Origin of the sequence: Xanthomonas bonasiae (genome assembly GCF_017163705.1) — a bacterium.
In the GTDB taxonomy this organism is placed as follows: Bacteria; Pseudomonadota; Gammaproteobacteria; order Xanthomonadales; family Xanthomonadaceae; genus Xanthomonas_A; species Xanthomonas_A bonasiae.
The window spans coordinates 459,822-517,492 of sequence record NZ_JAFIWB010000001.1; the positions used below are offsets into that span (position 1 = coordinate 459,822).

Annotated in this window: 49 protein-coding genes (2 of these 49 cut by a window edge); 22 read left to right on the plus strand and 27 right to left on the minus strand. The window is 69.6% G+C overall.

From position 1 onward, the window contains the following. Window positions 1-373 carry the 3' end of a helicase HerA-like domain-containing protein gene (locus JR064_RS01880; RefSeq protein ID WP_191824729.1) on the plus strand. It extends 1,133 nt beyond the left edge of the window, so 373 of the gene's 1,506 nt are visible here — the last part of the coding sequence; its start codon lies off the left edge, out of view; the stop codon is at window positions 371-373. A 198-nt stretch (window positions 374-571) separates the two neighbouring features. Here the strand turns inward: JR064_RS01880 and nudK are convergent, their stop codons facing one another. Next, complete coding sequence (nudK, locus tag JR064_RS01885) at window positions 572-1,171, minus strand: GDP-mannose pyrophosphatase NudK (protein ID WP_206228605.1); 600 nt, start codon at window positions 1,169-1,171, stop codon at window positions 572-574. 361 nt (window positions 1,172-1,532) lie between these two features. Between nudK and JR064_RS01890 the strand changes: the two genes are divergently transcribed. Further along, entirely contained in the window at window positions 1,533-2,813 is a 1,281-nt protein-coding gene (locus JR064_RS01890; RefSeq protein WP_206228606.1) for a hypothetical protein, read from the plus strand. 43 nt (window positions 2,814-2,856) lie between these two features. On the opposite strand, the gene JR064_RS01895 is transcribed toward JR064_RS01890, so the two are convergent. Beyond that, complete coding sequence (locus JR064_RS01895) at window positions 2,857-4,311, minus strand: rhomboid family intramembrane serine protease (RefSeq protein WP_206228607.1); 1,455 nt, start codon at window positions 4,309-4,311, stop codon at window positions 2,857-2,859. A 110-nt stretch (window positions 4,312-4,421) separates the two neighbouring features. On the opposite strand from JR064_RS01895, the gene greB reads away from it, so the two are divergent. After that, window positions 4,422-4,928, plus strand: a complete 507-nt coding sequence (gene greB, locus JR064_RS01900) for a transcription elongation factor GreB (protein WP_145700821.1) — start codon at window positions 4,422-4,424, stop codon at window positions 4,926-4,928. 49 nt (window positions 4,929-4,977) lie between these two features. Here the strand turns inward: greB and rimO are convergent, their stop codons facing one another. Further along, a complete protein-coding gene (rimO, locus tag JR064_RS01905; protein WP_206228608.1) occupies window positions 4,978-6,375 on the minus strand; it encodes a 30S ribosomal protein S12 methylthiotransferase RimO in 1,398 nt (465 codons plus the stop codon). Window positions 6,376-6,568: 193 nt separating this feature from the next. Between rimO and JR064_RS01910 the strand changes: the two genes are divergently transcribed. The 3 genes from JR064_RS01910 to JR064_RS01920 are packed head-to-tail and all read left to right on the plus strand — an operon-like array spanning window position 6,569 to window position 7,844. Further along, window positions 6,569-7,231, plus strand: a complete 663-nt coding sequence (locus JR064_RS01910) for a dienelactone hydrolase family protein (protein WP_206228609.1) — start codon at window positions 6,569-6,571, stop codon at window positions 7,229-7,231. Between the two features lie 9 nt (window positions 7,232-7,240). Beyond that, entirely contained in the window at window positions 7,241-7,648 is a 408-nt protein-coding gene (locus JR064_RS01915; protein WP_206228610.1) for an HIT domain-containing protein, read from the plus strand. A gap of 28 nt (window positions 7,649-7,676) precedes the next feature. Continuing rightward, window positions 7,677-7,844, plus strand: a complete 168-nt coding sequence (locus tag JR064_RS01920) for a LiaI-LiaF-like domain-containing protein (RefSeq protein WP_003467495.1) — start codon at window positions 7,677-7,679, stop codon at window positions 7,842-7,844. Window positions 7,845-7,935: 91 nt separating this feature from the next. Here the strand turns inward: JR064_RS01920 and JR064_RS01925 are convergent, their stop codons facing one another. The 3 genes from JR064_RS01925 to apbC form a co-directional block, all read right to left on the minus strand. Then, a complete protein-coding gene (locus JR064_RS01925; RefSeq protein ID WP_179563816.1) occupies window positions 7,936-8,463 on the minus strand; it encodes an RDD family protein in 528 nt (175 codons plus the stop codon). A gap of 28 nt (window positions 8,464-8,491) precedes the next feature. Further along, window positions 8,492-9,064 (minus strand): dCTP deaminase, encoded by a 573-nt coding sequence (dcd, locus tag JR064_RS01930; protein WP_179563815.1) that lies wholly within the window; start codon window positions 9,062-9,064, stop codon window positions 8,492-8,494. 128 nt (window positions 9,065-9,192) lie between these two features. After that, window positions 9,193-10,044 (minus strand): iron-sulfur cluster carrier protein ApbC, encoded by an 852-nt coding sequence (gene apbC, locus JR064_RS01935; protein WP_206228611.1) that lies wholly within the window; start codon window positions 10,042-10,044, stop codon window positions 9,193-9,195. 747 nt (window positions 10,045-10,791) lie between these two features. On the opposite strand from apbC, the gene JR064_RS01940 reads away from it, so the two are divergent. Further along, window positions 10,792-13,539, plus strand: a complete 2,748-nt coding sequence (locus JR064_RS01940; RefSeq protein ID WP_206228728.1) for a TonB-dependent receptor plug domain-containing protein — start codon at window positions 10,792-10,794, stop codon at window positions 13,537-13,539. A gap of 187 nt (window positions 13,540-13,726) precedes the next feature. On the opposite strand, the gene JR064_RS01945 is transcribed toward JR064_RS01940, so the two are convergent. Continuing rightward, complete coding sequence (locus JR064_RS01945) at window positions 13,727-15,316, minus strand: tetratricopeptide repeat-containing sulfotransferase family protein (protein WP_206228612.1); 1,590 nt, start codon at window positions 15,314-15,316, stop codon at window positions 13,727-13,729. A gap of 306 nt (window positions 15,317-15,622) precedes the next feature. On the opposite strand from JR064_RS01945, the gene JR064_RS01950 reads away from it, so the two are divergent. Together JR064_RS01950 and JR064_RS01955 are read left to right on the plus strand one after the other, a co-directional pair. Continuing rightward, window positions 15,623-15,814 carry a hypothetical protein gene (locus tag JR064_RS01950; protein ID WP_206228613.1) on the plus strand — a complete coding sequence of 64 codons (192 nt, stop codon included), beginning with the start codon at window positions 15,623-15,625 and terminating at the stop codon, window positions 15,812-15,814. A 115-nt stretch (window positions 15,815-15,929) separates the two neighbouring features. Then, a complete protein-coding gene (locus tag JR064_RS01955; protein ID WP_206228614.1) occupies window positions 15,930-18,956 on the plus strand; it encodes a TonB-dependent receptor in 3,027 nt (1,008 codons plus the stop codon). Between the two features lie 120 nt (window positions 18,957-19,076). Here JR064_RS01955 and JR064_RS01960 read toward each other — a convergent pair whose 3' ends face one another. After that, window positions 19,077-20,669 (minus strand): phytoene desaturase family protein, encoded by a 1,593-nt coding sequence (locus tag JR064_RS01960; protein WP_206228615.1) that lies wholly within the window; start codon window positions 20,667-20,669, stop codon window positions 19,077-19,079. 188 nt (window positions 20,670-20,857) lie between these two features. On the opposite strand from JR064_RS01960, the gene JR064_RS01965 reads away from it, so the two are divergent. Beyond that, entirely contained in the window at window positions 20,858-22,960 is a 2,103-nt protein-coding gene (locus JR064_RS01965) for a M13 family metallopeptidase (RefSeq protein WP_206228729.1), read from the plus strand. Window positions 22,961-23,242: 282 nt separating this feature from the next. Continuing rightward, a complete protein-coding gene (locus JR064_RS01970; protein WP_191824739.1) occupies window positions 23,243-25,252 on the plus strand; it encodes a M13 family metallopeptidase in 2,010 nt (669 codons plus the stop codon). A gap of 400 nt (window positions 25,253-25,652) precedes the next feature. Here the strand turns inward: JR064_RS01970 and JR064_RS01975 are convergent, their stop codons facing one another. From JR064_RS01975 to JR064_RS02000, 6 genes are all read right to left on the minus strand, one after another. Continuing rightward, on the minus strand, window positions 25,653-26,309 hold the full coding sequence (locus tag JR064_RS01975) for a rhomboid family intramembrane serine protease (protein WP_206228616.1): 657 nt from the start codon (window positions 26,307-26,309) through the stop codon (window positions 25,653-25,655). A 40-nt stretch (window positions 26,310-26,349) separates the two neighbouring features. Beyond that, the gene (locus JR064_RS01980) at window positions 26,350-26,790 is read right to left on the minus strand and encodes an MGMT family protein (RefSeq protein ID WP_425510266.1); all 441 of its coding nucleotides are present in this window, start codon (window positions 26,788-26,790) and stop codon (window positions 26,350-26,352) included. Then, window positions 26,712-27,647, minus strand: a complete 936-nt coding sequence (locus JR064_RS01985; RefSeq protein WP_206228618.1) for a DMT family transporter — start codon at window positions 27,645-27,647, stop codon at window positions 26,712-26,714. Before JR064_RS01985 ends, JR064_RS01980 begins: the two co-directional genes overlap by 79 nt. A gap of 252 nt (window positions 27,648-27,899) precedes the next feature. After that, window positions 27,900-29,258 (minus strand): glutathione-disulfide reductase, encoded by a 1,359-nt coding sequence (gorA, locus tag JR064_RS01990; protein ID WP_206228619.1) that lies wholly within the window; start codon window positions 29,256-29,258, stop codon window positions 27,900-27,902. A 185-nt stretch (window positions 29,259-29,443) separates the two neighbouring features. Beyond that, the gene (locus JR064_RS01995) at window positions 29,444-30,721 is read right to left on the minus strand and encodes a DUF418 domain-containing protein (protein ID WP_206228620.1); all 1,278 of its coding nucleotides are present in this window, start codon (window positions 30,719-30,721) and stop codon (window positions 29,444-29,446) included. 156 nt (window positions 30,722-30,877) lie between these two features. After that, complete coding sequence (locus JR064_RS02000) at window positions 30,878-31,357, minus strand: FKBP-type peptidyl-prolyl cis-trans isomerase (RefSeq protein ID WP_179563805.1); 480 nt, start codon at window positions 31,355-31,357, stop codon at window positions 30,878-30,880. 176 nt (window positions 31,358-31,533) lie between these two features. Between JR064_RS02000 and JR064_RS02005 the strand changes: the two genes are divergently transcribed. The 3 genes from JR064_RS02005 (at window position 31,534) to JR064_RS02015 (ending at window position 33,938) form a co-directional block, all read left to right on the plus strand. Next, the gene (locus JR064_RS02005) at window positions 31,534-32,013 is read left to right on the plus strand and encodes a C40 family peptidase (RefSeq protein WP_406848108.1); all 480 of its coding nucleotides are present in this window, start codon (window positions 31,534-31,536) and stop codon (window positions 32,011-32,013) included. 107 nt (window positions 32,014-32,120) lie between these two features. Continuing rightward, entirely contained in the window at window positions 32,121-32,942 is an 822-nt protein-coding gene (locus JR064_RS02010) for an NlpC/P60 family protein (protein WP_206228621.1), read from the plus strand. Window positions 32,943-33,188: 246 nt separating this feature from the next. Next, window positions 33,189-33,938: a nucleotidyltransferase domain-containing protein gene (locus tag JR064_RS02015; protein ID WP_206228622.1), complete on the plus strand. Its 750-nt coding sequence runs from the start codon at window positions 33,189-33,191 to the stop codon at window positions 33,936-33,938. A gap of 28 nt (window positions 33,939-33,966) precedes the next feature. On the opposite strand, the gene JR064_RS02020 is transcribed toward JR064_RS02015, so the two are convergent. The 3 genes from JR064_RS02020 to JR064_RS02030 all read right to left on the minus strand — a co-directional run bounded on the left by JR064_RS02020 (window position 33,967) and on the right by JR064_RS02030 (window position 36,806). Continuing rightward, window positions 33,967-34,446: an acyl-CoA thioesterase gene (locus tag JR064_RS02020; RefSeq protein ID WP_009584133.1), complete on the minus strand. Its 480-nt coding sequence runs from the start codon at window positions 34,444-34,446 to the stop codon at window positions 33,967-33,969. 175 nt (window positions 34,447-34,621) lie between these two features. Next, the gene (locus tag JR064_RS02025; protein WP_206228623.1) at window positions 34,622-35,458 is read right to left on the minus strand and encodes a methyltransferase domain-containing protein; all 837 of its coding nucleotides are present in this window, start codon (window positions 35,456-35,458) and stop codon (window positions 34,622-34,624) included. A gap of 7 nt (window positions 35,459-35,465) precedes the next feature. Continuing rightward, window positions 35,466-36,806, minus strand: coding sequence for a dicarboxylate/amino acid:cation symporter (locus tag JR064_RS02030; protein ID WP_206228624.1), 1,341 nt, complete (start codon window positions 36,804-36,806; stop codon window positions 35,466-35,468). Between the two features lie 151 nt (window positions 36,807-36,957). Here JR064_RS02030 and JR064_RS02035 point away from each other — a divergent pair, with 151 nt between their 5' ends. Beyond that, on the plus strand, window positions 36,958-38,667 hold the full coding sequence (locus JR064_RS02035) for an alkaline phosphatase family protein (RefSeq protein WP_206228625.1): 1,710 nt from the start codon (window positions 36,958-36,960) through the stop codon (window positions 38,665-38,667). Window positions 38,668-38,690: 23 nt separating this feature from the next. Next, the gene (locus JR064_RS02040) at window positions 38,691-39,230 is read left to right on the plus strand and encodes a WG repeat-containing protein (protein WP_241092795.1); all 540 of its coding nucleotides are present in this window, start codon (window positions 38,691-38,693) and stop codon (window positions 39,228-39,230) included. A gap of 165 nt (window positions 39,231-39,395) precedes the next feature. On the opposite strand, the gene JR064_RS02045 is transcribed toward JR064_RS02040, so the two are convergent. Then, window positions 39,396-39,680: a hypothetical protein gene (locus JR064_RS02045; RefSeq protein ID WP_206228626.1), complete on the minus strand. Its 285-nt coding sequence runs from the start codon at window positions 39,678-39,680 to the stop codon at window positions 39,396-39,398. Window positions 39,681-39,830: 150 nt separating this feature from the next. On the opposite strand from JR064_RS02045, the gene tilS reads away from it, so the two are divergent. Genes tilS through JR064_RS02060 form a run of 3 tightly spaced genes read left to right on the plus strand, consistent with a single transcriptional unit; the run spans window position 39,831 to window position 42,307 of the window. Continuing rightward, on the plus strand, window positions 39,831-41,141 hold the full coding sequence (tilS, locus tag JR064_RS02050; protein ID WP_338123852.1) for a tRNA lysidine(34) synthetase TilS: 1,311 nt from the start codon (window positions 39,831-39,833) through the stop codon (window positions 41,139-41,141). A 31-nt stretch (window positions 41,142-41,172) separates the two neighbouring features. Then, window positions 41,173-41,436 (plus strand): exodeoxyribonuclease VII small subunit, encoded by a 264-nt coding sequence (locus JR064_RS02055; RefSeq protein ID WP_038237299.1) that lies wholly within the window; start codon window positions 41,173-41,175, stop codon window positions 41,434-41,436. After that, window positions 41,426-42,307, plus strand: coding sequence for a polyprenyl synthetase family protein (locus JR064_RS02060; RefSeq protein ID WP_179563797.1), 882 nt, complete (start codon window positions 41,426-41,428; stop codon window positions 42,305-42,307). Before JR064_RS02055 ends, JR064_RS02060 begins: the two co-directional genes overlap by 11 nt. A 299-nt stretch (window positions 42,308-42,606) precedes the next feature. On the opposite strand, the gene JR064_RS02065 is transcribed toward JR064_RS02060, so the two are convergent. Next, window positions 42,607-44,160 carry a GH39 family glycosyl hydrolase gene (locus tag JR064_RS02065; protein ID WP_206228628.1) on the minus strand — a complete coding sequence of 518 codons (1,554 nt, stop codon included), beginning with the start codon at window positions 44,158-44,160 and terminating at the stop codon, window positions 42,607-42,609. 281 nt (window positions 44,161-44,441) lie between these two features. Here JR064_RS02065 and JR064_RS02070 point away from each other — a divergent pair, with 281 nt between their 5' ends. After that, window positions 44,442-45,533, plus strand: coding sequence for a M35 family metalloendopeptidase (locus JR064_RS02070; protein ID WP_206228629.1), 1,092 nt, complete (start codon window positions 44,442-44,444; stop codon window positions 45,531-45,533). 172 nt (window positions 45,534-45,705) lie between these two features. On the opposite strand, the gene JR064_RS02075 is transcribed toward JR064_RS02070, so the two are convergent. After that, window positions 45,706-46,845 carry a DUF1501 domain-containing protein gene (locus tag JR064_RS02075; protein ID WP_206228630.1) on the minus strand — a complete coding sequence of 380 codons (1,140 nt, stop codon included), beginning with the start codon at window positions 46,843-46,845 and terminating at the stop codon, window positions 45,706-45,708. 37 nt (window positions 46,846-46,882) lie between these two features. Continuing rightward, entirely contained in the window at window positions 46,883-48,304 is a 1,422-nt protein-coding gene (locus JR064_RS02080) for a DUF1800 domain-containing protein (protein WP_206228631.1), read from the minus strand. 51 nt (window positions 48,305-48,355) lie between these two features. On the opposite strand from JR064_RS02080, the gene JR064_RS02085 reads away from it, so the two are divergent. Beyond that, window positions 48,356-48,649, plus strand: a complete 294-nt coding sequence (locus tag JR064_RS02085) for a hypothetical protein (RefSeq protein WP_206228632.1) — start codon at window positions 48,356-48,358, stop codon at window positions 48,647-48,649. Between the two features lie 47 nt (window positions 48,650-48,696). Here JR064_RS02085 and JR064_RS02090 read toward each other — a convergent pair whose 3' ends face one another. From JR064_RS02090 to pmbA, 3 genes are all read right to left on the minus strand, one after another. Next, window positions 48,697-49,074 (minus strand): DUF4870 domain-containing protein, encoded by a 378-nt coding sequence (locus tag JR064_RS02090; RefSeq protein ID WP_206228633.1) that lies wholly within the window; start codon window positions 49,072-49,074, stop codon window positions 48,697-48,699. Window positions 49,075-49,148: 74 nt separating this feature from the next. Next, complete coding sequence (locus tag JR064_RS02095) at window positions 49,149-49,598, minus strand: hypothetical protein (protein WP_206228634.1); 450 nt, start codon at window positions 49,596-49,598, stop codon at window positions 49,149-49,151. Window positions 49,599-49,654: 56 nt separating this feature from the next. Beyond that, window positions 49,655-51,019: a metalloprotease PmbA gene (pmbA, locus tag JR064_RS02100; protein WP_179563790.1), complete on the minus strand. Its 1,365-nt coding sequence runs from the start codon at window positions 51,017-51,019 to the stop codon at window positions 49,655-49,657. Between the two features lie 97 nt (window positions 51,020-51,116). On the opposite strand from pmbA, the gene yjgA reads away from it, so the two are divergent. Then, complete coding sequence (gene yjgA, locus JR064_RS02105; protein WP_206228635.1) at window positions 51,117-51,719, plus strand: ribosome biogenesis factor YjgA; 603 nt, start codon at window positions 51,117-51,119, stop codon at window positions 51,717-51,719. Between the two features lie 177 nt (window positions 51,720-51,896). Here the strand turns inward: yjgA and tldD are convergent, their stop codons facing one another. From tldD to rng, 3 genes are all read right to left on the minus strand, one after another. Further along, on the minus strand, window positions 51,897-53,339 hold the full coding sequence (tldD, locus tag JR064_RS02110) for a metalloprotease TldD (protein WP_206228636.1): 1,443 nt from the start codon (window positions 53,337-53,339) through the stop codon (window positions 51,897-51,899). Between the two features lie 64 nt (window positions 53,340-53,403). Further along, window positions 53,404-57,303: a YhdP family protein gene (locus JR064_RS02115; protein WP_206228637.1), complete on the minus strand. Its 3,900-nt coding sequence runs from the start codon at window positions 57,301-57,303 to the stop codon at window positions 53,404-53,406. 124 nt (window positions 57,304-57,427) lie between these two features. Continuing rightward, window positions 57,428-57,671, minus strand: the 3' end of a protein-coding gene (gene rng / locus JR064_RS02120; RefSeq protein WP_179563786.1) for a ribonuclease G. It continues 1,247 nt past the right edge of the window; 244 of the gene's 1,491 nt are visible here — the last part of the coding sequence; the start codon falls outside the window, past its right edge — the gene reads right to left on this strand; the stop codon is at window positions 57,428-57,430.

The window sequence follows — 57,671 nt, forward strand, 5'->3', positions numbered from 1 at the left end:
GACCCTGATCGCGCCGCCGCGCTGCCGGATGGGTGCGATCTCCGACGCCGAGCGCGCGCAGGTGCGCGCCGGCAGCGTGGTCGGCAACCGCTACGACAGCCCGGTCAATCGCGACTCGGCGGCGGAAATGCTGGCGCGCCGGGTCGAGCAGGTGGCCGAGAAGACGGCGGCACCGGCGGCGCGCACGCGCGAGCAGGACGACGCCCAGGACAGCGGCTTCGGCCAGGCGGTCAAGGACGCGGTATTCGGCACCAAGCGCCGCCAGGGCATGCTCGAGACGATGGCCAAGCAGACCTCGCGCACCGTCGGCAACCGCATCGGCCAGCAGATCGTGCGCGGCATCTTCGGCAGCATCTTCGGCGGCAAGCGCTGAGCGCGGTGGGCCGCAAGATCAATGCCGCGGGCGATGCGCACACCTTGCGCGCATCGCCAGTGCATTTCAGATCCCGATACACCACCTGTAGGAGCGGCTTCAGCCGCGACGGGCTTCACCGAGGAAGCCCTTCGCGACCGATAGTCCGAGGCTGACCGCAGCCAACCCCAAACACGTACAGAACCGCTAAAAAACGCCCTACCCCAACACCCCATGCAGCTTGGCGTACTGCAACAGCATGATCGTCTTGCCGTCGGCGATCTCGCCCGTCTCGATCATCGCCAACGCGGCGTCGAGCGGCAGTTCCAGCACCTCGATCTCCTCGCCCTCGGCCGCGACCCCGCCGCCCGCGCCGACCTTGTCGCGATCGAAATACTCGCCCACGAAGAAATACAGCTTTTCGGTGACCGAGCCCGGACTCATGAACGCCTCGAATACCTTGCGCACGTTCTCGATCCGGTAGCCGGTTTCCTCTTCGGTCTCCTTGCGGATGCAGGTCTGCGCATCGTGCTGGTCGAGCAGCCCGGCGCAGGCTTCGATCAGCATGCCGTCGGGATTGCCGTTGAGCAGCGTCGGCAACCGGAACTGCCGGGTCAGCATCACCGTCTGCCTGGCGCGGCTGTAGAGCAGAATGGTGGCGCCGTTGCCGCGGTCGTAGGCCTCGCGCGACAGCGTCTGCCAGTTGCCGTCGCTGCGCTGGAAATCGAAGGTGACCTTGCGCAGCACGTACCAGTTGTCGGACAGCACCTCGACCTTTTCGATACGCACACGCGGATTGCCTGGGGCGGATGGGTTCAAACGACACTCCATGCGATGAGCTGGCAGTGCCGGCGCCCGCAGCGGATTGCCGCCGGGGAATGCCGGCATTCGCCGTGGAACGGCCATTCTAGCCGCCGTCCCGCAGGTCGCGGCGACGCCACCCAGGACCCGCCGCAACGCCCGGCCCAGTGAACCTTGCACGCCGCGAACCGATCCCGCCCGGCTCGCGCTGCCCGCCTGCGCGCGCACCGCAAGCATCGGCGCCACGAGCGCGATGCGCGGAGGGACTAGAGGCGCCCTGCCCGGCACGGCTCGCCCGGGCCAAGCGCGCGAGCGCATCCCGATTGCACACCCGCCCGGCGCGTCGCACAATCGGCGCACATTGAACGCAGGGGGCGTCATGGAAGACCGTCATCGCGCCGGCTCAGGCCGCGCGCGCCGCAGCACACCCGAACCTTTCTGGGCGCGCACCCGCGCCATCGCGCTGTATCCGCTGCGCGGCGGCGCGCTGTTCGCCCTGATCGCGCTGACCCTGTGCCGCCTGCTGGGAATGCTGCCGGGCATCGGCTGGATCATCGGCATCGTCACCACGCTGGCGATCTACAAATACGCCTTCGAGATCCTGCGGCATACCGCCGACGGACACATGGATGCGCCCGAACGCGGCTTCGACATCGGCGACGGGGTGGTGCTGCGGCTGCTGGCGCTGATGATCGTTCTCGGCGCGGTGGTCGCCGCCGCGGCGCTGCTCGCCGGCCCGGTCGTCGGCCTGCTGATGCTGCTGGCGGTGGTGCTGCTGCAGCCCGGCTTCCTGATCTCGCTGGCCATCGACGGCAGCCTGCGCCGCGCCCTGAATCCGGCCGTGTCGATCGGCCTGGCGCTGCGCATCGGCTGGCCGTACCTGGCCGCGTTCGGCCTGCTGTTCGTGATCCAGGCCAGCGCGCTGACCGCGGCCAGATGGCTGCAGCACTACCTGCCGCCGCTGGCCAGCGACCTGGCGATCGGCGTGGTGACGATCTGGGGCCTGTTCGCCGCCTTCCACCTGATGGGCTATCTGGTCTACCAGTACCACGAAGTGCTGGGCTACGAACCGGCCGCGGGCAACGACGATGCGTATCGCCGCCACGATCCGGACCAGCGCGTGCTCGACGAAGCCGAACAGTTCGTGCGCGACGGGCATGCGCCCGAGGCGCTGCAGTTGCTGCGCGGCGAAGTGCGCACGCGCGCGGTGAGCCTGGCGGTGCACGAGCTGTACCAGCGCCTGCTGCGCACCGGCGGGCGCGCCGACGAGCGCCGCGATCACACCCGCCAGTACATCAATCGCCTGCTGCAGGAAAAGCAGGAGCGGCGCGCACTGGCGCTGCTGCGCGAGGCCCTCGACGCCGATCCCGACTTCGTGCCGCTGCTGCCGGAACAGGCTTCGCTGCTGGCCGAGCGCGCGCAGCTGGCCGGTCAGTTCAAGCTTTCGCTCGACGGCCTGCTCGCCGCGCTGCGCGCCTGGCCCAAGGCGGCGGAATTCGGCGCCTGGTCGCTGAGCGCGGCGCTGTTGCTGGCCGAGCGTTTCGGCGACGACGCGCAGGCGCGCGCGCTGCTGCAGGACGCGCTCGCGCGCTGCGAGGACGAGGCGCAACGCGGCAAGCTGCTGGCGGCGCTGAAGGCGCTGACCATCGCGCCGGTCTAGCAACGGCGCACGACCGGGCGGCCATGCCGGCCTCCAACGGCACTCACGCGTTGGCGAGCAGGAACCGCGCCTTGTCCGCCTGCGGCAGATCCGGATAGCGCTCGATCACCGCGAGCAGCAGGCGGTGCCATTCGGCAGCGGCCTGTCGCTCGCCGTGGCCCAGCGCGAGCCGGAACCAGTGCTGCGCCTGTTCGGCGCGCGGCACCGCCGCGGCATCCTGCGCCAGCAGCGCTTCGGCATCGTGCAGCCGGCCCAGCGCCAGCCAGCGATCGAACAGCAGCGCACGCGTCGCCGCATCCACGGCGATGGCGCCGGCAGTGCAGTCGCCGAGCAACGCCGCCTGCGCTTGCGCTTCCTGCGCGGTGGTCGCCGGCAGGCGCAGCAGTTCGATCGCGCGCGCCTGCGCGGCACGCGCATCGCCGGCATTGCGTGCGACCCGGTAGCGCGCCTGCGCCACGTCGAAGCGGCGTGGCTGCTCGGCGGCGAGTTCGTCGAGCAGGAACGCGGCCTCGCGGTTCTCCAGCCGCCCCAGATGCCGCTGCGCGCGCTCCCAGCGATCGTCCATGGCGGCCACGGCCTCGTCGCGCATGAACGCCTCGCGGGTCTGCCGCATCGCCACCAGCGCCGCGCCGAGCAGCGCGCCGACGACAAGGCCGCCGGCATGCGCATCGAAGCCGATCCCGGCATCGCCGTTGGCCAGCAGGTTGTACAGCTCCCAGCCCAGCCACAGCGGCAGCAACGCGATCGCCGGCCCGCGCACGTAGTCGAACACCACCGCGAACCAGTAGAAGAAGCGCACCGGCCGCCGCCCCCAGACCACGCAGAACGCACCCATCAGCGCGGCGATGGCGCCGGACGCGCCCAGCCCGCCACCGGCCTCGCCCCAACGCCACCACAGGCTGACCGCGCTGGACCCGAACGCGCCGAGCAGGTAGACCAGCAGGAACCGCCAGCGCCCGATCGCCCCTTCCAGCAAGGTGCCGAGCACGACCAGGAACAGCATGTTGCCGAACAGATGCAACGCGTCGGCATGCAGGAACGCCGCGGACAGCATCCGTGCCGGCGACCATTCGGAGCTGCGCTGCAGGTGGCGCAAGGTGAACACGCGATCCAGCAACGCGTCGTAGCGGGCGCGCAGCGGCGTCCACGCCTGCCACGCCGCCGCATCCTCGAACGCCGCGCCGCTGCGCAACGCCTGCACGAAGCGCACGTCGCTGACCGTCGCGGCGCCGACGAACTGCGCCTGCTCCGTCGGCGGCATGCGCTCGAACTCGGCCAGCGCTTCCTTGCTTCCGCTGCGCTGCAGGTAGCGCGCATAGGCCGGCGCTTCGTGGGCGCCGAGCCCAGAGTCGAGGTAGTAGCGCTGCGCCTGCTGCAGCGGCACGGTGTCCTGGCGCTGCCAGCCGAAGTAGATCGCCGCGTTGAGCAGCACCAGCAGCAGCGTGACCAGCGGAACATTCTCCCGCGACAGCGGCTTGTGCAACGGCAGGATCAGCATCGAACAACGTCCGTGTGGATGGCCGCGCCAGCTTCGGCCATCGCCCGCGCGTGCGCAAGGCGCACGTACGGGCTAGCATCGTGCCCCGCTCCACCGCAGTCCCGACCCCGATGAGCCGCTGGCGCCCCCCTGCCGAAAAGAGCACCGCCCTGATCACCGCCGAAGGCCACGCCCGGCTCAAGGCCGAGCTGGAGGAACTGTGGCGCGTGCGCCGCCCGGAGGTGGTCAAGGCACTGGCCGCGGCCGCGGCCGAGGGCGACCGCTCGGAAAATGCCGAGTACACCTACCGCAAGAAGCAGCTGGGCGAGATCGACCGCCGCGTGCGCTACCTGAGCAAGCGTCTGGAAGCGCTGCGCGTGGTGGATACCGCGCCGTCCGATCCGCAGGCGGTGTTCTTCGGCGCCGTGGTCGAACTGGAGGACGCCGACAGCGGCGAGCTGCTGCGCTACCGCATCGTCGGCCCGGACGAGACCGATGCCGGCCGCGGCTGGATCAGCATCGACTCGCCGCTGGCGCGGGCGCTGCTGAAGAAGCGCATCGACGACGAGATCGAGGCGCAGCTGCCCGGCGGCCGCCACAGCTTCGTGGTGGTGTCGGTGGACTACGCCGCGCGCTGAGCGCCGCGCCGTCCACACCGGGGCGCGCCGGCACGGCCGGCGGCCTCGCTCACAGCACCCGCAGGTCCAACGCGCGCGGCTGCGCAGTGCACGCCGGCAACGCCTCGCCGAACAGGTCGTGTTCGTCGCTGTCGGTGATCTCCACATCGACCAGATCGCCCGGCTGCAGGCCGCGCTCGGCGCCGTTCTGGATGTGCACCAGGCCGTCGATTTCCGGCGCATCGGCCTTCGAGCGCGCCACCGCGATGCCGTCCTCGAGCAGATCGACCAGGCATTGCTGCACGCTGCCGATCTTGGCCTCCAGGCGCGCCGCGGAGATGTCGGCCTGCCTGGCCATGAAGCGCGCCAGCCGCTCCTGCTTGACCTCTTCCGGTACCGGATCGGGCAGCGCGTTGGCGCTGGCGCCCTCGACCGGCGAATAGGCGAACGCGCCGACGCGGTCGAGCTGGGCGGCGTCGAGGAACTCCAGCAATTGCTCGAACTCGGCCTCGGTCTCGCCGGGGAAGCCCACGATGAAGGTCGAGCGCAAGGTGATGTCCGGACACAGCGCGCGCCAGCGCTGCACCCGCTCCAGGGTCCGCTCGACCGCGCCCGGCCGCTTCATCAGCCGCAGGATGCGCGGGCTGGCATGCTGGAACGGGATGTCCAGGTACGGCAGCAGCTTGCCCTCGGCCATCAGCGGGATCACCTCGTCCACGTGCGGGTACGGATACACGTAGTGCAGCCGCGTCCACACGCCCAGTTCCGACAACCCCTCGCATAGCGCCTTCATCCGCGTCTGGTAGCGGCGGCCGCGCCATTCGCGCTCGGCGTATTTCAGGTCCACGCCGTAGGCCGAGGTGTCCTGCGACACCACCAGCAGTTCGCGCACCCCGCCCTTGACCAGCCGCTCGGCCTCGCGCAGCACCTCGTCGACCGGGCGCGAATCCAGGTCGCCGCGCATCGAGGGAATGATGCAGAAACTGCAGCGGTGATTGCAGCCCTCGGAGATCTTCAGGTACGCGTAGTGGCGCGGGGTCAGCTTGACCCCGACGCCGTCCTCGTCGCGCACGCCGTGGCGCCCGCGCGGCAGCAGGTCCACGAACGGGTCGTGGCGCGGCGGCAACGCCGCATGCACCGCTTCCATCACGCTCTGATAGTCCTGCGGACCGGACACCGCCAGCACGTCCGGGTAGGCCGCGCGGATCTGCTCCGAGCGCTTGCCCAGGCAACCGGTGACGATGACCTTGCCGTTCTCGGCCATGGCCTCGCCGATCGCCTCCATCGATTCGGCCACGGCCGAGTCGATGAAGCCGCAGGTATTGACCACCACCACGTCGGCCGCATCGTAGCTGGGCACGATCGCGTAACCCTCCACGCGCAGTTGGGTGAGGATGCGTTCGGAGTCGACCAGCGCCTTCGGGCAGCCGAGGCTGACGAAGCCGACTTTGGGGTTCGCGAGGGACATGGAGGGCCTGGGTCCAAGGGGCCTGGGAGAAAAAACCGCGCGGATTATACCGGGCAGGAGCCGCCACGCGGCCGGATTGCGCGACGGGCACGCAAGCCGCCGCGCATGGCACACCCCATCCCAATCGCGTTGACAGCCGCCTAGCCGCCGGCATGGATAATCCTCGTCTCTCTCCCCGCCACAGGAACGCACCATGGGCCACTGGACTACCCTCGATACCCCGCACGGCCAGGTCGCCGCCTGGCACGCCGTGCCGGAAGGCGCTCCGCGCGGCGGCCTGGTGCTGATCCAGGAGATCTTCGGCGTCACCGCCTACATCCGCGAGGTCGCCGACTATTACGCCGCGCAAGGCTACGAAGTGCTGGCACCGGGCCTGTTCGATCCGGTGGAGAAGGACATGCAGCTGAACTACGACCAGGACGGCGTGCAAAAGGGCCTGGAACTGGTCGGCGCGCTCGGCTTCGACAAGGCGCTGGACATCGTGCAGGCCGCGGCGCAGGCGCTGACGCCGGCCGGCAAGGTGGGCACTGTCGGCTACTGCTGGGGCGGCAGCGTCGCGCTGCTGGCCGCGCTGCGGCTGGGCCTGCCTGCGGTGAGCTACTACGGCGGGCGCAACACCCAGTTCCTCGACGAGACGCCGAAGGCGCCGGTGCTGTTCCACTTCGGCGCGCAGGACAGCAGCATTCCGCCGGACTCGGTGCAGCAGCATCGCGAGAAATTGCCGCAGATGCAGACCTACGTGTATCCGGCCGGGCACGGCTTCGACCGCCATGTCGACCCGAACCACTACGAGGCCGACAGTTCCGAAAGCGCGCGCCAACGCAGCCTCGCGTTCCTCGCCGAACACCTGCGCTGAGCCGCGCCCATGGCCGATTTCGCACTCGACCCGCGGCTGCAGGCCGACAGCGCGTTCGTCGCCGACGGCCCGCTGTCGCAGGTGCGGCTGATGGACGACGCGCGCTTCCCATGGCTGCTGCTGGTGCCGCGCGTGGCCGGCGCCAGCGAATGGATCGACCTGGACGGCGCCCAGCAGCGCCTGCTGCTGGCAGAGATCAACCAGCTCTCGCAGTTGCTGCGCGGCGAGCCGGGCGTGCACAAACTCAACATCGGCGCTCTGGGCAATATCGTGCGCCAATTGCACGTGCACCTGATCGGGCGCCACGAAGGCGACGCAGCCTGGCCCGGGCCGGTATGGGGCAGCGGCACGGCGCAGCGGCTGGACGCCGATGTCCTGCAGACCCGTGTTGCGACGTGGCGGCAACGGCTACGATAGGCGCCCTTTTAGCGGAAGCCGCGCCTCCATGAAATCCAATGTGATCGCCGCCATCGTGCTGATCGTGATCGGCCTGGTGTTCCTGGCCAACAACCTGGGCTGGACCAATCTCAGCCTGGGCCGGCTGATCGCCACCTGGTGGCCGGCGATCCTGGTCGCGGTCGGCGTGGGCATGCTGTTCGGGCGCGGCAAGTAGTAGATGCCGGGATTGGGGATTGGGGATTCGATCCGGCGATCTCCATCCTCCTGGCTGCCGGCCGCCGATGCGCGGCGGCCGGCACGCCGCCTCAACGGCGGACGTTGACCACCTGGGTACCGGCGATCAGGTCGTGCAGGCAGCGCTTGTCCTTGCGGAAGATGAACAGCGCATCCACCAGCGCATAGAAATTGCCTACGATCGGCACCAACGCCAGCAGTTGGGTCGGCAGGTAGCGCAGCGCGATCAGCCGCCACAGCGGCGGTTGCCCGCCCTCCAGATCGGCGATACGGATCCACAGCAGCTTCTTGCCCCAGGTCTGCCCGGTCTTGGCCAGCGGATAGCCCTGCACCACCAGGAACACCACGAACGACAGCACCGCGTATCCGGCCATGGTCAGCCACGGCATCGGCTCGCCACCGCGCGCCGCGTCCATGACCCTGCCGAAATAGCCGGTGAGCGCGGCCAGCGGCAAAAAGGTCGCCAGCGAAATCACGCCGTCGATCAGCGCCGCGCCGAAGCGCTCGCCGCGGCCGGCCAGCACCTCGGTGCCGTCCAGCGCCAGCGGCGCCGACGGCAGCGGCGCCTCGGGCGCCTGGTAGGGATTGGGATCGTTCATTGCGCGCTCCTTGTGCTGTTGGGAAAACTCAGGTCTTGGGCAGGGTCACGCCGGTCTGGCCCTGGTACTTGCCGCCGCGGTCCTTGTAGCTGGTCTCGCAGACGTCGTCGGCATCGGACTGGAAGAACAGCATCTGCGCCACGCCTTCGTTGGCGTAGATGCGCGCCGGCAGCGGCGTGGTGTTGCTGAATTCCAGGGTGACGTGCCCTTCCCACTCCGGCTCCAGCGGCGTGACATTGACGATGATGCCGCAGCGCGCGTAAGTGCTCTTGCCCAGGCACACCACCAGCGTGTCGCGCGGGATGCGGAAGAATTCCACCGTGCGCGCCAGGGCGAAGCTGTTGGGCGGGATGATGCATTCGTCGGCCTCGATGTCCACGAAGCTCTTCGGATCGAAGCGCTTGGGATCGACGATGGTCGAGTTGATGTTGGTGAACACCTTGAACTCGCGCGAGCAGCGCACGTCGTAGCCGTAGCTGGAGGTGCCGTAGCTGACGATGCGCTCGCCGTTGAGCTGCTTCACCTGGCCCGGCTCGTAGGGCGCGATCATGCCGTGCTGCTCGGACATGCGGCGGATCCAGCGGTCGCTCTTGATGCTCATACGTCTTCCTGATGCCTGTGGCGGCAGGCCGGAACCTGCCCGCCGGGAGCGCGGCCGACGCCGGAGCGGGCCGCAGTGACCGGCGATTCTAGCCGGTCGCGGCGCGTTCGCGGCGGCCGCGGCGGCGCTCAGAGCAGCGAGGCGGCGATCGGGATCGAGGCGCGCGGCCGCTTGCGCAGTTCCTCGGTCAGGCGCTGCGCGGTCGCCAGATAGGCCAGCGCGGCGGCCGAGTCCGGGGCCGCGGCGACGATCGGGGTGCCGGCGTCGCCCTGCTCGCGGATCGCGATCGCCAGCGGCAGCGAACCCAGCAGCGGCACGCCGTACTGCTGCGCCATGCGCTGGCCGCCGCCTTCGCCGAACAGGTGCTCGACATGGCCGCACTGCGTGCAGGTATGCACCGCCATGTTCTCGACGATGCCCAGCACCGGCACCTCGACCTTCTCGAACATCTTCAGCGCCTTCTTCGCATCCAGCGTGGCGATGTCCTGCGGCGTGGTCACGATCACCGCGCCGGCGACCGGGATCTTCTGCGCCAGGGTCAGCTGGATGTCGCCGGTGCCCGGCGGCAGGTCGATCAGCAGGTAGTCCAGGTCGTCCCACAGCGTATCGGTGAACAGCTGGGTCAGCGCCGAGGTCGCCATCGGCCCGCGCCAGATCATCGGCGTGTCCTGGTCCACCAGCAGGCCGATCGACATCGCCTCGATGCCGAACGCGCGCATCGGTTCGATCGACTTGTTGTCGGGGCTGTCCGGGCGGCCGCTCAGGCCGAGCATGGCCGGCACGCTGGGGCCATAGACATCGGCATCCAGCACCCCGACCCGCGCGCCCTGGCGCTGCAGCGCCAGCGCCAGGTTCACCGCAGTGGTCGACTTGCCCACCCCGCCCTTGCCGGAACCGATGGCGATGACGTTGCGGACCCGCGGCAGCGGCGCGAGGTTGGGCTGGACGGCGTGGGCGGGAATGCGGGGACGGTCGGTCATGGGAAAACTCGCGGAGGTGATGCCGGCCTGCGCGCAGTGCGCTGCGGCTGGCGAAAAGAAAGGAAGGGTGACACAGGGCGGGCGTCTTGCGTATCGGGCCGGACGCGGCGCGCGATCGCCGCGGCCGGTCGCGCGCCGCGCGCATTTGCGCGTTCGAACCCGCGATCGCCGAGCGCACGGGGTAATGCAACCGCCGCTACCTCATTTGCTGTGCCCGCTTGCGGCAGCGATCAACAACGCATCCATGGCAGCGGCGCGACTCGCCATCGCCATCCATTCCCCATTATGGCGAAACGCCTCACCGCATTGGTGCATGCCGCGCGTGCAGACGATCGGGTTCGCAGCGATGTCCCTTCCCTGCACAGACCCGACTTTTCAGGCTTTCTGAAACGCGCCGAAAACGCCCCGAACCCCATTCATCTACCTGTCTCGTCCAGGCCCCGAATTGGTGCAAAGCAGCGCGAGCGATGCCGCACCCGACACCTACAGCCACATTTGCCGGGCGTTTGCCGCCCGATCGCTGCAGATGCAACTGCTAGCACCAAAACGTGACGGACCTGTACAAACCGCGTTAAGTTCGTGTTACGTTTGGGTCGCTCGCATGGATGCGACCCCAATTCAAGGCATATGCCGTGGCACGACGCCACCCGCCTTTTCTTTATTGATTTCCGGGGATAGAGAGAAATGACTGCTCGTCAGACACGTAGTTTCAAGCACAGCCGCCTGAGCGCGGCGCTGGTGACCGCCATGGTCGTGCCGGCCGCGTTCAGCGCCTTCGCGCAGGACAGCACCGACACCAAGGCCACCGACCTGGAGCGGGTTACCGTTACCGGCTCGCTGATCCCGCAGAGCGAGATCGAGACCGCCACGCCGGTCACCACCATCACCGCCGAAGACATCAAGGCCCGTGGCTTCAATTCGGTGGCCGATGTGCTGCAGAAGAGCTCGTTCGCGACCGGCGCGGTCCAGGGCGGCCAGACCTCTGGCTCCTTCACCCAGGGCGCGAAGACGGTCAGCCTGTTCGGCCTGTCGCCGGGCTACGTGAAGTACCTGATCGACGGCCGGCCGATGTCGAACTACCCGGCGCTGTACAACGGCAGCGACACCTTCAACAACATCAGCGGCATTCCGATCGACCTGGTCGACCGCATCGAGATCCTGCCGGGCGGCCAGTCGTCGCTGTACGGCTCGGACGCGATCGCCGGCGTGATCAACGTCATCCTCAAGAAGAAGATGGACGGCGCGGTGTTCAGCATCCGCGGCGGCGGCTACTCCGAAGGCGGCGGCAGCAACTTCCGCGCGACCTTCGCCGACGGCTGGACCTCCGCCGACGGCCGCACCTCCGTGCTCGGCGGCGTGCAGTACGAAGAGAAGGACCCGATCTGGGCCTACGACCGCAGCCTGACCAAGCAGTACAACACGCAGGGCTACACCGCGCCGCTGATCAGCCGCGACTTCCTGGTGTACAGCCCGTTCACCAGCTACAAGTTCCTCGACCCGGCCAACTGCGGCAATGTTTCCGGCCTGTTCGGCGGCACCATGTCCCTGCAGCAGCGTCCGGGCTTCGGCGACGAATACTACTGCGGCTCCAAGTACACCCCGGGCTACCGCACCCTGGACAACGGCCAGAAGTCGCTGCAGGCGTACGTGCACGGCACCTTCGACCTCAACGACAACGTGCAGCTGTACGGCGACGTCCTCTACAGCAAGGACCAGGTCAAGTACAACTCCGGCGGCAACTATCTGTGGTGGGGTACCAGCGCCGACTTCGGCTACTACTACGACCCGAACCTGGACGACCTGGTCAACCTGCAGCGCTCGTTCGCGCCTGAGGAAGTCGGTCCGAACGGCTTCAACGACACGATGAGCCGCGACACCAGCGAGTCGGTCCGCGTCACCTTCGGCGCGCAGGGCACGCTCGGCCAGTCGAGCTGGGACTACGACGCCGGCGTCACCTACACCCAGTACAAGCTGGAAGAGCGCAACTTCGTCCGCTTCAAGGACCCGATCGACCAGTTCTTCATCAACAAGGTGCTGGGACCGCAGCAGGGCCTGGATCCGTACTACAACGCCTATCCGGTCTATACGCCCAACTACGCGGCGTTCTACTCGCCGATCACGCCGGAAGAATTCGCCAGCTTCACCGGCCACGCGACCAACAAGAGCAAGACCTCCGACAGCATGCTGCGCCTGCAGCTGACCAACGCCAAGCTGTTCGCCCTGCCCGGCGGCGACGCGGGCCTGGCCGTGGTCGGCGAATACGGCAAGCAGAAGTGGGACTACGATCCGGCACCGGAAATTCTCAACGGCGAAGTGTGGGGCCTGACCTCGGTGGCCGGCGGCGGCGACCGCGACCGCTACGCGCTGACCTCGGAACTGCGCATGCCGGTGTTCGATCCGCTGACCATCACCCTGGCCGGCCGCTACGACGCGTTCAAGGCCAGCGGCACCACCGTCGACAAGCCGACCTACAGCATCGCGCTGGAATACCGTCCGTTCCAGTCGCTGCTGCTGCGCGGCAAGTACGGCACCGCGTTCCGCGCGCCGACCCTGTCCGACCAGTACCAGGGCGAGAGCGGCTACTACAACAGCGTGATCGACTACTACCAGTGCGCACAGCGCGGCTACCTGCCGGGCAACACCGACAGCTGCCCGGCCGCCTATTCCAGCCGCCAGTTCCGGGGCACGCAGTCCGGCAACCTCGGCCTGAAGCCGATCAATGCCGACGTGTGGAGCGCAGGCTTCGTGTGGTCGCCGGTCGACCGCATGGCGCTGACCTTCGACTACCTCAACTGGGACATCAGCGATGAAGTCACCCAGCAGAGCGCCGATGCGCTGAGCCTGCAGGACTACCGTTGCCGCGCCGGCATCGACGACATCAGCTCGGCGCTGTGCACCAGCGCGATGGCGCAGGTCACCCGCAACGCGGCCGGCCAGATCACGGCAATCTACACGCCGAAGATCAACGTCTCCAACCAGAAGCTGGAAATGGCCGTCGCCTCGTTCCGCTACGGCTACGACTTCGGACGTTGGGGCGACCTCAGCACCGTGGTCAGCTATACGCAGAAGATCAGCCACGAGTACACGCAGTACGCGGGTGACGAACCGGTCGACCTGCTCAACAACCCGTACTGGAGCACGGACCCGAAGCGCAAGGCCGACGCCTCGCTGACCTGGGAGATTGGCGACTTCTCGACCACCTGGTACGCCAGCTGGTTCGACAAGACCCCGAACTACGCGGCAAATCTCAGCACCGCCGGCTACGCCGCGCCGCGCGCCGGCAAGCTGCCGTCGCACATCACCCACAACGCCAGCGTCACCTACACGGCGTTCGAGGGCATGGAGCTGTCGCTGATGGTCACCAACGTGTTCAACAAGATGCCGCCCTTCGACGCGTCCTACCCGGGCAGTTCGAGCTCGCCGTACAACTCGTACAACTACGATGTGTACGGTCGCGCGTACCTTATGGAAATGCGTTATTCGTTCGGCAAGTAATCGCGCCTGAAGCGACACCAAAGCCCACCCGCGAGGGTGGGCTTTTTTTATGCGTGGCGCCTGCTGGCGGAATATGCGCGACAGCGACTGCAAGCGTCCGCTTTGACGCCCGCAATGACCCACGGCCGCACGCGCGATGGCGCGGCCTTTTCGTTCGGTCGGTGGTTACCGTAAGGGGCGTGCCGCCTCAGCGGCTGCCTTGCCCCGCCGCTTCGAGCGATTGCGTCTCGAGCAACTGCTTCAGCTCGGCAAGATCCTCACCGTAACGTTGCCAACGCCCCATGTAGGCACGGGTCATCGACGTGCGCACCTGCACCACGCTGGCGGTGGCCACCGGCGCCTGATTCTGCTCGAAGCGCAGGCAGGCGTCGTCCCACGGCAATCCGCAGAACTCCAGCAGGCGGCGCGTGGTCGGCTCCTGCTCCAGCACCAGGTCTTCGTAGTCGATCTCCATGAACCGCTGCGGGAACAGCGCGCGCCAGTGCGCCATCAACCGTTCGAACATCAGGTAGTAGCGACCGACATCCATCAGGTCGAAGGAATAGTCGTAGTACGGCGAAGACAAGGCGAACAGCTGGCGGAAGTTGCTCAGGCAGGTGTCCATCGGATCGCGCCTTAGGCAGACGATGCGCGCGTTCGGCAACGCCCGCGCGATGTGCCCCACGTATAGGAAATTGTGCGGCAGCTTGTCCACGAAGCGCGGCTTGGCGGCGGTGCCGGGACGAGTGGATTCGACGTAGGCACGGCCGAGTTCGCGCCAGTCCAGCCCCTGCAGCTGGGTCAGCGTGGCCACGTCCAGGATCGCCGGCGATGGCGTGCGCACCAGGCGCTTGAGCGCCACCGAGAAATTCTGCAGCTCGCCGGCCGAGTGCACCTGCGGATGGCTGGACAGGATCCGGTCCACCAGGGTGGTGCCGCTGCGCGGCATGCCGACCACGAAGATCGGCTCCTGGCTGTCGAAGCCTGACGTGGGCGCAGCGTCGGCGCGGAAGGCCCGCTGCAACGCCTCGAACAGCACCGCATCGTGCTCGGACGTGTAGCCGCGCGCGCGCTTCTGTACCGCCTTGCCCTGCACGTAGCCACGGAACGCGGCATGGTAGTCGCCGAGATCCTCGTGCTCCTTGGCCAGCGCCAGGTTGAGGTACAGCACCGCTTCCGGCGCCTCGCCGGCCGAAGCCAGCGCCTGCTCCAGCAAGGCCAGGTTGTTTTCGTCCTCGCTCCACTTGCGCAACTGCGACAGCGACAGATAGACCTTCCAGTAGCGCGGCTCCAGGGCCAGGCAGGCCCGGTATTCCTGCTCGGCTTCCTGCAGGCGCCCGGAGAACAGCAGCGAGGTGCCGAGGTTGTAGCGGAAGCTGGCCTGCTGCGGCGCGAGTTGCACCGCCTGGGTGAACGCCTGCAGCGCGGCGACGTGCTCGTTGACCTGGGTATAGACCACACCCAGCGTGTCCAGCGTATGCGCGTCGGTCGGCCGCAACGCCATCGCCTGGTCGGCGAAGCGCTGCGCCTCCTGCATGAAGCGTCCCATCGCCAGCACCTTGGCCAGCTGCGTCGCGTAGTCCGCACGCTGCGGATTCAACGTCGTCGCCTGATACAGGTGCGCCGCGGCGGGTTGCATCTGTTTCAACTCCAACGCCGCCACGCCGGCCACGAAATGCACGCCGGGGTGTTGCGGCAACGCGCGCAGAAGCTGCTGCGCGAGCCGCTGCGCCTGGCCCCAGTCGCGCTGGTTGAGCGCGGCGACGGCCTGGTTGTAGAGCTGAACCTGTTCGGTCATGGATGCGCCTGATAGTCCCCCGGGAAGCCGGCAACGCCACGACACGAGCCGCGGTGCACCGAACCGACATTATGCCCGGCACCACAAACCGTGGCCGATGCGTGCATCCGCTCAGCCTTCACACGCAACCGGGCCACGCGAATGTCTGCGCCTGCCGGCGCGACCGGGAGGAGAAGCACAGGGGCGACAATCGGATATTCGGCGCTGCTCCCGCGTTAGCCACAGCCTTACCGGTTGCGGAGCAATGCATAAAAATATGCCGAATTCGTCATTTCAAATGACTCACCTCGACTGCATCATGGATGCATGAATCCCGCCATGGCCAGGCGAAAACCAATTGATTTTCATGGTTTTTATCACATTATTTTAATGAATGGCAAGAAAAGTCACAATGTACGGATTCTTATCCATAGTGCCATAGGCACTGGTGATTTGCGCATTTTTGTGATTCGAGGCTCATCGAGTACCCGCGATTTATACACATTGCCGCATTTTTGATGCGGATGACGGCAGATCCGGCCCCAACCCGTTGCACGCGGTAGCACGCCGTTATTACGTTTGGGTTAAGGCCGTTCAGGGACGGCCTGCCACCCCACTTCATCGAAGGTAAGCAATGAGCAATCGCCCCGATCGAAAGGCATTCAAGCGCACCGCCCTGGCCATCATCCTCAGCACTTCGCTGGCCCAAGGCGCGGTGCATGCGCAAAGCACCACCGGCAGCATTTACGGTTCCGCGCCGGCCACCGGGACCAGCATCACCATCCAGAGCGACACCGGGTTGAGCCGTACCGTGCCGGTCGACGGCAATGGCCGCTACACCCTCGGCTCGCTGCCGATCGGCAGCTACACCGTGATCCTGCGGCGTGGCGAAGAAACCATCGACACGCGCAAGAACGTCCTGCTGCGCGTCGGATCGGGTACGGAAGTCTCGTTCGCAGCGGCCGACGCCACCACACTGGAAGCACTGACCGTCACCGCCGCCAGCGTGCCGAAGATCGACGTCAGCAGCACCGCATCGCGATCGGTGATCACTTCCGAACAACTGGACACGCTGCCGCTGGGTCGCAGCGCCGAAGCGATCGCGCTGCTCGCGCCGGGCACCGTCTCCGGCAGCGGCGCATTCACCAACGGCAGCCGCTCGGTGGTGTCCTTCGGCGGTTCCGGAGTGACCGAGAATGCGTATTACATCAACGGATTCAACGTCAGCAATCCGCTGAACAACCTCGGCGGCCTGAGCCTGCCTTACGGCGCGATCGACCAGCAGGAAACCTACACCGGCGGCTACAGTTCCAAGTACGGGCGCTCCACCGGCGGCGTGATCAACCAAGTCGGCAAGCGCGGCACCAACGAGTGGCACTTCGGTTTCCAGACCACCTGGGCGCCGGATTCGCTGGCCAGCTCGCCGCGCGATGTCTGGTACCCGAGCGCTAGCCTGGCCAGCGACTACGCCTACGAAAACCCCGACCTCGCCGGCACCCTGTATCGCCGGCGCAAGGGCGACACCAGCAGCAACACCACCTACAGCGCCTATGCCGGCGGCCCGTTGATCGAGGATCGCCTGTTCGTCTTCGTCGCCGGCGAATCCAACAAGACCGATGGCATCGACACCAACAACAGCGCCGACAGCATCCAGGCGCGCAACCACTACAACTACAGCGCGCCGAAGTTCTACGGCAAGATCGACTGGAACATCAACGACAGCAACATCCTGGAATACACCCGCATCCAGAACACCGACCGCCGCGCCGGCTACTACACGTCCTACGACTACGACACCCTCAGCGAAGGCGACCGCACCGGCACCTATCCGGACACCTACAAGCTCACCGACACCTACGACATCTTCAAGTACACCGGCTACCTGACCGACAACCTGACCTTGAACGCGACCTGGGGCCGCAGCCTGGAACGGGATTACCAGGCCAATCCGGTGTCCTCGGACCTGCCCTACATCAGCGGCGTCACCAACCAGGATCCGTCGATCACCGGCGGCACCGCGATCACCAACAACCAGGCCTCGACCACGGTCAAGAACGCCAACGCGCAGAACAAGACCCGCGGCCTGCGCGTGGAACTGGAATACCGCATCGGCAACCACGACCTGACCGCCGGCGTGGACAACATGTACTTCAACGCCTACAACGAAGGCGTCGACACCAGCGGTCCGGGCTATCGCTGGATCTACAGCAAGGCGTCCAACCCGAACGTGGCCATCGATCCCAACCTCGGGGTCGGCGCTGCCGGCGGCGACGGCTATTACGTGCAGAAGTACATCTTCACCACCGCCACCAGCATGGCGGTGGAGCAGAAGGCCTACTACCTGGAAGATCGCTGGCAGGTGAGCGACAACTGGCTGCTGACCCTGGGCGTGCGCAATGACAAGTTCACCAACTTCAACAGCAGCCACGTGGCCTACGTGGACAGCGGCGACCAGTGGGCCCCGCGCGCGGGCGTGAGCTGGGACGTGTTCGGCGACGCCTCGTTCAAGCTGTTCGCCAACCTCGGCCGCTACTATCTTGCGTTGCCCAACAGCGTCGCCATCCGCGGCGCCTCGGCCTCGACCTACACCCGCGAGTACTTCACCTACACCGGCATCGATGCGAACGGCGAGCCCACCGGCCTGACCGCGCTGGGACCGGGCCCGGTGTCCAGCAACGGCGAATACGGCGAAGCGCCGGACCCGAATTCGTTCACGCCCAGCGACCTGAAGTCGCAGTATCAGGACGAGCTCATCGTCGGCTTCGAGAAGACCATCGGCGACAAGTGGAACTCCGGCGCCAAGGTCACCTATCGCAAGCTGCAGTCGGCGATCGACGATGTCTGCGACAGCGACAAGATGTCGAGCAAGCTCACCGCGCTCGGCATCGATCCGGATTCGGTCACGATCCCCGGCTGCGTGCTGTTCAACCCTGGCGAGAGCAACACCTACAAGCTCGCCAACGTGGACGGCTCCGGCTACACCACCTTGAAGATGTCGCGCTCGGACTGGGGCTTCACCGATTCTGCCAAGCGCAACTACGCCGCCGTCGACCTGTTCCTGGAGCATCCGTTCGATCAGAAGTGGTACGGCCGCGTCGACTACACCTGGTCGCACAGCTACGGCAACACCGAAGGCCAGGTAAAGTCGGACATCGGCCAGACCGACGTGTCCAAGACCCAGGACTGGGATTCGGCGCCGCTGATGTACTACGCGGGCGGCGATCTGGCCAACGATCGCCGGCACCAGCTGAAGGCCTTCGGCGCCTATCAATTCACGCCGGAGTGGATGGTGTCGGCCACGCTGAAGGTCGCTTCGGGCATGCCGAAGTCCTGCCTGGGCTACTTCGGCAGCGACGAATCGGATCCGATCAGCTACGGCTCGGCGTACCACTACTGCGGCGGCAGCCCGTCCAGCCCGGGCCAGTCCGGTCGCCTGCCCTGGACCAAGCTGGTGGACCTGGGCGTGACCTATCGGCCGGCCTTTGCCGACCACAAGCTGGCGTTCGGGCTGCAGGCGTTCAACGTGTTCAACGAGCGCAAGCCGGTACAGATCGACGCGACCTACGAAACCGACCCCTACACCGTGTCCAACACCTATGGGATCGGCACCTACTACACCCAGCCGCGTTACGTGCGCCTGTCGGCGTCCTACGACTTCTGACCATCTGCGGCGGGACGTCCGCCCAGGACGTTCCGCCGCAACGCAGCGCCTCTCTCTCCTGCCCCGGCTCCGCCGGGGCTTTTTTTGCGCGTGGCGCCGGCAGGCATCGCCGGCAATGCCTCAGCGGCCCAGCAGCGCCATCGCCGCATTGTGCCCGGGCGCGCCGGTCACGCCGCCGCCCGGATGGGTACCGGAACCGCACAGGTAAAGGCCGGGAATCGCGCCGCGGTAGTTGGCCTGGCCGAGCATCGGGCGCGCGCTGAACAACTGGTTGAGGCTCAGCGCGCCATGGAAGATGTCGCCGCCGATCAGGCCGAAGGTGCGCTCCAGGTCCAGCGGGGTCAGCGCCTGCCGGCCCAGCACCGAGTCGGCGAAGCCCGGCGCGTAGCGCTCGACGGTGGCGATCATCAGCTCGGCCACCTCGTCGCGGTGCGCGTCCCAGCTGCGCCCGTCCGCCAGTTGCGGCGCCACGTGCTGGCAGAACAGGCTGGCCACGTGCTGGCCGGGCGGCGCGAGCGAATCGTCCAGCGTACTGGGAATCAGCAGTTCGACGATGGGCTCGCGCGACCAGCCATGCGCGCGCGCATCGCGGTAGGCGCGATCCATGTAGTCCAGGCTCGGCGCCAGGATGATGCCGGCGGTAAGGTGGTCGCCCTGCCCCGGCAACGCACGGAACTGCGGCAAGCGCGACAGCGCCACGTTCATCCGGAACGTGCCCGAACCGCAGCGCCAGTTGGCCATGCGTTCGCGGGTGGCGGCCGGCACCTGCGCCGGGTCGAGCAGGCGCTCGTACAGCAGCTTGGGATTGACGTTGGCGACGACGCGGCGCGCATGCAGGCGCTCGCCGTGTTCGGTGACCACGCCGACCGCGCGCCCGTCCTCGACCAGGATCTCGCGCACGCCGGCGTCGGTGCGGATCTGCGCGCCGGCGGCGATCGCCGCCTTGGCCATCGCCTGGGTGATCGCGCCCATGCCGCCGAGCGCATGGCCCCACGCGCCCTTGGCCCCGTTGCTCTCGCCGAACACGTGGTGCAGCAGCACGTAGGCCGAGCCCGGCGTGTACGGGCTGGCGTAGTTGCCGACGATGCCGTCGAAGCCGAACAAGGCCTTGACCGGGTCGCTCTCGAACCAGCGCTCCAGGTACTCGGCGGCGGAGATGGTGAACAGGTCCAGCAGCTCCTGGCGCAGGCCGGGATCGAGCGCATGCAGGCGGCGGCCGAGGCGGCCGGCACGCAGCAGTTCCGGCAGCGCCTGCACCCAGCCGCCATCGGTGACGTTCGGCGGCGGCTGCAGCGCCAGCGCACGCAGCACGTCGGCGATGCGTTCCAGCCGCGCTTCGTAGGCCGGCAGGCGCTCGGCGTCGCGAGCGGAGAACTTCGCCACCTGCGCCTGGGTGATGCCGGCGCCGGCCAGCAGGTAGCGGTCGTCGGGCAGCGGCACGAAGTTGTTGCAGCGGCGCGGCACGATACGCAGGCCGTGTGCGGCCAGGTCGAGATCGGCGATCACCTTCGGCTGCAACAGCGACACCGTGTAGGACGCCACCGAATTGCGGAAGCCCGGATGGAATTCCTCGGTGACCGCAGCGCCGCCGACCACGCCGCGCCGCTCCAGCACGGTGACCTTCCAGCCGGCGCGCGCCAGGTAGGCGGCGCAGACCAGGCCGTTGTGGCCGGCGCCGACGATCAGGGCATCGCAGGACGGTTCGCGCTTCATCCCGGGGATCATACCGGCCCGCCGGCCTCACGCCTGCTGAGCGAGGCCCGCTGAGCGCGGGCGCCCGGCCCATGACCTTCGACACCCCTGAAACCCCGGGCAGCGGCGTACAGTCTCGCCACGGCCCCTAGGGCCATTCCGTATCCACGCTGGCTTGGAGCTTCCTTGTGACCTTTCGCAATCCCCAGATGCTGTTGTTGACCCTGGCCGTGAGCGCCGCCCTGAGCGGCTGCAACAAGCCCGACGCGGCAGCGCCTGCCGCCGACACCGCCAAGACCGAGGCCGCCGCGCCGGCGCCTGCCGCCGCGCCGGCCGAGCTGAAGCTCGACACCAGCAAGCTGCCGCCCTACAACGCGTTCAGCGCCAACGACCTGGACCCGACCAAGGAGGCCTGCAGCGACTTCGCCGGCTACGTCAACGGCAAGTGGCTGGCCGCCAACGAAATCCCCAAGGACCGCAGCAGCTGGGGCGCGTTCTCGATCCTGGACGAGCGCTCGGTCGCCGTGCAGCACCAGTTGGCCGAGCAGGCCGCCGCTGCGGCCAACGCGCAGGGCGTGGACAAGATCGTCGGCGATTTCTGGTCCTCGGGCATGGACGAAGCCAAGGTCAACGCGCAGGGCATAGAGCCGCTGAAGGCCGACCTGGCCGCGATCGACAGCCTCAAGGACGGCCCGGCGGTGGCCGAGTACCTGCGCCAGAGCGCGGCCAAGGGCGAGAACGGCCTGTTCGGCTTCGGCGCCGAGGCCGATTTCAAGAACTCCTCGATGAACATGGCCTACGCGATGCAGGGCGGCCTGGGCCTGCCCGACCGCGGCTATTACTTCGATGCCGACAAGAAGGACAAGCTCAACGCCTACCAGGCGCACGTGGCCAAGGTGCTGGAGCTGTCCGGAGTGCCGGCCGCCGATGCGGCCAAGCAGGCCAAGGACGTGGTGGCGCTGGAAACGCGCCTGGCCAAGGTCTCCAAGTCCAGCGAGCAGATGTCGCGCGACGCCGAGCTGTCCTACAACCCGGTGACCCCGGCCGAAGCCGACAAGCTGGCCCCGAACTTCCCGTGGACCAAGTTCTTCGAATCGCAGGGCGTGGCGGTGCCGGAGAAGTTCTCGCTGGCGATCCCGGCGTTCCACCAGGAAGTGAGCAAGGCGCTGGGCGACACCGACCCGTCGGTGTGGCGCGCCTACCTGCGCTTCCACACCGTCGACAGCGCTTCGCCGTACCTGAGCGATGCGTTCGCACAGGAGAGCTTCGCGTTCTACGGCAAGGAGCTCAACGGCCAGGCCGAGATGAAGCCGCGCTGGAAGCGCGTGCTCGGCAGCATCGAGGACGGCGCCGGCGAGGCGATGGGCCAGATGTACGTCAAGGTGGCGTTCTCGCCCGACGCCAAGAGCAAGATGCAGCAGCTGGTGGACAACCTGCGCCAGGCGCTGAAGGCGCGCATCGAGAACGTCACCTGGATGAGCCCGGAGACCAAGGCCAAGGCGATCGCCAAGTGGGAGACCTTCACCCCGAAGATCGGCTACCCGGACAAGTGGCGCGACTACAGCGGCCTGAGCACCCAGCGCGACAGCTACCTGGACAACGTGCGCGCCGCCACCGCGTTCAACTACAAGTACAACCTGAGCAAGATCGGCAAGCCGGTGGACAAGACCGAATGGGGCATGACCCCGCAGACGGTCAATGCCTACTACAACCCGCTGCAGAACGAGATCGTGTTCCCGGCCGCGATCCTGCAGCCGCCGTTCTTCGATCCCACTGCCGACGACGCGTTCAACTATGGCGGCATCGGCGCGGTGATCGGCCACGAGATGACCCACGGCTACGACGACCAGGGCGCGCGCTTCGGGCCGACCGGCAACTTCGAGAACTGGTGGACGCCGGCCGACGCCAAGAACTTCGCCGGGCTCACCGGCAAGCTGGTCAAGCAGTTCGACGAGTACAAGGTGGACGGCAAGCCGGTCAACGGCAAGCTGACCCTGGGCGAGAACATCGCCGACCTGGGCGGCCTGTCCACCGCCTACGACGCGATGAAGAAGGCCACCGAGGGCAAGGACGATCCGAAGGTCGGCGGCATGACCCGCGACCAGAACTTCTTCCTCAACTGGGCCACCGTGTGGCGCACCAAGTACACCCCGCAGAACGCGGCGGTGCGCCTGACCACCGACCCGCACGCCCCGGCGCAGTTCCGCGCGATGGGCGCGCCGTCGAACCTGCCGGCCTTCGCCGCCGCGTTCCAGTGCAAGCCCGGATCGCCGATGGTGCGCGCCGGCGACAAGCAGGTCGTGATCTGGTAAGTCTGGCGATCCGCTGCAACCCGAAAAGGCCCGGCATGTCCGGGCCTTTTCTTTGCGCGCTGCGCGCCATGCCGCGGAAGCCCGCGCTGGCGCGGAAGCGGCCGGCGCCGCACGCCTGGATGCGTGTGCGACAGCGCGCCGGCGACACCCGCACGACGGCCCTGTACCCACACGCACATCCATCTGAACCGGTTAGGCAAAGCCGCGCCGCAGCATGGACACAGCTGCGGGCCGCAGCTTGTTAAACTCCGCCGACTTTAATCCTGACCGGATTCGCTCCCGATGCTCAATGCCCGTCCGCTTGCCCTCGCTGTCGCCCTCGGCCTGATCGCCCTGGCGTCCACCGCCGATGCCGCGCCCAAGAAGAAGCGCGCCGCCGCCAAGGCGCCCGTCGTCAGCGCCGCCTGCACCGATTTCTACGACTACGCCAACGCCGACTGGCTGAAGAGCAACCCGCTGCCGCAGACCGGCGCGGTCACCGCCCTGGGCCAGCTGTCCGCGCGCGCGCAGCAACAGCAGCGCGACCTGCTCGACGCGTCGATGCAGTCGCCGCAGAACGACGTGCAGAAGGCGCTGGGCGATTTCTGGGCCAGCGGCCTGGACGAAGCGGCGGTGGAGAAGGACGGTTCCAACCCGATCGCACCGCTGCTCAGCCGCATCGACGCGATCAAGAAGGCCAAGGAGGTCCCGGCCTCGATCGCCGCGCTGCACCAGATCGGCATCCCGGTGGCGTTCAACTTCGGCGCCGACGTCGACCTGAAGGCGCTGGACCGCCACATCGGCTACTTCATGCAGGGCGGCATGGGCCTGCCCGACCCGGCCTTCTACACCCGCACCGACGCCGACACCGTGGCGCTGATGGGCCGCTACCGCGCCTACGTCAAGCAGATCCTGACCCTGACCGGCACCCCGGCGGCCAAGCTCGAGGCCGACACCCAGTCGGTGCTGCAGATCGAGACCGCGCTGGCGCGCAGCGCCAAGTCGCTGGCCGGCATCAACAACCCGTTCAACAACTACGCGCCGATCTCCACCAAGGAGTTGAACAAGCAGTACCGCAACCTGCAGCTGGACGCGTTCCTGAAGGCGCAGGGCGTCAACGACGACCTGGTGTCGATGGCCGATCCGGACATGTTCAAGCAGCTCGACGGCATGATCGTCAGCATCAAGCCCGATCAATGGAAGGCCTACCTGCGCTGGCGCGTCGGCGACGCGATGGCGCCGTACCTGTCCAAGAGCTTCCGCGACGCCAGCTTCGAGTTCCGCGGCCGCGTGCTGGAAGGCCAGACCCTGCCGCCGCAGCGCTGGTCGCAGGTGCTGGACGCGATCAACGTCGCCGCCGGCCCGATGCTGGGCCGCGAGTACGTCGGCCGCTACCTCAACGCCGACACCCGCCGCCAGGCCGAGAGCATCGCCGACCAGGTGCGCGACACCGAGATCGCCGCGATCAAGCGCAACACCTGGCTCAGCGAGTCGGCGCGCGCCGAAGCGCAGGCCAAGCTGGCCGCGCTGAAGATCGAAGTCGGCGCGCCGCGCCGCGACCTGGACTACAGCGTGCAGCCGATGGGCCGCGGCAGCTTCGGCGGCAACATGCTGATCGCCTCCACCTGGCGCCACCGCGAGGAAATGAAGCGCATCGGCAAGGGCAACGCCGACCGCCGCTGGGACGTGCTGCCGCAGCAGCCGGCGCTGACCTACGACCTCGCCCAGAACCGCCTGATCGTCACCGCCGCGGTGCTGCAGCCGCCGGTGTTCGTCGCCGGTGGCGATGCCGCCGCGTTGTACGGCGGCTACGGCGCGCTGGTCGCGCACGAACTGATCGGCGCGATCGACAGCAAGGGCAGCCAGGTCGACGCCAAGGGCGAACTGCGCAGCTGGTGGACCCCGGAAGACAAGAGCGCGTGGACCGCACTGAGCGCGCGCGCCGCCGCGCAGTACGGCGCCTACGACTTCCCCGGCGTGAAGGGCGCCAAGGTCAACGGCCAGCTGACCCAGGAACAGGACCTGACCGACATCGGCAGCGTCGAACTGGCCTGGCAGGCGTATGCCGCCGCCCAGCCGGCCGCCGGCGACACCGGCAAGCAGGCGTTCTACAAGGCCTGGGCCGGCCTGTGGGCGCAGCAGCTGTCGCCGAACGAGGCAGTGCAACGCGTCACCGCCGACGTGCACGCGCCGGGCCGCTGGCGCGCCAACGGCCCGCTGGCCAACCTGCCGTCCTTCGCCGCCGCCTTCACCTGCAAGGCCGGCCAGCCGATGGTGCGCAGCGACGCCGAGCAGATCCGCGTCTGGCCGTAACCGCAATTCGCCAGGCAGTGCATGCACGACGGCGCGGGCAACCGCGCCGTCGTGCGTTGTGGGGATGGCGATCGGCACAACCCGCCAACGTCTCGGCGTTTGGCAACGGCCGCCGGCGCGACGCAGCCAGCGCGCCGCGCCATCAGCCGATGGCGTCTCGCAAAGCCATTCCAGCTGCGACGATACGTGCCCGATGCGCTCGAACGCACGCTCGGTCGGTTGCGGCGGTGCGCATGCACCCACCCCCGAAATGCGCCAAGAGCGCGTCGCAAAACATCGCCGCCGAAGTGGACAGTGGCCGCGTTGCATGCGGCCATGTCGGATCGCCGCTCAGGAGCGTTCGCGGCGCACGCCGGACCAACTCACCACAGCGGCGCTCGTCGCTGCGGGCCGACGTCCCTCAGCGCACGATCCGCGGCCGCGGCGGCTTGCGCTTGCCGAACGGCGGCTGGCCGCGCCAGTAGCGGATCAGCAGCCAGCCGAACAGCATGCCGCCCAGGTGCGCGAAATGCGCCACGCCCGGCTGCCAGCCGGTGAAGCCCATGATCAGCTCCAGCGCGCCGAACACGATCACGAAGGTCCGCGCCTTCATCGGGATCGGCGGGAACAGCAGCATCACCCGCTGGTTCGGGAACAGCATGCCGAACGCCAACAGCAGGCCGAAGACGCCGCCGGACGCGCCCAGGGTCCGGTACGGATCGCCGCCGTTGCTCACCGTCCACCAGCCCACCAGCAGCTGGCACAGGCCGGCGCCGGCCACGCATACCAGGTAATAGGTCAGGAAACGCTTGTTGCCCCAGGTCTGCTCCAGCGGCCCGCCGAACATGTACAGCGCCAGCATGTTGAACAGCAGGTGCGGGAAGTTGCCGTGCAGGAAGCCATAGGTCAATAGCTGCCAGATCTGGAAGTTCTGCCCCGGCGAGAACGCATCGAAGTCGGTGAGCGGCCACAGCATGAACGGCGCGAAGGTGTCGTCGCCCAGCAGCAGCTGCAGCAGGAACACCACCACATTGCCGATCAGCAGGGCTTGGGTAACAGGCGGAAGTCTGGGAAACATGGTCGTGTCCGTGGCAACTGCCGACCATCATAGCCGCTCGCTATTGCGGCCCCCATAACGCCGCGTCGAGGTCGCGCGCCGGCGTTGGGGCACGCTTCACCCGTCCGCCCTGCACCGCCACGCCTTCGGCGCGCAGCCGCTGGCACTGTTCGCGAAAGCCGCGCGAGCCTTCCGGGAAGGCGATGCGCCCGTCGCTGCGCAGCACCCGGTGCCAGGGCAGCGCCGGATCGGTGTTGCCGCCGAGCACCCGCGCAACCAGGCGCGCGCGGCCGGGCAAGCCGGCCAGCATCGCCACCTCGCCATAGCCGCGCACCTGGCCGGACGGGATCGCGCGGATCGTCGCCAGGATCCGTGCCTGGGCCGCCGCCGAGGCGTCGGCAGCCGACGTGGAACCCTGCCCGCTCATGCCGGCACCGTCCGTGCCGGCCGCGACACCGTCAGCACCCCGCCCAGCACCAGCAGCGTGCCGGCGATCTGCCACGGTCCCATCGCCTCGCCCAGCAACAGCACGCTGAGCACGATGGTCGAGACCGGGCCGAGCATGCCGATCTGCGACGCCAGGCCCGAGCCGATCCGCCGCACCGCCAGCATCGTCGCCAGCACCGGCACCGCCGTGCACAAGGTGCCGTTGAGCAGCGACAGCGCGTACACCGGCGTGGGCAGCAGCAAGGCCTGCAGCGGTCGCAGCAGCAGGAACTGGGCGATGCACAGCACGCAGGCGACCAGACTGGCGTAGGCGGTCAGCCGCACCGCGCCGATCCGCGCCACCATCTGCCCGCTGCCGACCAGGTACAGCGCATAGGCCAGCGCGCTGCCGAACACCAGCAGGCTGCCCCAGGCGGTGCGCGCGCCGCCGACCTGCAGGTCGTGGCCGAAGGCGAGCAGCACGCCGAGATAGCTCAGCGCCAGCGCCCACAGCTGACGGCGTTGCGGCCGGCGGCGGAACGCGAGCACGCCGATCAGCAACACCAGGGTCGGGGTCAGATACAGGATCAGCCGCTCGAGCGTCGCGGTGATGTAGGCCAGGCCGAGGAAATCCAGGTAGCTGGCCAGGTAGTAGCCGAGCACGCCGAGCGCGCCGATGCGCCAGCGGTCGCCGCGCTGCAGCGGCGGTGCCCGGCGCGCGGCCCACAACGCCATCGCCGCGAAACACGGCAAGGCCACCAGCATGCGCAGCGCCAGCAGGGTCACCGCGTCCACCCCGTAGCGATAGCCGAGCTTGACGATGATCGCCTTGCCGGAAAACGCGATCGCGCCGCCGGCGGCCAGCAGTACGCCGCCCAGGTCGGCATGCGCCGTCGCCAGCGGAGCGGCGGTCGAGCGCTCGGAGGCGCTCATCGCGGACCGGCGCCGAAGCGGAAACGAACATCGTGCATGCCGCCCATTCTACGGCCGCTGCCCGCTGCAGCAGCGCTACGATGCGGCAGAGCGGAGCGCATCGGCGCGAACCACCCGCAACCAGCGTGCATAACGCCGGCGCCGCAACGCACTGCACTAAGGCGGATGACCGCACCGCTCGAACGTCGCCTTGCCCGCGCCCTCCCTGGTTTCGGCGCCACCACATGCAGCAGCACCGCGACGGCGCGCGCCTCAGCGCATCAGCACCACTTCCTCGGCCGAGGTCGGATGGATCGCCACCGTGTCTTCCAGCTGGCGCTTGGTCACGCCCAGCTTCAGCGCCACCGCGAAACCCTGCAGGATCTCGTCGGCGCCGTCGCCGAGCAGATGGAAACCGACCACCCGTTCGTCCTCGCCGGCGCAGACCAGCTTGAACAGGCTGCGCTGCGGCGCGTCGGCCAGCGCATGCAGCATCGGCCGGAAATTGCTGCGATACACCGTCACCGCGTCGCCGTAGCGTGCCCGCGCCTGCTCCTCGCCCAGGCCGACCTGGCCCAGCGGCGGATGCGAGAACACCACACTGGGCACGTTGTCGTAGTCCAGCCGCGCCTGCGGCTGGTCGCCGAACAGGCGATCCATCAGCTTGCGTCCGGCCGCGATCGCCACCGGGGTCAGGCCGACCTTGCCGGCCACGTCGCCGATCGCGTACAGCCCCGGCACGTCGGTGTTCTGGTAATCGTCGACCACGATCTCGCACTTGTCGCCGATGCGCACGCCCAGCGCTTCCAGGCCGATGTCCTTACTGTTCGGACGCCGCCCGATCGCGAAGAACACCTGGTCCACGGGCTCGCTCGGCTGCCCGTCGCCGTCGTGCAGGTGCAGGCCCTGCTCGCCGCGGCGCAGGGCCGTGGCGCGATAGCCGAAATGCAGGCGCACGCCCTGATGGCGCAGGTTCTCGCCGAGCTGCCGCGCCAGTTCCGCATCGAAACGCTCCAGCAGGCGCTCGCCCTGCACGAACAGATCGACGCGGCTGCCCAGCGCCTGCAGCAGGCCGGCCAGCTCCACCGCGATATAGCCGCCGCCGACGATGGCCACGCGCGGCGGCGCCTCGCACAGATTGAAGAAATCGTCCGACACCAGGCCCAGCTCGGCGCCCTCGATCGGCGGCCGCAGCGCATGCGCGCCGGTGGCGATCACCACGTGGCCGGCGCTGACCCGCACGCCGTCGCCGCATTCCACCGTATGCGCGTCCAGCAGCCGGCCGCGCTGCGGAATCAGCACCACGCCGTCGGCATCCAGGCGCCGCCGGTAGCTGCCGTGGATGTTGCCGATATAGCCCTGGCGATGCGCCACCAGTTCCGGCCACGACAAGGTGGAACTGGGGATGGAAAAACCGATGGCGCGGGCCAGGTCGATGCGCCCGACCAGGTCGGCGGCCAGCCACATCGCCTTCTTCGGCACGCACCCGATGTTGACGCAGGTGCCGCCGAGCGCGCCCGACTCCAGAATCGCCACGCGCGCGCCGAGGCCGGCGGCGCGGAACGCGGTGGCCAGGCCGCCGGAACCGCCGCCGAGCACCAGCAGGTCGTAGTCGTAGACGGCATCGGTCACTGCACACGCTCCCCGCGGTACGGCGTGGGGTCGATCGCGGGCGACTGCCCGCCTCTCTGGTCGGCCATCGGTTGTCCTGTCGTGTGGCTCATGCTGATTCCGAGCATGCCACGCGCGGTGGCGAGCCACGCGTGAGGATGCCGCGGCATACACGGAATCGGCGCATCGTCATGGGCAGTCGCGTTTCAGGCAGTGCCATGACGGCGCATCGGTTGCCAACGCAGATAGCTTGCCGAACGCCACAGCCATTCCGCCGGACCGAAGCGGAAATGGCGCAGCCACAGCTGCGACGCCACCACCTGCAGCGCGAACAGCGCGAACGCGAACGGGATCTGCCAGATGCGTGGCAGGCGCTCGAAATAGCCCAGGCCATAGCCATAGAACAGCGTGGTGCACAGCAGCGACTGCAGCAGGTAGTTGCTCAGCGCCATGCGCCCGGCCGGTGCCAGCCAGCGCAGCGCCGGGGCGAAGCGCAGCAACCAGGCCGCATAGCCCAGCGCCATCATCCCGCTGGCCACGGTGGCCAAGGCGAACGCGCTGGCCAGGCGCAGGTCCAGGCGCGCCGGATCCATCCACGGTTCCAGCCGGAAGCTCAGCAGCATCAGCGCCATGCCCGCCGGCAGCACGCCCCAGCGCAACGCCGCCAGCAGCCGCGGACGCCGCTGCGGCTGCTGCGCCAGGCCGCTGCGCACGCACCATGCGCCGAGCAGGAACATGCCGAAGATGGTCGGCGCATTGAACACCAGCGTACCCAGCGCATCGATCAGGTCGCGCAGGCGCTGCGCGGTCGCCTGCGCGTAGCTGCCGTGGCCGAACACCTGGCGCTGCTGTTCCAGCGCCGCCGCCGCGCGCTGCGCCTGCTCGGCCATGATCTGCCCCCACTGCACGGCGCCGTGCGGATCGGCCTGCGCCGCCGAGCCGACCGCGCCGGTCAGCAGCGACAGCAGCGGCGAGCACAGATAGACCGCCAGCGCCATCCACGGCAGCCAGCGCGTCGGCGCCTCGCGAAAGGCCAGCAGCATGAACGCCAGCAGCGCATAGCTGACCAGGATGTCGCCGGACCACAGCAGCACCGCATGCAGCACGCCGATCAGCAGCAGCACCGCGCTGCGGCGCACGAAGAAGCCGCCGAACTCGCGCCGCGCCGCCTCGGCACGCTGCGCCATCACCGCAAAGCCCATGCCGAACAACAGCGAGAACAAGGTGTAGAACTTGCCCTGCACCAGCAGGTAGACCGCCGCATCGGCGACGCGGTCGGCACCGCGCAACAGCGGATCCAGCCCGGTCATCGCCGTATCCAGCGGACCGACGAAGCCCTCGATGTTCATCAGCAGGATGCCGAGCAGCGCGAAACCGCGCAGCACGTCCAGGGTGACGATGCGTTCGGCGGGCGCGACGGGCTGCAGCACGGGAGCGGAGGAAGCCAAGGCGTGGCACCGGACGAAAGACCGGCGATTATCCATCGCCGCGGCGCGCATGCGCCAAGGCGCATCGCGAAGTACGTGAAGTGCGGAAGTGGCCGAGCGGCGAGCGCGGCCGCGCCGATCAGGCAGCGGCGGCGCAGCGCGCACCCGCACGACGGGAACGGATCCCGCGAACGGGACCCGCACCGCGCTCACTCAATGGTGGTGACCGCCCTCGCCGTGCACGTGGCCGTGCTCGATCTCTTCCGGCTTGGCTTCGCGCACCTCGAGGATCTCCACGTCGAAATGCAGGTCCTTGCCCGCCATCGGATGGTTGAGGTCGACATCGACCACGCTCATGCCGACCTTCTGCACGGTCACCGCGCGCGGGCCGAAGTTGGTCTGCAGGACCACCTGGCTGCCCGGCTGCAGCTTGGTCGCGCCGAAATGCTTCTTCGGCACGCGCTGGGTCAGGCCCTCGCGGTAGTCGCCGTAAGCGTCCTTGGCGGCCACGTCGACGCCGAAGCTGGCGCCGGCTTCCTGGTCCAGCATCGCGTTCTCCAGGCCCGGGATGATGTTGCCGTGGCCGATCAGGATCACCAGCGGATCGCGGTCCTTGGACGTCTCGATCGGCGCCTGGCCGGCTTCGGAGACGGTGTAGTGGAAACGGACGACGCGGTCTTTTTCGATCTTCATGTGCAACTCTGCGCTGTGGCTGCCGATGGCAGACGGTGTGGACGGCTTGTCGGCCGACGGGAGCGCCGCCATGATGGCGGCCATCTAAGGTTGCGCATTATCCCGGCTCCATGCAGAACAAGCCAGTTGCAACGTCCACGCGGCGCCGTCTTCCCTGTGGGGCGGTCCTGCTGTGCATGGCCGTGCTGGCCGCCTGCGGCCGCCACGAGGTGCGCCCGTCGCGCCCGCCGCCGCCGGTGGCGGTGCGCAGCTGGCCGCAGGTGGCGCCGGCCGACCCGGCCGCGGCCAACGCGGTGCTGATGCGCGCGCTGGGCCTGGTCGGCACGCCCTACCGCTATGGCGGCAATACCCCCGATTCCGGCTTCGACTGCAGCGGCCTGGTCGCCTACGTCTACCGCGACATGCTCGACCTGCGGCTGCCGCGCACCTCGCGCGAACTGGCCGCGGTGCAGGGCCCGCGGATCGATCCGCAACGCCTGAGCACCGGCGATCTGGTGTTTTTCGGCAGCGGCGGCACGGTCAGCCATGTCGGCATCTATGTCGGCGAGGGCCGCTTCGTGCACGCCCCCAGCACCGGCGGAACGGTCCGCCTGGACTATCTGGACGGGACCTATTGGCGCGACCACTACACCGGCGCCAAACGCGTCCTGCACTGAACTGTGGTTTCGCTCACATTCATAATTACGAAATATTAACGCAATTTGAACTTCGTCTTGCTGTCTACAGGGCATCATCGCCCATCGTTTGAATTTGTGATCGAAGCGTGACGACCGAAGCCAAGACCTCTCCAGGCAAGACCTCCGTCCCCCGCCGGGCCGCCTTCCGCTTAATCTGCACCGCCTCGCTCTGCCTCTCGGCCGTTCCGGCCCTGGCCCAGTCGGCTCCGGCCGACACCGTGATCCCCGAAACGATCGCCCCCGTGGCACCGGCGCAGGTGACCGCCGCCGGCGCCACCAGCACCACTCCCACGATCTCCCAGCCCGCGACCGCCAAGCCGGTCGCCGCGCAGGCCCCGGCCACCGCACGCAGCAAGGCCGACGCCGCCGCCACCGCCACCCTGGCCGCCCTGCTCCCGCATCTGGCCGCCAACGACACCATTCCGCTGATGGACCGCTCGGCGATGTTCGCCGGCGACATCAGCCGCCTGCTGGCCAACTACGACGTGTCCCAGGCGCCGCTGCGCGAGGGCGTGGTCCCGGGCGGCGACAAGGTGCAGTCGGTGCTCAAGCGCGCCATGGCGCTGCTCGGCACCCCGTACCGCTGGGGCGGCGAAGACACCGAAGGCTTCGATTGCAGCGGCCTGGTCGGCTACGTGTTCCGGACCGCGCTGGGCATCGAGCTGCCGCGCGTGTCGCGCGAGATGGCGCGCGAGGCCAATGCCGAACTGATCAAGGACCGCGACGCGCTGGCGCCGGGCGACCTGGTGTTCTTCGGCCGCAAGGGCCGGGTCGACCATGTCGGCCTGTACGTCGGCGAAGGCCGCTTCCTGCACGCGCCTAGCCGCGGCAAGGACGTGCGCGTGGACACGCTGACCAGCGGCTACTGGAGCGAGAAGTTCGTGCAGGCGCGGCGCGTGGCGATGTAAGCGGCGCAGCACGCAGGCAAAAAAAGAAAGGCCGCTGGAGACAGCGGCCTTTTTCGTTGTGGCGATCGTTCGCCATCCGGCGCCTGGCGCCTGGCTGCCCTGCTGGCGGCACGCTACGCTGGCCCGGCTCGATCATGCCCCCGGGACCACAATGACGCCACCGCCCTCGCCCGCAGCGCCGCCGCGCCGTGTCCACCGGCACCGTTGTTCCTCCATCCCTCCGCGGTGCCGGCAGGCGGCGCACTGATGCCCGCCGCGCCCGTTCTGCCCACCCCCGCGCAAGCGCTGGCGATCGCGCAGGCGCTGCTGTCCAGCCGCTACGACGGGGCGGCCTTCGGCTTCGCCGCCGGCTCGATCCTGCGCGGCGAAGGCACCCACCTGTCCGATATCGATCTAGTGGTGGTCTACGAACGGTTGCCCGCGGCGCGGCGGGAATCGTTCCTGGCCGACGGCGTGCCGGTCGAAGCCTTCGTCCACGATCCGGGCACGCTGACCTGGTTTCTCGATGACGACGTGGCCCGCGGCCGCCCCAGTCTGCTGCACATGATCGCCGGGGGCTGCATCGTCGGCACCGCGAGCGAACCCGCGCGCACCCTGCAAGGCCAGATCGCCGCACGCCTGCAGGCCGGGCCGCCGCCGCTGTCGCCGGCGCAAGTGGACGCGCTGCGCTACCAGATCACCGACCTGATCGACGACCTGTGCGGAGAGCGCAGCGCCGCCGAGATCGTCGCGATCGGCGCCCTGTTGCACCCGCTCCTGACGGAACTGGCGCTGCGCGGGCGCGGCCGCTGGTCCGGCAGCGGCAAATGGGCGCCGCGCCTGCTCGCGCGGATCGATCCCGCGCTGGGCCAGCGCTTCGAGCACGCCTTCGCCGCGCTGTTCGCCAGCGCGGACTGCGCGCCAGTGCTCGCGCTGGCGCAACGGGAACTGGTCGCGCACGGCGGCCGCCTGTTCGATGGCGACTGCCGCACCGCGCCTGCGGACTGGCGCGCTTGAGTCGCGGCGCGGCGTCTTGGCCGCGATATCAGGCCTGGTAGTGGGAAATGGTGTCCTCGATGCCCTTGCTCAGCTCCATCACCTTCAACGCGTACTCGGACAGGCGATGGTCTTCCGGCGTGTCCGGCTGCCACGACGGCACCGGGGTCGGCTTGCCCTCCACCCCGTCCAGGGCCACGAACACGATGATGCAGTGAGTGCACAGCCGCGAGTCGCCGCCCATCGGGTCGCGCGCACGCACGTCGATCGCGAAATGCATGCTGGTACTGCCGGTGTAGACCAGCTTGGCGGTGACCGTGACCATGTCGCTGATCCGGATCGGCGAGACGAACCGGATGCCGCCGACCGCCACGGTCACGCTGTAACGTCCGCTCCAACCCACCGCGGCGGCGTAGCCGACCTGGTCGATCCACTTCATCACCACCCCGCCATGGACCTTGCCGCCGTAGTTGACGTCGATCGGCTCGGCCAGGAAGCGGAAGGTCAGTTCGCGTTGCGTGCCGCTCATCGGGGCTCCAGGGAAAGGAAGGAAGCGGAAGTCTGCCACGTACCGATGCTGCAGGCGCCGTGCCGCCGCATCGCGCGGATCAGCGGTTCAGGGCTGGCAACGGCGCCGCGCGGGAACCGCCAATGCCGTGCTCTCTTGCCTCGCCAGGGGCGCCCGCACGCGATCGCGACGGCAATTAGCCAGCCGCCAATGCCGGGTTGTCGCGTTTGCGGATGCACAGCCACGGAAAGTGCGGCTGCGGCCGGCGCAGCGCGCGCAGGCAACGGGCACGCAGGCTGCGTGGATCGAACAGCACGCGCAGCGCGATGCCGTCGAGCGCGGCCCAGGTGTGCTGGTGATACTGGTCGGCCAGTTCCGCGCAGCCCAGCCCGCTGAAGTAGCGCAGGCTGCGCGCGGCGCTGGCCTGCGCCTGCGCGGCGTCGGCGTAGAACGGACTGTCGATCACGTGCAGTTCGCCGTCGTGCTGCAACAGGCCGAGCAGGCGCGCGATCAGCGCGCGCGGGTCGGCGAAATACTGGATGCAGGCCGGCAGCACGACCGCATCGAAGCGCTGCGGCGGCAGCGGCAGCGTGTGGATGTCGCCGGCGACGAAGCTCAGATGCGCACTGGCCGCGAACACGCGCGCGGCCTGCGCCAGCTCGGTGCGGTTGACGTCGACGCCGCAGACCTCGCGCTGCAGGCCCTCGGCCAGCCGCTGCGACAGCCAGCCGTTGCCGCAGCCCAGTTCGAGCAACGGCCCGCTGCCGCCGCGCGCACGCAGGTGACGCAGCAGGCGCCGGCACGACTCGGCACGCACCCGCCACTCGTGGCTGGCGGCCAGCGCCCCGCCGGGATGCGGCAGCGTGCGTACCTGCGCGTCGCTGTAGACGCGGCCTTCCTGCTGCCGGACCGCGAGGTACTGGCGCTCGAAGGGATCGGCGGCCAGCGCCTGCTGCACCAGCACCCCATCGATCGGCGTCAGCCCGGGAAGACGCAGCAACTGTTCGCGCAAGCGCGTCGCGGACGTGCTCACCGCGGAATCAACGCAGCTGGCCGGACCCGTCGGCCGGCGGATCTTCCAGGCCGACATTGCTCGAGGCCGCCTCGTACACGCTGCGGTCGAGCAGGCCGGTTTCCTTGGCCACCAGCACCGGCACCAGCATCTGCCCGGTGACGTTGGTCATGGTGCGCATCATGTCCAGCACGCGGTCGATCGCGTACAGGTAGCCGATCACCTCCAGCGGCAGGTTGGCCGCGCTCAGCACCACCGTGGCCATCACCACCGCGGTACCGGGCACGCCGGCGGTGCCGAAGCTGCCCAGCACCGAGGCGATCAGCACCACGAAATACTGGTTGGCGGTCAGCGGCACCCCGGTGTATTGGGCGATGAACACCGCGCACAGCGCCGGGAAGATCGCGCCGCAACCATCCATCTTGATGCTGGCGCCCAGCGGCACCGCGAACGCGGCGTAGTCCTTGTTGACGCCGAGGTTGTGGGTGATCGAGCGCAGCGCCACCGGCATCGCGGCGAAGCTGGAGGAACTGACGAAGGCCACCTGCATGCCAGGCGCGGCGCCGCGGAAGAACTTCCACGGGTTCAGCCCGTGCGCCAGCAGCAGGCCGCTGTACACCACCAGGATGTGGATCGCGCAGGCCAGGTACAGCGCCAGCACGAAGTTGCCGAACGGCAGCAGCTTCTCGAAGCCGTAGCTGCCGACCAGCGAGGCGATCAGGCCGAAGGTGCCGAGCGGGGTCATCTCCAGCACGAAGCGGGTGACCTGGATCATGATCTCGCTCATCTGCCCGGTGAGCTTGCGCGCCTCGGCCACGCGCTCGCCCAGCTTGACCATCGCAAAGCCCAGCAGCGCGGCGAAGAAGATCACCGGCAGGATCGAGCCGCGCCCGGCCGCCAGCACCGTCTCGCCGGCGGCGTTGGTCCTGGTACCGATGCCGGTCAGCGCATAGAACGGATTGGACGGCACCACGTCCAGCAGCACCTGGATCGGGCTGGGCACGTCGCGCGGCTTCCATGCGCCATCCACGCTCAGGCCGAAGTGGCCGGCGCCCGGCTGCAGCAGCGTGCCCACGGCCAGGCCGACGCCGACCGCCAGCGCGGCGGTGACGACGAACCACAGGAAGGTGCGCCCGCCGAGCCTGGCCACCGATTGCTGGCCGTGCAGCGAGGAGATCGCGTTGATCACCGCGAAGAACACCAGCGGCACCGCGATCATCTTGATCAGGGTCACGTACAGATCGCCCAGCGGCCCGAACCAGGTATCCGCCGCCGGCCCGAGCGCCCAGCCGGCCAACGCACCGAGCACGAAGCCGGCCACCACGCGCTGCCAGAACGGAATGCGCAACCAGGCGGTCACCAATTTCATCGATGCTATCCAGGAAATCTCGGGGGTCCTGCACCATAGCGCAAGCCGGCGCGGGCGACGACGCCATGGCTGGAAAGGCGCGATGTCATCGGCGTGCCTTGTCGCAGCCGGCATAATGCGAAGGACTTCGTGCCCAGGGCCCGTTCCTCGTATGCGCTACCTCGTTCCCGCCTTCGCCGCCGCCTCCACCCTGCTGCTGGCCGCCTGCGCCAGCGCCCCGCGCGCGCCGGCCAGCGCCGCCGTCGCGCCGATCCAGGTGCCCGCCGTCGCTCATCCCGGCGGCGAGACGCCGGACTGGTGGTACCGCAGCGGCGCGGCCAAGGCGGCCAACAACGGCGCGATGCGCGGCAAGGCCAAGAACGTGATCCTGTTCCTCGGCGACGGCATGAGCCTGACCACGGTCGCCGCCGCGCGCATCCTCGACGGCCAGCGCAAGGGCGCCTCCGGCGAGGAGAACCAGCTGTCGTGGGAGGCGTTCCCGGCCACCGCGCTGAGCAAGACCTACAACACCGACTCGCAGACGCCGGACTCGGCCGGCACGATGACCTCGATCACCACCGGGGTGAAGACCCACATGGGCGCGATCGGCGTGTCCGCCGGCAAGCGCGAAGCCTGCGCCGACAGCCTCGGCAAGCAGTTGCTGACCTGGCTGGAACTGGCCGACAGCGCCGGCCTGAACACCGGCATCGTCACCACCACCCGGCTGACCCACGCCACCCCCGCGGCGACCTACGCGCACACCCCCGAACGCAACTGGGAAAGCGACACCGACCTGCCCGAGAAGGCGGTGGCCGAAGGCTGCCGCGACATCGCCCAGCAGATGGTGAGCGCGCGCTACGGCCGCGGCCCGCAGGTGATGCTGGCCGGCGGCCGCAGCCAGTTCACCACGGTCGAGCAGCGCGACCCGGAATACGACGACAAGGTCGGCCTGCGCCTGGACGGCCGCGACCTGGTCGGCGAATGGCGCCAGCGCCACCCGCAGGGTGCCTATGTGTGGAACCGCGGACAGCTGGAAGCGGCGCAGAACGCGCCGGCGCTGCTGGGCCTGTTCGAGCCGGACCACATGCAGTTCGACCACGACCGCGACCAGAGCGCGGCCGGCGACCCCAGCCTGGCCGAGATGACCCGCGCCGCGATCCGCACCCTGTCGCGCGGCAAGGACGGCTACGTGCTGATGGTCGAAGGCGGCCGCATCGACCACGCCCACCACGCCGGCAACGCCTACCGCGCGCTGGACGAGACCATCGCCCTGTCGCAGGCGGTGCAGGCCGCGGCGGAGGCGACCTCGGCCGAGGACACGCTGATCGTCGTCACCGCCGACCATTCGCACACGCTCAACTTCGTCGGCTACCCGCAGCGCGGCAACCCGATCCTGGGCAAGGTGCGCGGCACCAGCGGCGAAGACGCCAACACCGGCGAGCTGGCGCTGGACGGCAACGGCCAGCCGTACGCCACGCTCAGCTACGCCAACGGCCCCGGCTACACCGGCGCCAGCAACCAGCAGCCGGCCGGCATCAAACAGTTCCCGCACGCGCCGAGCAGCTTCGAACCGGTCAAGGGCCGCCCCGACCTGACCCACGTCGATACCGAACAGCCGGACTTCATGCAGGAAGCACTGGTGCCGACCAAGGCCGAGACCCATGGCGGCGACGACGTCGGCATTTGGGCGCGCGGCCCCGGCAGCGACGCGTTCCGCGGCAGCCTGGAAGAGAACGTGATCTACCACGTGATCGTGCAGGCCACGCCGAAGCTGCGCGGGCGCCTGTGCCAGGCCGGCACCTGCAACGGCGACGGCGTGCCGGTGCAGTTGCCGAAGCCGGACGCGTTCGTGGCCGAGGCTGCCGGCGCCACCGCAAAGTGAGTTTGGCGCGGCAGCGGCGCGCGATGACGACAAGGCGGCGGGCGGCGGCGCTGGTCGCGCTGGCTGCGCTCGCGGCGGCGCCGGCCGCCTGGGCGCAGGCCGACAGCGCGTGCCGGATCGCCGACCCGAACTCCGACCGCGCCATCGTGCCCGGCTGCCGCGTCGCGGCCGATGGCCGCCTGCGGCTTTCGCCGCGGACAGCGCAAGGCTTGCAGTTCGACGCCGATGGCCTGTCGGTGCTGACCGTAGGCGACCAGTTCTACTACGTGCGCGCCGATGGCAGCAGCCTGCCGGTGATCCTCTGGGACAGCGGCCCGGACTATTTCGCCGAAGGCCTCACCCGCGGCATCTTCCATGGCCGCATCGGTTTCTACGACCGTCAGCTGCGCGAAGTGATCCCGCCGGTCCACGACTTCGCCTGGCCGTTCGAGAACGGCGTGGCCCGGGTCTGCGACGGCTGCCGCCGCGGCACGCCCGATGGCGACGGGCATACGCCGATGGAGGGCGGGCGCTGGTACACCATCGACCGCAACAACCGCGAAGTGCCCGAACCGCAGCCCTGAGCGCATCCGACCGCGTCGGCCTACCGACAAAGCAGGCGGCGGACTGCGCCCCTATCCCCTTTGCAGCGCCCGCGCCGCCGGCGCGGAGCGAAGCTTGCGGCGCGGCAGCCGCGTACCGTCGAACGGGACAGGAACCGCAACCCGCCACGGCGCGCGGACGCGGCGCTACGGCACGGCACCGAGCGCCTGCTCCAGGCGCTCGACAACCGGCAGCCGGTTGCCGATTGCCGCTGCCTTCTTCGACAGGATCGGCTGCAGGCTCCTGCCGACACCGACACCGACAGCGCGGCGATACGCCGCATGCCGAGCGCGGCCGCGTCGCGTCGCGTCGGATCGGGTCGGGTCGGGTCGGGTCGGGTCGGGTCGGGTCGGGTCGGATCGGATCGGATCGGATCGGATCGGATCGGATCGGGTCGGGTCGGGTCGGATCAGGCGGCGATACAAGCGCATGGTCGCGATCCAGGCCACCCTTCGCCGCCGCCTCCAGCGCAATCCGCTGCGCGACCGCGACGTACCGTCCGCAGCATGCTTCGCGGCCACGCCGCCAGCCTCTAAAGTGACGCGATGAAGCCCCATTCGGATATCGCATCGTCCTGCGCCGTGAGCGCCGCCCTGCCCGACCCGGCACCGGCAGCGGTCCTGGTCGCGCTCAGCGGCGGGCTGGATTCCAGCGTGCTGCTGCACGCGCTGGCGCGACAGCCGCAGTACCGTCGCGCCGGGCTGCGCGCGCTGCACGTGCACCACGGCCTGCATGCCGACGCCGATGCATGGGCCGAGCACTGCACCGCCTGCTGCGCCGCCCTGGCGATCCCGCTGCAGGTATTGCGCGTGCAGGTCCCGCGCGACAGCGGCCACGGTCTGGAGGCGGCGGCGCGACAGGCGCGACGCGCAGCCTTCGCCCAGGTGCTGGGCGAAGGCGAGTGGCTGGCGCTGGCGCAGCATCGCGACGACCAGGCCGAAACATTTCTGCTGCGCGCGTTGCGCGCGTCCGGCCCGGACGGACTGGCGGCGATGCAGCCGCTGCGCAGCTTCGCCAACGGCATGCTGTGGCGTCCGTTGCTGGCCTTGCCGCGCAGCGCATTGCAGGCCTATGCGCAGCGGCACGCGCTGCGCTGGGTCGAAGACCCGAGCAATGCCGACCCCGGCTTCGACCGCAACTTCCTGCGCCTGCAGGTGTTGCCGCTGCTGCGCCAGCGCTGGCCGCATGCCGATGCCGCGCTGGCGCGCAGCGCGCAGCTGTGCGGCGAGGCCGGCGCGCTGCTGGACGACGGCGACCAGGCCGCGCTGGAGGCGCTGCGCGCCGACGCCACCGCGCCGCTGTCGCTCCCGCAGCTGCGCGCACTGCCGGCGCCGCGCCGTGCGCGCGTGCTGCGGCGCTGGATCGCGCAAGCCGGCCTGCCGCCGCTGCCGGCTGCCGGCCTGCTGGCGATCGAGCGCACGCTGCTGCACGCGCGTGCCGACGCCGCCGCGCAGTTCGCCTGGCATGGCGCGACGCTGCGCAGCTGGCGCGAGGCGCTGTACGCCGAACGCGATCCGCCACCGCTGCCCGCCGACTGGCAGGCGCCGTGGGACGGCCGCGCACCGCTGGCGCTGCCCGACGGCCGCCGCCTGCGGCTGCTCGCCGACACCCCGCTGGTGTTCGACGCCCCGCTGCTGGTGCGCTTGCGCCAGGGCGGCGAACGCATCCTGTTGCCCGGGCGCGTCCACTCGCAGGCGCTCAAGCAGCTGCTGCAGGATCGCGCCGTGCCGCCCTGGCAGCGCGCGCGCCTGCCGCTGCTGTTCGACGCCGAACGCCTGCTCGCCGCCGGCGACCGGATCGTCGCCGCGCCGCTGCACGCCTGGCTGCAGGCACGGCACGCGCGGCTGGTACTGGACAGCGCCGCCACGCCATCGTCACCCGCCTCGCATTGACCCTGCCGCCGGCGCCGCGCACACTTCCACGATGCCCAAGAAGTCATTAGAAGAAGCCTCCCCGGTCGCCCGCTTCGAGCAATCGCTCGAGGAACTGGAAGTGCTGGTGGAGAAGATGGAAACCGGCGACCTGAGCCTGGAGCAGTCGCTGAGCGCCTACGAGCGCGGCGTCGGCCTGTACCGGCAGTGCCAGCAGGCGTTGGAACAGGCCGAACTGCGCGTGCGCCTGCTCAGCGATCCGGAGCAGCCGGACACCGCCGAGCCGTTCGATCCCGCCCCGCTCCATGGCGGCTGACGCCGCGTTCGCGCGCTGGCGCCAGCGCGTGGAAGCCGGCCTGGATGCGCACCTGCCCAGTGCCGCGGCCGCGCCGCAGCGCCTGCACGCGGCGATGCGCCACGCCACCCTCGGCGGCGGCAAGCGCATGCGTCCGCTGCTGGTCTACGCCACTGGCGCGCTGTTCGCCGCCGACGAAACCCGACTGGACGCGCCGGCGCTGGCGGTGGAACTGATCCACGCCTATTCGCTGGTCCACGACGACCTGCCGGCGATGGACGACGACGCCTTGCGCCGCGGCCGTCCCACCGTGCACATCGCCTTCGACGAGGCCACCGCGATCCTGGCCGGCGATGCGTTGCAGAGCCTGGCCTTCGCGCTGTTGGCCGGTGCCGACGCGGCCGATGCGGCATTGCGCGTGCGCTGGCTGCAGACCCTGGCCGAGGCCGCGGGCGCGGCCGGCATGTGCGGCGGCCAGGCGCTGGACATCGACGCCACCGGCACGGTGCAGCCGCTGGCCGAGCTGCAGCGCATGCACGCATTGAAGACCGGCGCGCTGATCCGCGCCAGCGTGCGCCTGGGCGCGCTGGCCGGCGGTGCCGATGCCGCCGCGCTCGCGCAACTGGATAGCTTCGCCAGCGCGCTGGGCCTGGCGTTCCAGGTGCGCGACGACATCCTCGACATCGAGGCCAGCTCCGAGCAGCTCGGCAAGACCGCCGGCAAGGACGCGGCACAGGCCAAGTCCACCTATCCCGCGCTGCTCGGCATGGACGGCGCCAAGGCCAAGCTCACCGAACTGGCGGCGACGATGCGCGACAGCCTGCATGGCCACGGCGCCCGCGCCGACACGCTGGCGGCGCTGGCGCGGCTGGCGGTGGATCGCTCGCACTGAGTCCATCCAGCCGCTCCCTGTAAGTCCCTGTAAGCCCCTGTAGGAGCGGCTTCAGCCGCGACAGAGGCAGCGGCAGGATCGGATAGGCTCGGTGCCTTCGGGCTGAAGGTTCACGTGGGAGCGACTTCAGTCGCGACGGACTCCATCGGTAGCCCTCCAGCACGACTGGGCGCTGGCACGTTGTAGGAGCGGCTTCAGCCGCGACCGGGGCTATCCCAGGCAGGAACGACCCGGTCGCGGCTGAAGCCGCTCCTACAGGTTGCAGGCGCGCGCTGCCAATCGGCGCGAAAACCCGCGAGCTAGCGCGGACGCAACTCGACCAATACCACATCGTTGGCGCGCATCGCCACGTCCACCTGCGCGCTGCCGTCCTTGCCGACGCGCACGCGGCGCAGTTCCGGCGTGTCGGTCGTCCGCTCCTGCAGCTGCCGCAGCTGCTGCGCGCTCAGCGCCTTCGGCGAGCCCATGCGCAGATAGGCGCTGTACGCATCGTTGGCGTCGAAACCGGTGCGGCGGATCGCCAGCGCATACGTGCCCGGCGCCAATCCGCGCAGCTGCAAGCGCAGCGGCGCGGTCGCGGCCGCCGGCAGCACCTGGGTGAAATACGGGCGGTTGCTCTTGTCCTGCTGCGGGGTGACGAACTCCCAGGCCAGCAGCTTCAGCACGCCGCCGTCGTAGGTCGCATAGCTCTGCGCATCCGTATTGCGCAGCTGCCGCTCGCCCAGCGCATTGAGGTACTTGTAGGCGAAGTACGCCGGCTTGCGGATGCCCTGCGGATTGAGCAGGCCGAAGCCGCCCTGGAACGGCGCGGTCGGCGGGCCCGGTTCCTCGAACAGGTCGCTGTAGGTCCAGTAGCTCATGCCCTGCGCCAGCCCCTCGACTGCCTTGAGCTTGCTCAGGATGTAGGCCGCGCTGAGGTAGGCGTCGTGGACCGGATCGCGCGGGTTGTAGCTGGCGCTCCACTCGGTGAAGTACAGCGGCAGCCCCGGCATCGCCGATGCCTGGATCTGCTCGCGCACGCGGCGCACGTCGCCGGTCACCGCATCGGGCGATGGCGACAGCTTGTTGTCGCTCTCGCCCTTCTCGTCGAGGAAGCCGCCGTCCACGCCGTAGGTGTGGGTGGCGATGAAATCCAGCGGCGTGCCGGCGGCATGCGCATGCGCGATGAACTCCGGCACCCAGGCCGCGCCCGCGGTCGACGGTCCGCCGACCTTGAGCTGCGGATCGATGCGCTTGATCGTCTTCGCCGTCGCGGCGTACAGCGCGAAGTACGCGGTCTGGTCGGCGCCTTCCCAGAAACCGGCCAGGTTCGGCTCGTTCCAGACCTCGAAGTACCAGCGGCGCACTTCCTCCTCGCCGTAACGCTGGCGCGCATGGCGCACGAACGCGTCCACCAGCGCACTCCACTTGTCCAGCTGCGGATGCGAGGTGTTGCCCTTCCAGTAGAAGATCTGCTGGTCGGAAGTCTTCATCGCCTCGGGAGTGAAGCCCAGTTCGACGAAGGGACGGATGCCCATGCCGAGCATGCGGTCGTAGAGCTGGTCGATCTTGCTCCAGTCGTAGACCGGGCGCCCATCGACCTCGCGGTAGGTGCCGAGCACGTCGTGGAAGATCGCGTGGAAACGCAGATAGCGGAAGCCCAGTTCGTCGCGGGCCGTGCGCAGCTGCGCCAGGCTGTCCTCGCGCAGCAGCGTGCCCGGATAGTCCGAACCCACCGACAGGTCGTAGAAGCGATCGCGCGGCGAAGTCGGCCCCTGCACGTCCAGCGCGATCTCGCGGACCGCAGGCTGCGCCGCGGCAACCGCTGCCAGCGAACCCAATGCAGCAGCCAGCAACAGCCGTAGCACTCCCATGACATCCCCTCTCCCAAGGCGCGAATGCCCGACTCTAGCATCGGCATGCGCACCGGCAAACCGGAAGCGCACGGGCGAACACGCGATGCGAGGCGCTACACGCGCGTCCTGCAGCGAATCGCTGCGCCGCGTCTGCGCGCGAACGTCGTTTGTGGGACCGATCGCCCGGTTCGCTGGACGGAATCGCAGACAAACGCGCAAACGCCGGTTGCCCGCGGATCGTCGGGCTAGTTTGCATACGCCCTCGCACGGGCACCCCCTTTTCGACGGAGAGAGCCTGCATGAAACACGTATCCCTGATCTCGGCAGCCATCGGCTTCAGCCTGGTCGGCCTCATGTCGGCGGCCACTGCGCAATCGCAGCTGTCGCGCACCGCCACGCCGCTGCAGGTCGAACTGGCGCCGGTCGCCGACGCGGACGGCCACTACCGCGGCCAGGTCGCGGTCACCGTGCGCAACACCGGCGAGCGCGTGGCGCGCGTGCCCAGGTGGGAGCTGCCGCTGGGCGAACTCGATGCCAGCCTGTTCGAGATCGCACGCGACGGCAGCACGGTCGACTACGTCGGGCGACTGGTCAAGCGCGCCGCGCCGCGCGCCGAGGATTACGTGACCCTGCAGCCGGGCGAAGCGCGGCACGCGCAGATCGACCTGGCCAACGCCTACGACCTGTCGCGCAGCGGCAACTACACCATCCACCTCAACGCGTCGCTGCAGTACGCCGCATTCGCCGACGGCGAGCGGATGCAGCGCGCCGACGGCCAGGCCCAGACCGTGTCCAGCGCACCGCTGACGTTGTGGCTGGACGGCCGCGGCCGCGCGGTGCGCAACGAGCTGATGGCCGGTCCGCAGGCCGTGGTCAACGGCATCAACTACGCCTCGTGCAGCAGCAGCCAGATCAGCACCATCGGCAGCGCGGTGAACTCGGCGCGCACCTATTCGCAGAACGCCAAGACCTATCTCAACGGCGGCAGCACCGGCGCGCGCTACACCTCCTGGTTCGGCGCGTACAACGCCAGCCGCTACAGCACGGCCACCTCCAACTTCGTCAACATCGATGCGGCGATCGACCAGAACAACGGCCAGGTCACCATCAACTGCGGCTGCAGCGACAGCTCCTACGCCTACGTCTACGCCAACCAGCCGTATCAGATCTACGTGTGCAACGCGTTCTGGAGCGCGCCGCTGACCGGCACCGACTCCAAGGCCGGCACGCTGATCCACGAGATGAGCCACTTCACCGTGGTCGCCGGCACCTCGGACTATGCCTACGGCCAGAGCGCGGCGCGTAACCTGGCTACCAGCAACCCGGCGCGCGCGGTGAAGAACGCCGACAGCCACGAGTACTTCGCCGAGAACACCCCGGCGCAGAACTGAGCCTGGCGCCGCACGCAGCGCACGCGCGACCGGTGCCGGCAGCCCATGCCGGCACCGGTGCCGAAGCGCAGTACCAGGTGATGGCCGCCGCATCGGATGCCGAGCGGCGGCCGGTGTGTCGTGCATGCGACCACGGATCGGAAGCGTTGCCGTGCAGCGTCGGCATGCCCTCTCAGCGCGACGCCACCAGTCCCTCCATCGCCCGCACCGCACCGCTGCCCGGAAACACCTGCGTTTCCAGCGCCGCTTCGGACACGCCCAGGTGGGCGCTCAACAGATGCTTGAACAGGCCGCGCAAGTCGGCCGTCGCGCGCAGATCGCGGCCTTCGTTCAAGGCCCGCGGCGACAGCCCCGGCCAGTCGCCGGCAATGCGCCCGCCGCGGATCGCGCCGCCGGCCAGGAAGGCCACGCCACCGGTGCCGTGATCGGTACCGCCGGTGCCGTTGACCGCCGCGGTGCGTCCGAACTCGGTCACCACTGCGACCACGCTGCGCTCCCAGCTAGCGCCGGCGCCGTCGTGGAACGCGCGCACTCCGGCATCGAGTTCGGCCAGCTTGCGCTGCAGCACCGTGGCCTGGTTGCCGTGCGTGTCCCAGCCCGAATCCTCGACGAAGCCGATCCGCGGGCCGTCGGCCTTGGCCATGAAGCTGGCGGCGGCGCTCATCGCCTGCGGCAGCTGCCCGCCCTTGACGCTGTCCACCTGCATGCCCTGCCCGCGCACCGCGCGCGCGAAGCCGTCGGCCAGTTGCGCATCTGCGGCGTACAGGGGCTGCAGCCGCTGCAGCAGGATCGGATTGACCGCGGTCGGCAACGGCGGCGACCAACTGCTGACCGCGCCCGGACCGCGCATGATCAACGGCGTCACCGTGCTCACCGAGAGCGCGTCGGCGCCGTGCAGCGCCGCCGCGCACCGGTTGAGCCAGCCGCTGGAGGCGCCGCTGGGCCGCGCGGTGCCGTTTTCCAGGCAGTCCTGCGCTTCGAAATGCGAGCGTTGCCGATACGGCGGCGCCACCGCCACCACCGGCAGCCACTGCTTGCGCGCATACAGTTCGTGGGCGAAGGCCAGCGCCGGGTGCAGCGCGAAACTGCCGTCCAGCGCCAGGGTCTGCGGCGGCGCCAGCGCGCCGCGCAGCCGCGCGTAGTCCGCATCGCCCTGCGGCACCAGCGCATGCAGGCCGTCCAGCGCGCCGCGCAGCAGCACCACCAGCAGCCGCGTCTGCGCGCCCGGCGTGGCCAGAGCGGCGCCGGACCACAGGCTCAACAACGTGGCCGCACCGCTGGCGGCGAGAAAACGGCGGCGTGTCAGTTGCATCGGGCGTTCTCCGCGATCGTGGTGCGCGACGCGCCGCTCAGGCGCGCCATTGGAAGGCCGGGCTGGCCAGCAGCAAGGCCACGCCGTCGCGCGGCGATTCGGCGCGGCGCAAGGCACTGGCGGTGTCCTGGTCCAGGCTGGTGGCGAACACGTTGCCGGCCAGCGCCAGCGGATCGGTGGGCGCGACCAGCCCGGCCAGCGCCTCGGCCGCCTGCACCCGCTTCCACAGCGCATCCGGCCCGCTCCATTCGACGGCCACATCGGCATAGCCGGCCGGCGAGCGCGGCGTGAACGGCGGCTGCCCCATGCGCATCAGCAGGCCGAGCACCGTTTTCTGCTGCGCCGGCGCCTGCGGCCATTCGCCGCCGGCGCGCAGCGCCGACAGCACGAAATCCTGCGGCGGCTTGAACTTGCGCGCCTGCGCACTCCACGCTTCCGGGCTGTCGATCAGCGCCCGGTACACGCTGGGCAAATGCCCATCGCTGCGCAGCCAGGCGTCGGCCATGCGCTGCACCAGCGCCGGCGGCGGATCGTCATGGACGAAATGCCGCGCCAGCTTCAGCGACACATGCCGCGCGGTGGCCGGGTGCCCGGCCAATGCGGCCAGGATCGCCTCGCCCTGCTCCAGCCCGGCCTCGGCGTAGCGCCGCCCCAGCACCTGACGGCTGCCGGCGGCATGCGCCGGGGCGCGAAACACGAAGGCGCGATCGGGCGCGCCCTGTTCGAAATCGCGCGGCGCCGGCACGCCCCAGCCGGTGATCGCGCGCGCCAGTTCGGTGACGTCGGCCTGGGTATAGCCGCCGTCCACGCCCAGCGTATGCAGCTCCAGGATCTCGCGCGCCAGGTTCTCGTTGAGGCCGGGCCGGCGCGGCGGCGCATCCAGGCCCTGGCGCGCCGCACGGCGCTGTGCGCGTTGCGCCAGCACCGAGTCGGGACCGATCGAATTGGCGTTGTCCAGGTAGCGCAGCATCGCCGGATGCCGCTCCACCGCCAGCAACAGGTCGGCGAAACGGCCCATGCACTGCGGGCGGATCGCTTCGCGCTCCATCGGCGCGGCGTACAGCGCGGCCGCACGCTTGTCGACCGAGACCGCGAAATGGTTGGACCAGAAATGCACCAGGCGCTCGGCGAAACCGTCCGCGCTGGCGACCGCGACGGCGTAGCGCGCCGCCAGTTCCTGCGTCTGCGCCTGCCGGTACAGGCCGCGCGCCGCCTGCTGCGCGGGCTTGGCATCCGCTGGCGCCTGCATCCGCGCCTGGCGTCGTTCGCGCTGGTAGTCGGCTTCGCGGCGCAGATAGTCCAGGCTGTCGGGCAAGCCCTGCATGGCGGGAACGGCAGCGAGCGCCGCGCGCACCTGCGCGGCCAGCCACGCGTGCGGATCGTCGATGCTCGCCAGTTCGCCGGGGCGCGCGCCCAGACCGAAGCGGTTCGCGGCACTCAGGGTTTCGCGACGGATCATGCGGCGCTCCGGTTCGGCATTCACAATGCAAACGCGCGACACCAGGCCGGGTTGACCGGCCGCAGCCGCAATTCGCAGCGCGGCCTCCCCTGGCGAGAGCAGATCGCGGGTGAGGAAGCCACGGCGCGGACCGGGCCGGAGTCGCCGGCCCGCCGTGCTTTCTGGGCGATGCGCCCCGCGATGATGCGACTGGAACACGCCGAAAGCATGTTCTCGCGCGATATCTGGCTGGTCGTGCAGCGCGATCCGCGCCGCTCTTCGCCGGTGATCGACTTCGTGGCCGCTGCTATCGCAGCGACACCAGGTCTTGGCCTTGTAACGGAGGTTGCCCAGCAGCGGAAATAGAAAAGGCCCGGCGAATGCCGGGCCTTTTTGCGAACCGGACCGCGCGCTTACTTGATCAGGCGCAGCGCGAACGGGTAGCGGTAGGCGACGCCTTCGTTGGCCTTGATCCCGGCCAGGATGCAGAACACCAGGTTCACCACCCACACCACCGGCATCAACAACGCGCCGATGAACACGAAGCTGAGCACCACGCAGATTGCCCAAGCGATGGCGACCGTGATCTGGAAATTCAGCGCTTCCTTGGCCTGGTCGTTGAGGAACGACTTGGCCGGGTTGTCCTTGTTGATCAGCCAGATGATCAGCGGCACGATGAAGCTGGCGATGATGCCCGACAGATGGGTGATCAAGGCGACCGTGCGGTCTTCCTGCGGGCCGGCGCCAGCCGGCGGCGGCGGCGGTGCGGTCACGTTGTCGAATTCGCTCATCGGTATTCCTTTCCTTATGGTGGTGAGTGGGCAAGGCGCTTCGCGCGCCACTCTCGGTGGCCCGCGCGAACCTGTCAAGTGATCCGGCCCCCGCGCCGGGGCGGCGCCTGCTCGGTCGCCACCCCAGGGCAGCAAGGGATGGCGGTAGCGGCGGCCGCACACGGCCGCAACGGTGGCGGCCAGGCCAGACCCATGCTGGCCAGCATAACCAGCATCAGCAGCGGCAGCGCAAGCAGCCCCGCAACGACGACCAGCAATGCCGGCGCCAGCAGCGCGCACAGGAGCGAGAGGCTGGCGCCGAGGGCCAGCGCCTGCGCGCAATGCGCGGCGGCGAAGGACCGGCGGCGCCTGGTCGCCAGCCACAGGCGGCCAGGCGGCACCCACAGGCACAGCAGCGCGTACAGCATGTAGACCAGATGCCCGTTCGCCGCGGCGAACGCGCCCAGCCACATCGACAGATGCGCGGCCACCGCCACTGCGCGCTGCGGCGCCGATGCGGTCGGATCCGGCGCCCCGGCGCGCATGCCTGTGCGGTGGTCGCGTTCGCCCAGTGTCGGTCCGGACCGGGGAGCGACGGCCCTCAGTCGTTGCCGGCCACCGTCATCTTGCCGACCAGCACCGCGCCGATGTGCACGTGCGAACGCACGTCGATGTCGCGGCCGACCGCTTCGATGCGCTGGAACATCTCGCGCAGGTTGCCGGCGATGGTGACCTCGTCCACCGGGTAGGCGATGGCGCCGTTCTCGATCCAGAAGCCGCCGGCGCCGCGCGAATAGTCGCCGGTGACCGGGTTGACGCCGTTGCCCATCAGTTCGGTGACCAGCAGGCCGCGCGGGATGCCGGCGGCGATCGTGGCCAGATCGTCCGCGTTCGCCGCCACCTGCAGGTTGTGCACGCCGCCGGCGTTGGCGGTGGTCTGCAGGCCGAGCTTGCGCGCCGAATAGCTGCCCAGCACGTAGCGCTGCAGCACCCCGCCGGCGACCAGCGGCGCGGCACGGGTGGCCACGCCCTCGCCGTCGAAGGTCGCCGAGCGCATGCCGCGGCGCAGGTGCGGCAGTTCGTCGATCGCGAACCACTCCGGGAACAGGCGGCTGCCGACGCTGTCGAGCAGGAAGCTGGCGCGGCGGTACAGCGCGCCGCCGGACACCGCACCGAGCAGATGCCCGACCAGCGAGCGCGCCATCTCCGGCGCGAACAACACCGGCAGCTCGCCGGTCGGCAGCGAGCGCGGCTGCAGCCGGGCCACGGTGCGCTCGGCGGCACGGCGGCCGATCGCCGCCGGCTGTTCGAGATCCTCGCGCGCCAACGCGCTGCTGTACCAATGGTCGCGCTGCATACCGTCGCCGTGGCCGGCGATCAGCGCGCAACCGATCGAATGGTGGGTGCTGCGCTCGCGGCCGACGAAGCCGTGCGAGTTGGCGTACACCGACAGGCTCTCGCTGCTGCCGGCCGAGGCGCCGTCGGAATTGGCCACCCGCGGGTCGGCCTCGCGCCCGGCGGCCTCGCAGGCCAGCGCCAGCTCGATCGCCTCCTCGGCCTCCAGCGCCCACGGATGCCAGCGGTCCAGCTCGGGCATGTCGCGCGCCATCAGCGCCGCGTCGGCCAGCCCGGAGGCGACGTCGTCCTCGGTATAGCGGGCGATCGCGCAGGCCTGGGCGACAGTCGCCTCGAGGCTGGACTCGTGCAGGTCGGCGGTGCTGGCGCTGCCCTTGCGCTGGCCGAAGTAGACGGTGACGCCGATGCCGCGGTCGCGGGTGGCCTCGACCGTTTCCACCGCGCCCAGGCGCACGTTGACGTCCAGCCCGCGGTCTTCGCTGCAGCTGACCTCGGCCTGGCTGGCGCCCAGCTCGCGCGCCCGCGCCAGCAGCCGCTCGGCGATGCCGGACAGGCGCTCCAGGCGTTCCAGGCTGTCGTCGCGGCGCAGTTCGGAAGTGATCGCGTTCAATGCTTTATCCTTGTTGTGCGAGTCCCTTCGCAAGAGCCCGGCCATCCATGGCCGGACTTTCTAATTTGATGTTTCAGACTGATCGAGTAGTACGACGATGCGCGGACGCGACGAAGACACCGGTGAATTCCGCGGCGACAGCCGCAGCCAGCAGCGCCGCGCGGCGCTGGAAGTGCTGACCCTGGGCGAGAAGCTGGTGGCGCTGACCCCGGCGCAGCTGGCCAAGCTGCCGGTGCCCGAGTCGCTGATCCCGCATATCGAGGAAAGCAAGCGCATCACCTCGCACATCGCGCACAAGCGGCAGCTGGCGTTCCTGGCCAAGCAGATGCGCCGCGAGGACGACGCCACCCTGGACGCGATCCGCGAGGCGATGGACGCCAACAGCGACGGCGCGCGCCGCGAAGTGGCGGCGATCCACCGCGTCGAGGACTGGCGCGCGCGCCTGCTCGCCGACGGCGACAGCGCGCTGTCCGAACTGCTGGGCGACTATCCCGAGGCCGACCGCCAGCGCCTGCGCCAGCTGATCCGCAACGCCAAGGAAGAGCGGCTGAAGAACAAGCCGCCGCACGCCTACCGCGAGTTGTTCCGCGAACTGCGCGAACTGGTGCTGGGGGCGGATACGGGACTCGCGACGGGGGACGCGGAAGCCGAAGACGCGGACCTGGACGCGCTCGAAACCGATCCCGACGAACGCGACTGAGCCGCGACGCCAACCGCGGCAGCCGCGCGCGGCGCCGCATTGGATGCCATCGGACCCGATCCCGCCTCGAATCAACCGGCGACGCCGCCGGACGGCGCAGCCGATCGCACCGACATCGCCATGGCCGCCACGCGCGGCGCTACCGATTCCCGTTTTCCGATTCCCCATTCCCGGCACTCAAGCCGTCCCGCCCACGGTCAGCCCGTCGATCAGCAGCGACGGCTGGCCGACGCCGACCGGCACGCTCTGCCCGTCCTTGCCGCACACGCCCACGCCTTCGTCCAGCGCCAGGTCGTGGCCGATCATGCGCACCTTCTGCATCGTCTCCGGGCCGTTGCCGATCAGGGTGGCGCCCTTCACCGGCGCGGTGACCTTGCCGTCCTCGATCAGGTAGGCCTCGGTCGCCGAGAACACGTACTTGCCGCTGGTGATGTCGACCTGGCCGCCGCCGAAATTGACCGCGTACAGGCCCTTCTTCACCGAGCGGATCATTTCTTCCGGATCGTGCTGGCCGGCCAGCATGTAGGTGTTGGTCATGCGCGGCATCGGCAGGTGCGCGAACGATTCGCGGCGGCCGTTGCCGGTCGGCGCCACGCCCATCAGCCGCGCGTTCAGCGAATCCTGCATGTAGCCCACCAGCACGCCGTCTTCGATCAGCGTGGTGCAGTTGGTCGGCGTGCCTTCGTCGTCCACGTTCAGCGAGCCGCGGCGGCCGTCGAGGGTGCCGTCGTCGACGATGGTCACGCCCGGCGAGGCCACGCGCTGGCCGATGCGCCCGGCATAGACGCTGGTGCCCTTGCGCGCGAAGTCGCCTTCCAGGCCATGGCCGACCGCTTCGTGCAGCAGCACGCCGGGCCAGCCGGGACCCAGCACCACCGGCATCACCCCGGCCGGCGCCGGCACCGCCTCCAGGTTGACCAGCGCCTGGCGCAGCGCTTCCCTGGCGAAGGCTTCGGGGCGGCCGTCGGCGAACAGCACTTCGTAACCGTAGCGGCCGCCGCCGCCGGCATAGCCGGACTCGCGGCGCCCGTCCTGCTCGACGATCACCTGCACGTTGAGCCGCACCAGCGGGCGCACGTCGGCGGCGAGCACGCCGTCGCTGCGCGCCACCAGCACCGTGTCCACGCCGCCGGACAGGCCGACCATCACCTGCTGCACGCGCGGGTCGGCGGCGCGCAGGAACTGGTCCAGGCGTCGCAGCATCTCGACCTTGAGGTCGTTGCCCATGCCGTCCACCGGGTCCAGCGCCGGATACAGCGCGCGCCCGTTGCCGCGCAGCAGCGACTGCGCCGGCTGCGCGCCGCCGTCGCGGGAAATCGCCCGCGCCGACTGCGCCGCGGCCAGCAGCGCGTCGCGGTGGATGTCGTCGGAATAGGCGAACCCGGTCTTTTCGCCGGAAATCGCGCGTACGCCCACGCCCTGCTCGATGGAATGGGCGCCGTCCTTGACGATGCCGTCCTCCACGCTCCAGCTCTCGCGCCGCGAATGCTGGAAATACAGGTCGCCGAAGTCGATGCCGGGGCCGAGCAGCGTGCCGAAGGCGCGCTCCAGGCTGGTGGCATCGAGGCCGGCGGGAAGCAACAGGCGGGTTTCGGCGAGGCTGAGGGCGTTTTCGGTCATGGGGCTCAACATGGGGGACGGGGACGCTCAGCGCAAGCGCCGGCGGTGCGGCGCAGGCGCCGATTCAGGGACTTCTGGACGCCGCAGGCGGCGCCGGCGGACGCGCCGATTCGCGCTCGATCACCTCCACCTTGGGATCCTTCCACGGGCCGGTGACGCGGTAGGTGCGCGCGCCGATCGCGCCCAGCGGCTTGCCCAGCACCGCGTTGGCGGCGGCGCCGACCGCCGCGCCGACCGGGCCGCCGGCGACCGCGCCGACCACGGTCAGCAGGTTGCCGGATTTGGGATTGACGTCGATGGTCTGGTCGAACTGCTGCGCGCGCAGGTCGGCCTGCCCGCGCACCTTGATCTCCGCGGCCGGACCGTCGATCAGCATCGATTCGCTGCGCGCGACGCCGTCGCCGAACTGGACCTGGCCGTCGATGCGGTTGAAGGCGAAGCCCTTGGAGAAGAAATCGCGGAAATCGAACATCAGCCGGCGCGGCAGCTGCGCCACGCTGAGCAGGCCGAGCACGCGCCCGGCGCCGGGGTTCAGTTCCAGCAGCTGGCCATTGCGCGCGGCCACGTCGAGCTGGCCCTGCAGCGTGGCCAGCTGGAACCCGGCCGGATCGCCGGGCCAGGCGGCGCGCAGGGTCAGCCTGCCTTCGCCACCGCGCACCTGGCCGCCGAAGTCCAGGCTCTGCATCAGTTCGCCCAGGTCCTGGCTGTCCACGCTGGCGCTGAGCTGGGTGTGCGCGGTGGCGCCCTTGCCGCGCCAGTCGCCGCTGATGTCGATCTTCTGCTTGTCCGAGCGCAGGTGCAGCTGGTCCACCTGCATGCCGTCGCTCAGCTTGCGGGTGCGCAGCGAGGCGGCGCCGAGGTTCATCGCGCCGAAACGCAGGTCGTCCACGTCCAGCGCCAGCGCCGGGATCGAGGCCGGATCGATCGCCTCGGTCAGCGGCCGCACCGCCGCAGCCGCGGCCGCGGGGGTGGGGGTGGGATCGGATGCCGCGTTGGCCGGCGCAGCGGCCGCGGCCGCCGGCGCGCTCGCCGCCGTCGCGGCGCGCCAATGCACCCGCGCCAGGCGGCCGCCGAGCACCCCGCCCTCCTTGCTCGGCACGCTGAGTTCCCCGGCCAACGCCGGTCCGTCCAGATGCACCGCCACCGTGTCGGCCTGCGGCTGCAGCCGCAGCCGGGTGTTGTCGAACACGCCGCCGAGCAGCAGCAGGTGGTCGGCCAGCACGTCGATCTGGCGCAGCGGCATCGGGTCTTCGGCGCCCGGCGTGGCCGACTTGTTCGGATCCGGGCCGCTGACCAGGCCGATCCAGTCGATCGCGTTCAACGAGGCGGTGCGGCCGCTCACGGTCAGGCCGCTGCTGGGCGGATCCTCGGCCACGTGGTCGCTGCCCATCACCACCTTGACCCCGGTCTTGCCGTTCTGGCTGCGCGCGACCAGCGCCATCAGCTTGCCGAAGGCCACCTCGATGCGCCCGCTGCCGACCGGCAGCGGCACGTTGACCGAGGTCGCCAGCGGCGCGGTCACGCCCTTGTCCATCGGCGCCGGCAGCAACAGCTGGGTGCCGACCAGATCCGAATGCAGCTGCAGACGGCTCGGCGGCTGCACTCCGCCATCGGCGGTCTTGGGCAGGCCGACACCGATGTTCCAGCGCGAGCGGCCCTGCACGAACGGCTTGAGCCAGGCCATTTCCGGCGCCCGGTCGAGCAGTTCGTCGGCGTCCACCGAGGCGCTCAGCGCCGCTTCGAAGGCCTGCTGCGGATCGCTCACGCCATCGCCGGCGCGCAGCGCCAGTTCGCCGGCATGGCCCGCGTACTGCACCGCCAGTTTGGCCGCTTCGAAGCCGGTATCGCGATAGTCGGCACTGCCGCGCATGTCGTCGAAGGCCACATCCCAGCGGCGGTCGGCGATGTGCGCGCCGAGCAGTTCGACCTTGCCGCGCAGATGATGCACGCCCACGTCGCGGCGCAACGGCTGCAGCAGGTCGAAACTGACGTCGGCCGGGCCGGAGGCGCTGAGCGCGTCGAGGGTGTCGCCATAGCGCTTGCGCAGCGGACTCTGCCGCAGCATCGCCAGCAGCTGCCCGGTTTCGGCGCGGCTGCTGGCCAGCACGCTGAGCTGGCCCTCTTTGTAGTCCGGCAAGGTCGCCGACAGCCGTTCCACCGGCACCCCGCCCATCTCGCCACGGCCCTGGACCTGGAAGCCATTGCCGATGAACACGACATCGGCGTCCACCTTCTCCACCGCCGGCCATTCGCGCTGGAAGCGGACCTTGCCGTCGTCCAGCCGTGCACTGGCCTCGAAGCGGCCGTTGTGGTCGACGAACGGCCACTGGTCCAGGTCGCCGGACACCAGCGCGCGGCCGCCGCGCAGGCGCCCGCCCTGCAGCGCGGCGTCCAGCCAGTCGGTGGCCGCCTTGCTCATCTTCGAATGCACCCAGAATTTCTTCGCCGCCACCACCGGCGCGTCCTGCAGCTCGGCGGCCACGTCGATCCACGGCCGCGAGCCGTCGGCCTGGAAGCGCAGCCCGCCGCGGAAGTCGGCGCCGTAGTCGGTGCCCTGCACGCGCAGCGCAGGCGTCGCCACGCGCAGGTCCTCGCCGTCGCGGAACACCACGATGCGCCCGGCCAGTTGCACGTCGTGGGGCACGCCGAACCCGCTGGGCCAGTCGAAACGCACCGGGCTGGCGGCATCCAGCACCAGCTCGCCGCCCTGCGCGTCGCCCTCGAAGCGTCCGCGCAGGCCGCTGACGCCGGGCGATTGCCCGACCGGCGCGAACGCCAGCGCGCCCAGCCGGCCCTGGCCGTACAGCGGCCCGCCGGCGCGGCCGGTCAGCGCCACCTGGGTCAGCTGCAGCCGCGGCCGCGCCGCGTGCAGCCAGGCGCGCAGGGACGGCGACAGGCCGTCGCTGAGCGCGGCCACCGCCAACAGCGGCGCCAGGTCCAGGTGTTCGCCGAGCAGCGCGAAGCGGCGCCCGCCGGCCACGGTCAGCCCGTCCAGGCGCTGCGTCGGCTGGCCCGCCTGGCCGATCTGCAGCTGCGGCGCATCCAGCCGCCAGCCGCCGTCGATCTGCCGCCAGCGCGCGGTGGCGCGCAGCGTGGTGAACGCGGTCTGCAGCCGCGCGGCGCCGGCGACCGGCGCCGCGCCGCTCAGGCGCAGGTCGCGCAGCGTGGCCTCGACGCTGACCCCGACGATCCGATGCCGCTGCAACTGCGCCCAGCCCTGCACCTGGCCGGTGCCGCCGTCGATGCGGATGCCGCCGGCCTGCAGCAGCCCCGACCAACCGGCCAGTTCGGCCGGGCGCGCGGCCACATAGGCCTGGCCGTTGCCGCGCCGGCGGTCCATGTCCAGCACCGCGGTCAGCGGCGCCTGCCTGGGATCGATCCAGCCCTGCGCACCGACGCGCAGGCGGTCGCCGTCCACGCGCAGGCGCAGGTCGATCTTCGGCAACGTCGCTTCCACGCCCAGTTCCGGCGCATGCACCGCCAGCCGGCCGTCGATGACCTGCAGCTCGCCCAGGCCCTGCAGCGCGTCCAGCGGATCGCCGCCCTGCCCGGTGGTCGGCAGGCCCTGCACCGACCAGGTGCCGTCGGCGCCGCGCAGCAGGGTCAGCGCCAGTCCGCGCAGGCGCAGCTCGGTGAACGAGCGGCCCGGCAACAGGCCGGCGTACATCGACACCAGCACCTCGGCCTGGCCGACGCGCACGCCATCGCCGGCGCCCACGCGCAAGCCATCCAGGCGCAGCAGCGGACCGCGCCGGGTCCACGCGGTCTCGACCCGGTCGAACTGGATCGGGCGCCCGGCGCGCTCGCTGAGCCAGGCCTGGATCCGCTGCGGATGCCGCTCCACGAACGGCAGCGCCTGGCTCAGCGCCCCCACCACCAGCGCCACGCACACCAGCCCGATCGCCACCGCGTAGAACGCGAAACGGCGGGCCAGGCGCAGGCGGCGGCGCAGGGGGGTAGGCATCAACGGCGGGGATTGGGCAGTCGGGATTGGGGATTCGCAAACGCCAAAGCGACGCGCGCGGACAGCAACCGGTTGCGATCACGCCGCTCAACCAATCCCGAATCCCGAATCCCGAATCCCGGCCTCACAACAACACCACGTCGAACTGCTCCTGCAGGTATTGCTCGTCGGCCTGGAAACGGATGCTCTTGCCGAGGAATTCCTCCAGCTCGGCCACCGCCGAGGATTCCTCGTCGGTGATCCGCGCCACCACCTTGCTCGAGGCGATCACCAGCAGCCGCGCGGCGTCGAACTGGCGTACCGCGCGGGTGATCTCGCGGAAGATCTCGTAGGTCACGGTTTCGGCGGTCTTGATCGAACCGCGCCCG

Coding starts and splice junctions, on each gene's coding strand:
- JR064_RS01890 (WP_206228606.1), top strand. CDS start 1,533: ATGGAAGACCGTCATCGCGCCGGCTCAGGCCGCGCGCGCCGCAGCACA.
- JR064_RS01895 (WP_206228607.1), bottom strand. CDS start 4,311: ATGCTGATCCTGCCGTTGCACAAGCCGCTGTCGCGGGAGAATGTTCCG.
- greB (WP_145700821.1), top strand. CDS start 4,422: ATGAGCCGCTGGCGCCCCCCTGCCGAAAAGAGCACCGCCCTGATCACC.
- rimO (WP_206228608.1), bottom strand. CDS start 6,375: ATGTCCCTCGCGAACCCCAAAGTCGGCTTCGTCAGCCTCGGCTGCCCG.
- JR064_RS01910 (WP_206228609.1), top strand. CDS start 6,569: ATGGGCCACTGGACTACCCTCGATACCCCGCACGGCCAGGTCGCCGCC.
- JR064_RS01915 (WP_206228610.1), top strand. CDS start 7,241: ATGGCCGATTTCGCACTCGACCCGCGGCTGCAGGCCGACAGCGCGTTC.
- JR064_RS01920 (WP_003467495.1), top strand. CDS start 7,677: ATGAAATCCAATGTGATCGCCGCCATCGTGCTGATCGTGATCGGCCTG.
- JR064_RS01925 (WP_179563816.1), bottom strand. CDS start 8,463: ATGAACGATCCCAATCCCTACCAGGCGCCCGAGGCGCCGCTGCCGTCG.
- dcd (WP_179563815.1), bottom strand. CDS start 9,064: ATGAGCATCAAGAGCGACCGCTGGATCCGCCGCATGTCCGAGCAGCAC.
- apbC (WP_206228611.1), bottom strand. CDS start 10,044: ATGACCGACCGTCCCCGCATTCCCGCCCACGCCGTCCAGCCCAACCTC.
- JR064_RS01940 (WP_206228728.1), top strand. CDS start 10,792: ATGGTCGTGCCGGCCGCGTTCAGCGCCTTCGCGCAGGACAGCACCGAC.
- JR064_RS01945 (WP_206228612.1), bottom strand. CDS start 15,316: ATGACCGAACAGGTTCAGCTCTACAACCAGGCCGTCGCCGCGCTCAAC.
- JR064_RS01950 (WP_206228613.1), top strand. CDS start 15,623: ATGAATCCCGCCATGGCCAGGCGAAAACCAATTGATTTTCATGGTTTT.
- JR064_RS01955 (WP_206228614.1), top strand. CDS start 15,930: ATGAGCAATCGCCCCGATCGAAAGGCATTCAAGCGCACCGCCCTGGCC.
- JR064_RS01960 (WP_206228615.1), bottom strand. CDS start 20,669: ATGAAGCGCGAACCGTCCTGCGATGCCCTGATCGTCGGCGCCGGCCAC.
- JR064_RS01965 (WP_206228729.1), top strand. CDS start 20,858: ATGCTGTTGTTGACCCTGGCCGTGAGCGCCGCCCTGAGCGGCTGCAAC.
- JR064_RS01970 (WP_191824739.1), top strand. CDS start 23,243: ATGCTCAATGCCCGTCCGCTTGCCCTCGCTGTCGCCCTCGGCCTGATC.
- JR064_RS01975 (WP_206228616.1), bottom strand. CDS start 26,309: ATGTTTCCCAGACTTCCGCCTGTTACCCAAGCCCTGCTGATCGGCAAT.
- JR064_RS01985 (WP_206228618.1), bottom strand. CDS start 27,647: ATGAGCGCCTCCGAGCGCTCGACCGCCGCTCCGCTGGCGACGGCGCAT.
- JR064_RS01995 (WP_206228620.1), bottom strand. CDS start 30,721: ATGGATAATCGCCGGTCTTTCGTCCGGTGCCACGCCTTGGCTTCCTCC.
- JR064_RS02000 (WP_179563805.1), bottom strand. CDS start 31,357: ATGAAGATCGAAAAAGACCGCGTCGTCCGTTTCCACTACACCGTCTCC.
- JR064_RS02005 (WP_406848108.1), top strand. CDS start 31,534: ATGGCCGTGCTGGCCGCCTGCGGCCGCCACGAGGTGCGCCCGTCGCGC.
- JR064_RS02015 (WP_206228622.1), top strand. CDS start 33,189: ATGCCCGCCGCGCCCGTTCTGCCCACCCCCGCGCAAGCGCTGGCGATC.
- JR064_RS02020 (WP_009584133.1), bottom strand. CDS start 34,446: ATGAGCGGCACGCAACGCGAACTGACCTTCCGCTTCCTGGCCGAGCCG.
- JR064_RS02030 (WP_206228624.1), bottom strand. CDS start 36,806: ATGAAATTGGTGACCGCCTGGTTGCGCATTCCGTTCTGGCAGCGCGTG.
- JR064_RS02035 (WP_206228625.1), top strand. CDS start 36,958: ATGCGCTACCTCGTTCCCGCCTTCGCCGCCGCCTCCACCCTGCTGCTG.
- JR064_RS02040 (WP_241092795.1), top strand. CDS start 38,691: ATGACGACAAGGCGGCGGGCGGCGGCGCTGGTCGCGCTGGCTGCGCTC.
- JR064_RS02045 (WP_206228626.1), bottom strand. CDS start 39,680: ATGCGCTTGTATCGCCGCCTGATCCGACCCGACCCGACCCGATCCGAT.
- JR064_RS02055 (WP_038237299.1), top strand. CDS start 41,173: ATGCCCAAGAAGTCATTAGAAGAAGCCTCCCCGGTCGCCCGCTTCGAG.
- JR064_RS02060 (WP_179563797.1), top strand. CDS start 41,426: ATGGCGGCTGACGCCGCGTTCGCGCGCTGGCGCCAGCGCGTGGAAGCC.
- JR064_RS02065 (WP_206228628.1), bottom strand. CDS start 44,160: ATGGGAGTGCTACGGCTGTTGCTGGCTGCTGCATTGGGTTCGCTGGCA.
- JR064_RS02070 (WP_206228629.1), top strand. CDS start 44,442: ATGAAACACGTATCCCTGATCTCGGCAGCCATCGGCTTCAGCCTGGTC.
- JR064_RS02075 (WP_206228630.1), bottom strand. CDS start 46,845: ATGCAACTGACACGCCGCCGTTTTCTCGCCGCCAGCGGTGCGGCCACG.
- JR064_RS02080 (WP_206228631.1), bottom strand. CDS start 48,304: ATGATCCGTCGCGAAACCCTGAGTGCCGCGAACCGCTTCGGTCTGGGC.
- JR064_RS02090 (WP_206228633.1), bottom strand. CDS start 49,074: ATGAGCGAATTCGACAACGTGACCGCACCGCCGCCGCCGCCGGCTGGC.
- JR064_RS02095 (WP_206228634.1), bottom strand. CDS start 49,598: ATGCGCGCCGGGGCGCCGGATCCGACCGCATCGGCGCCGCAGCGCGCA.
- yjgA (WP_206228635.1), top strand. CDS start 51,117: ATGCGCGGACGCGACGAAGACACCGGTGAATTCCGCGGCGACAGCCGC.
- tldD (WP_206228636.1), bottom strand. CDS start 53,339: ATGACCGAAAACGCCCTCAGCCTCGCCGAAACCCGCCTGTTGCTTCCC.
- JR064_RS02115 (WP_206228637.1), bottom strand. CDS start 57,303: ATGCCTACCCCCCTGCGCCGCCGCCTGCGCCTGGCCCGCCGTTTCGCG.